This is a genomic window from Arthrobacter sp. zg-Y844 (assembly GCF_024385465.1).
In the GTDB taxonomy this organism is placed as follows: domain Bacteria; phylum Actinomycetota; class Actinomycetes; order Actinomycetales; family Micrococcaceae; genus Arthrobacter_B.
Genome location: NZ_JANFLS010000001.1, coordinates 909,984 through 965,287, shown reverse-complemented (window position 1 = coordinate 965,287; position 55,304 = coordinate 909,984). Strand labels below are relative to the sequence as shown.

At 65.9% G+C, this 55,304-nt stretch carries 58 protein-coding genes and 1 riboswitch (2 of these 59 cut by a window edge); of the genes, 29 read left to right on the top strand and 29 right to left on the bottom strand.

Annotation, left to right across the window (positions count from 1 at the left end):
* The 3 genes from NNX35_RS04585 to NNX35_RS04575 all read left to right on the top strand — a co-directional run.
* Positions 1–25: the final stretch of a VOC family protein gene (locus tag NNX35_RS04585; RefSeq protein ID WP_255867112.1), read on the top strand. 377 nt of this gene lie to the left of the window's left edge; 25 of the gene's 402 nt are visible here — the last part of the coding sequence; the start codon falls outside the window, past its left edge; it ends in the stop codon at positions 23–25.
* Positions 26–221: 196 nt separating this feature from the next.
* Entirely contained in the window at positions 222–626 is a 405-nt protein-coding gene (locus NNX35_RS04580) for a cupin domain-containing protein (protein WP_255765337.1), read from the top strand.
* 28 nt (positions 627–654) lie between these two features.
* Positions 655–1,500: an aldo/keto reductase gene (locus NNX35_RS04575; RefSeq protein ID WP_255765336.1), complete on the top strand. Its 846-nt coding sequence runs from the start codon at positions 655–657 to the stop codon at positions 1,498–1,500.
* A gap of 19 nt (positions 1,501–1,519) precedes the next feature.
* On the opposite strand, the gene NNX35_RS04570 is transcribed toward NNX35_RS04575, so the two are convergent.
* The 6 genes from NNX35_RS04570 to NNX35_RS04545 form a co-directional block, all read right to left on the bottom strand.
* A complete protein-coding gene (locus NNX35_RS04570) occupies positions 1,520–2,059 on the bottom strand; it encodes a hypothetical protein (RefSeq protein ID WP_255862328.1) in 540 nt (179 codons plus the stop codon).
* On the bottom strand, positions 2,056–2,301 hold the full coding sequence (locus NNX35_RS04565; protein WP_255867111.1) for a hypothetical protein: 246 nt from the start codon (positions 2,299–2,301) through the stop codon (positions 2,056–2,058). The genes NNX35_RS04570 and NNX35_RS04565 overlap by 4 nt, the downstream gene beginning before the upstream one ends.
* A gap of 97 nt (positions 2,302–2,398) precedes the next feature.
* Complete coding sequence (locus NNX35_RS04560; protein ID WP_255867110.1) at positions 2,399–2,692, bottom strand: hypothetical protein; 294 nt, start codon at positions 2,690–2,692, stop codon at positions 2,399–2,401.
* Between the two features lie 3 nt (positions 2,693–2,695).
* Positions 2,696–3,811, bottom strand: coding sequence for a DUF4232 domain-containing protein (locus NNX35_RS04555; protein WP_255867109.1), 1,116 nt, complete (start codon positions 3,809–3,811; stop codon positions 2,696–2,698).
* 47 nt (positions 3,812–3,858) lie between these two features.
* Positions 3,859–4,821: an alpha/beta hydrolase gene (locus tag NNX35_RS04550; protein WP_255867108.1), complete on the bottom strand. Its 963-nt coding sequence runs from the start codon at positions 4,819–4,821 to the stop codon at positions 3,859–3,861.
* A gap of 18 nt (positions 4,822–4,839) precedes the next feature.
* A complete protein-coding gene (locus NNX35_RS04545) occupies positions 4,840–5,247 on the bottom strand; it encodes a hypothetical protein (protein WP_255862332.1) in 408 nt (135 codons plus the stop codon).
* Positions 5,248–5,446: 199 nt separating this feature from the next.
* On the opposite strand from NNX35_RS04545, the gene NNX35_RS04540 reads away from it, so the two are divergent.
* The gene (locus NNX35_RS04540; RefSeq protein ID WP_255867107.1) at positions 5,447–7,843 is read left to right on the top strand and encodes an excinuclease ABC subunit UvrA; all 2,397 of its coding nucleotides are present in this window, start codon (positions 5,447–5,449) and stop codon (positions 7,841–7,843) included.
* A 40-nt stretch (positions 7,844–7,883) separates the two neighbouring features.
* Here the strand turns inward: NNX35_RS04540 and NNX35_RS04535 are convergent, their stop codons facing one another.
* From NNX35_RS04535 to NNX35_RS04525, 3 genes are all read right to left on the bottom strand, one after another.
* The gene (locus NNX35_RS04535; protein ID WP_255765328.1) at positions 7,884–9,356 is read right to left on the bottom strand and encodes a DUF2252 domain-containing protein; all 1,473 of its coding nucleotides are present in this window, start codon (positions 9,354–9,356) and stop codon (positions 7,884–7,886) included.
* A gap of 103 nt (positions 9,357–9,459) precedes the next feature.
* Complete coding sequence (locus NNX35_RS04530) at positions 9,460–9,582, bottom strand: hypothetical protein (RefSeq protein ID WP_255867106.1); 123 nt, start codon at positions 9,580–9,582, stop codon at positions 9,460–9,462.
* 73 nt (positions 9,583–9,655) lie between these two features.
* Complete coding sequence (locus tag NNX35_RS04525) at positions 9,656–10,612, bottom strand: D-2-hydroxyacid dehydrogenase family protein (RefSeq protein WP_255867105.1); 957 nt, start codon at positions 10,610–10,612, stop codon at positions 9,656–9,658.
* Between the two features lie 254 nt (positions 10,613–10,866).
* Between NNX35_RS04525 and NNX35_RS04520 the strand changes: the two genes are divergently transcribed.
* A complete protein-coding gene (locus NNX35_RS04520; protein WP_255867313.1) occupies positions 10,867–12,762 on the top strand; it encodes an FAD-binding monooxygenase in 1,896 nt (631 codons plus the stop codon).
* Between the two features lie 109 nt (positions 12,763–12,871).
* On the top strand, positions 12,872–13,573 hold the full coding sequence (locus tag NNX35_RS04515) for a hypothetical protein (protein ID WP_255867104.1): 702 nt from the start codon (positions 12,872–12,874) through the stop codon (positions 13,571–13,573).
* Between the two features lie 78 nt (positions 13,574–13,651).
* Here the strand turns inward: NNX35_RS04515 and NNX35_RS04510 are convergent, their stop codons facing one another.
* The 3 genes from NNX35_RS04510 to NNX35_RS04500 all read right to left on the bottom strand — a co-directional run bounded on the left by NNX35_RS04510 (position 13,652) and on the right by NNX35_RS04500 (position 15,957).
* Positions 13,652–14,461: an SDR family oxidoreductase gene (locus tag NNX35_RS04510; protein WP_255867103.1), complete on the bottom strand. Its 810-nt coding sequence runs from the start codon at positions 14,459–14,461 to the stop codon at positions 13,652–13,654.
* A gap of 9 nt (positions 14,462–14,470) precedes the next feature.
* On the bottom strand, positions 14,471–15,115 hold the full coding sequence (locus NNX35_RS04505) for a hypothetical protein (RefSeq protein ID WP_255867102.1): 645 nt from the start codon (positions 15,113–15,115) through the stop codon (positions 14,471–14,473).
* A gap of 104 nt (positions 15,116–15,219) precedes the next feature.
* Complete coding sequence (locus NNX35_RS04500) at positions 15,220–15,957, bottom strand: SDR family oxidoreductase (protein WP_255867101.1); 738 nt, start codon at positions 15,955–15,957, stop codon at positions 15,220–15,222.
* Between the two features lie 114 nt (positions 15,958–16,071).
* Here NNX35_RS04500 and NNX35_RS04495 point away from each other — a divergent pair, with 114 nt between their 5' ends.
* Positions 16,072–17,004, top strand: a complete 933-nt coding sequence (locus tag NNX35_RS04495; RefSeq protein ID WP_255867100.1) for an AraC family transcriptional regulator — start codon at positions 16,072–16,074, stop codon at positions 17,002–17,004.
* On the opposite strand, the gene NNX35_RS04490 is transcribed toward NNX35_RS04495, so the two are convergent.
* Together NNX35_RS04490 and NNX35_RS04485 are read right to left on the bottom strand one after the other, a co-directional pair.
* Positions 17,001–18,305 (bottom strand): LssY C-terminal domain-containing protein, encoded by a 1,305-nt coding sequence (locus tag NNX35_RS04490; protein WP_255867099.1) that lies wholly within the window; start codon positions 18,303–18,305, stop codon positions 17,001–17,003. The genes NNX35_RS04495 and NNX35_RS04490 overlap by 4 nt on opposite strands.
* A gap of 7 nt (positions 18,306–18,312) precedes the next feature.
* Complete coding sequence (locus NNX35_RS04485; RefSeq protein WP_255765319.1) at positions 18,313–18,552, bottom strand: hypothetical protein; 240 nt, start codon at positions 18,550–18,552, stop codon at positions 18,313–18,315.
* Positions 18,553–18,684: 132 nt separating this feature from the next.
* Positions 18,685–18,751: riboswitch (guanidine-III (ykkC-III) riboswitch) on the top strand.
* Between the two features lie 10 nt (positions 18,752–18,761).
* On the opposite strand from NNX35_RS04485, the gene NNX35_RS04480 reads away from it, so the two are divergent.
* The 4 genes from NNX35_RS04480 (at position 18,762) to NNX35_RS04465 (ending at position 22,002) form a co-directional block, all read left to right on the top strand.
* Entirely contained in the window at positions 18,762–19,076 is a 315-nt protein-coding gene (locus NNX35_RS04480; protein WP_255765318.1) for a multidrug efflux SMR transporter, read from the top strand.
* Positions 19,077–19,107: 31 nt separating this feature from the next.
* Positions 19,108–19,794, top strand: a complete 687-nt coding sequence (locus tag NNX35_RS04475) for an ABC transporter ATP-binding protein (RefSeq protein ID WP_255867098.1) — start codon at positions 19,108–19,110, stop codon at positions 19,792–19,794.
* Between the two features lie 3 nt (positions 19,795–19,797).
* A complete protein-coding gene (locus NNX35_RS04470) occupies positions 19,798–21,342 on the top strand; it encodes a DUF6297 family protein (protein WP_255765316.1) in 1,545 nt (514 codons plus the stop codon).
* A gap of 108 nt (positions 21,343–21,450) precedes the next feature.
* Positions 21,451–22,002 carry a dihydrofolate reductase family protein gene (locus tag NNX35_RS04465; protein ID WP_255862342.1) on the top strand — a complete coding sequence of 184 codons (552 nt, stop codon included), beginning with the start codon at positions 21,451–21,453 and terminating at the stop codon, positions 22,000–22,002.
* Between the two features lie 58 nt (positions 22,003–22,060).
* Here the strand turns inward: NNX35_RS04465 and NNX35_RS04460 are convergent, their stop codons facing one another.
* The 3 genes from NNX35_RS04460 to NNX35_RS04450 all read right to left on the bottom strand — a co-directional run bounded on the left by NNX35_RS04460 (position 22,061) and on the right by NNX35_RS04450 (position 24,762).
* Entirely contained in the window at positions 22,061–22,846 is a 786-nt protein-coding gene (locus tag NNX35_RS04460) for an NADPH-dependent F420 reductase (RefSeq protein ID WP_255862343.1), read from the bottom strand.
* A gap of 75 nt (positions 22,847–22,921) precedes the next feature.
* Positions 22,922–23,962 carry an FAD-dependent monooxygenase gene (locus NNX35_RS04455; RefSeq protein WP_255862344.1) on the bottom strand — a complete coding sequence of 347 codons (1,041 nt, stop codon included), beginning with the start codon at positions 23,960–23,962 and terminating at the stop codon, positions 22,922–22,924.
* An 83-nt stretch (positions 23,963–24,045) separates the two neighbouring features.
* A complete protein-coding gene (locus NNX35_RS04450; RefSeq protein ID WP_255867097.1) occupies positions 24,046–24,762 on the bottom strand; it encodes a DUF4386 domain-containing protein in 717 nt (238 codons plus the stop codon).
* A gap of 57 nt (positions 24,763–24,819) precedes the next feature.
* Between NNX35_RS04450 and NNX35_RS04445 the strand changes: the two genes are divergently transcribed.
* Positions 24,820–25,566, top strand: coding sequence for a TetR/AcrR family transcriptional regulator C-terminal domain-containing protein (locus tag NNX35_RS04445; protein WP_255867096.1), 747 nt, complete (start codon positions 24,820–24,822; stop codon positions 25,564–25,566).
* On the opposite strand, the gene NNX35_RS04440 is transcribed toward NNX35_RS04445, so the two are convergent.
* Positions 25,563–26,090, bottom strand: a complete 528-nt coding sequence (locus NNX35_RS04440; protein ID WP_255867095.1) for a hypothetical protein — start codon at positions 26,088–26,090, stop codon at positions 25,563–25,565. The genes NNX35_RS04445 and NNX35_RS04440 overlap by 4 nt on opposite strands.
* Positions 26,091–26,576: 486 nt before the next feature.
* On the opposite strand from NNX35_RS04440, the gene NNX35_RS04435 reads away from it, so the two are divergent.
* The 3 genes from NNX35_RS04435 (at position 26,577) to NNX35_RS04425 (ending at position 29,343) form a co-directional block, all read left to right on the top strand.
* Complete coding sequence (locus NNX35_RS04435; protein WP_255867094.1) at positions 26,577–27,344, top strand: Ltp family lipoprotein; 768 nt, start codon at positions 26,577–26,579, stop codon at positions 27,342–27,344.
* Between the two features lie 162 nt (positions 27,345–27,506).
* A complete protein-coding gene (locus tag NNX35_RS04430) occupies positions 27,507–28,076 on the top strand; it encodes a sugar O-acetyltransferase (RefSeq protein WP_255867093.1) in 570 nt (189 codons plus the stop codon).
* 118 nt (positions 28,077–28,194) lie between these two features.
* A complete protein-coding gene (locus NNX35_RS04425; RefSeq protein WP_255867092.1) occupies positions 28,195–29,343 on the top strand; it encodes a Vms1/Ankzf1 family peptidyl-tRNA hydrolase in 1,149 nt (382 codons plus the stop codon).
* Positions 29,344–29,356: 13 nt separating this feature from the next.
* Here NNX35_RS04425 and NNX35_RS04420 read toward each other — a convergent pair whose 3' ends face one another.
* Positions 29,357–29,995: a bifunctional 2-polyprenyl-6-hydroxyphenol methylase/3-demethylubiquinol 3-O-methyltransferase UbiG gene (locus NNX35_RS04420; protein WP_255867091.1), complete on the bottom strand. Its 639-nt coding sequence runs from the start codon at positions 29,993–29,995 to the stop codon at positions 29,357–29,359.
* Between the two features lie 627 nt (positions 29,996–30,622).
* Between NNX35_RS04420 and NNX35_RS04415 the strand changes: the two genes are divergently transcribed.
* A complete protein-coding gene (locus tag NNX35_RS04415; RefSeq protein WP_255867090.1) occupies positions 30,623–31,306 on the top strand; it encodes a hypothetical protein in 684 nt (227 codons plus the stop codon).
* A 54-nt stretch (positions 31,307–31,360) separates the two neighbouring features.
* Here the strand turns inward: NNX35_RS04415 and NNX35_RS04410 are convergent, their stop codons facing one another.
* The 6 genes from NNX35_RS04410 to NNX35_RS04385 all read right to left on the bottom strand — a co-directional run bounded on the left by NNX35_RS04410 (position 31,361) and on the right by NNX35_RS04385 (position 37,178).
* Complete coding sequence (locus NNX35_RS04410; protein WP_255867089.1) at positions 31,361–32,122, bottom strand: SDR family NAD(P)-dependent oxidoreductase; 762 nt, start codon at positions 32,120–32,122, stop codon at positions 31,361–31,363.
* A 27-nt stretch (positions 32,123–32,149) separates the two neighbouring features.
* Positions 32,150–33,151 carry an acetamidase/formamidase family protein gene (locus NNX35_RS04405; protein ID WP_255867088.1) on the bottom strand — a complete coding sequence of 334 codons (1,002 nt, stop codon included), beginning with the start codon at positions 33,149–33,151 and terminating at the stop codon, positions 32,150–32,152.
* Between the two features lie 143 nt (positions 33,152–33,294).
* Entirely contained in the window at positions 33,295–34,284 is a 990-nt protein-coding gene (locus tag NNX35_RS04400) for a glycosyltransferase family 2 protein (protein ID WP_255867087.1), read from the bottom strand.
* Positions 34,285–34,411: 127 nt separating this feature from the next.
* Positions 34,412–35,245: a class II fructose-bisphosphate aldolase gene (locus NNX35_RS04395; RefSeq protein WP_255765301.1), complete on the bottom strand. Its 834-nt coding sequence runs from the start codon at positions 35,243–35,245 to the stop codon at positions 34,412–34,414.
* A 48-nt stretch (positions 35,246–35,293) separates the two neighbouring features.
* Entirely contained in the window at positions 35,294–36,211 is a 918-nt protein-coding gene (locus tag NNX35_RS04390; protein ID WP_255867086.1) for a PfkB family carbohydrate kinase, read from the bottom strand.
* 88 nt (positions 36,212–36,299) lie between these two features.
* A complete protein-coding gene (locus NNX35_RS04385; protein ID WP_255765298.1) occupies positions 36,300–37,178 on the bottom strand; it encodes an SIS domain-containing protein in 879 nt (292 codons plus the stop codon).
* A 138-nt stretch (positions 37,179–37,316) separates the two neighbouring features.
* Here NNX35_RS04385 and NNX35_RS04380 point away from each other — a divergent pair, with 138 nt between their 5' ends.
* The 8 genes from NNX35_RS04380 (at position 37,317) to nagA (ending at position 46,819) form a co-directional block, all read left to right on the top strand.
* The gene (locus NNX35_RS04380; RefSeq protein ID WP_255765296.1) at positions 37,317–38,114 is read left to right on the top strand and encodes a DeoR/GlpR family DNA-binding transcription regulator; all 798 of its coding nucleotides are present in this window, start codon (positions 37,317–37,319) and stop codon (positions 38,112–38,114) included.
* A 198-nt stretch (positions 38,115–38,312) separates the two neighbouring features.
* Positions 38,313–39,593: a Gfo/Idh/MocA family protein gene (locus NNX35_RS04375; RefSeq protein ID WP_255867085.1), complete on the top strand. Its 1,281-nt coding sequence runs from the start codon at positions 38,313–38,315 to the stop codon at positions 39,591–39,593.
* Positions 39,593–40,936, top strand: a complete 1,344-nt coding sequence (locus tag NNX35_RS04370) for a sugar ABC transporter substrate-binding protein (RefSeq protein ID WP_255867084.1) — start codon at positions 39,593–39,595, stop codon at positions 40,934–40,936. The genes NNX35_RS04375 and NNX35_RS04370 overlap by 1 nt, the downstream gene beginning before the upstream one ends.
* Positions 40,937–40,940: 4 nt before the next feature.
* Complete coding sequence (locus tag NNX35_RS04365; RefSeq protein ID WP_255867083.1) at positions 40,941–41,921, top strand: carbohydrate ABC transporter permease; 981 nt, start codon at positions 40,941–40,943, stop codon at positions 41,919–41,921.
* A complete protein-coding gene (locus NNX35_RS04360) occupies positions 41,914–42,834 on the top strand; it encodes a carbohydrate ABC transporter permease (protein WP_255867082.1) in 921 nt (306 codons plus the stop codon). Before NNX35_RS04365 ends, NNX35_RS04360 begins: the two co-directional genes overlap by 8 nt.
* A gap of 20 nt (positions 42,835–42,854) precedes the next feature.
* Positions 42,855–44,636 carry a DUF4832 domain-containing protein gene (locus tag NNX35_RS04355; protein WP_255867081.1) on the top strand — a complete coding sequence of 594 codons (1,782 nt, stop codon included), beginning with the start codon at positions 42,855–42,857 and terminating at the stop codon, positions 44,634–44,636.
* 87 nt (positions 44,637–44,723) lie between these two features.
* Complete coding sequence (locus NNX35_RS04350) at positions 44,724–45,701, top strand: ROK family protein (protein ID WP_255867080.1); 978 nt, start codon at positions 44,724–44,726, stop codon at positions 45,699–45,701.
* The gene (gene nagA / locus NNX35_RS04345) at positions 45,698–46,819 is read left to right on the top strand and encodes an N-acetylglucosamine-6-phosphate deacetylase (RefSeq protein ID WP_255867079.1); all 1,122 of its coding nucleotides are present in this window, start codon (positions 45,698–45,700) and stop codon (positions 46,817–46,819) included. Before NNX35_RS04350 ends, nagA begins: the two co-directional genes overlap by 4 nt.
* A gap of 58 nt (positions 46,820–46,877) precedes the next feature.
* Here the strand turns inward: nagA and NNX35_RS04340 are convergent, their stop codons facing one another.
* Complete coding sequence (locus NNX35_RS04340) at positions 46,878–47,441, bottom strand: MOSC domain-containing protein (protein WP_255867078.1); 564 nt, start codon at positions 47,439–47,441, stop codon at positions 46,878–46,880.
* A gap of 194 nt (positions 47,442–47,635) precedes the next feature.
* On the opposite strand from NNX35_RS04340, the gene NNX35_RS04335 reads away from it, so the two are divergent.
* The gene (locus NNX35_RS04335) at positions 47,636–48,682 is read left to right on the top strand and encodes a hypothetical protein (protein WP_255867077.1); all 1,047 of its coding nucleotides are present in this window, start codon (positions 47,636–47,638) and stop codon (positions 48,680–48,682) included.
* A gap of 49 nt (positions 48,683–48,731) precedes the next feature.
* Here NNX35_RS04335 and NNX35_RS04330 read toward each other — a convergent pair whose 3' ends face one another.
* From NNX35_RS04330 to NNX35_RS04320, 3 genes are all read right to left on the bottom strand, one after another.
* Positions 48,732–48,974, bottom strand: a complete 243-nt coding sequence (locus NNX35_RS04330; protein ID WP_255765286.1) for a hypothetical protein — start codon at positions 48,972–48,974, stop codon at positions 48,732–48,734.
* Between the two features lie 188 nt (positions 48,975–49,162).
* Entirely contained in the window at positions 49,163–50,242 is a 1,080-nt protein-coding gene (locus NNX35_RS04325; RefSeq protein ID WP_255867076.1) for an alkene reductase, read from the bottom strand.
* A 367-nt stretch (positions 50,243–50,609) separates the two neighbouring features.
* The gene (locus NNX35_RS04320; protein ID WP_255867075.1) at positions 50,610–51,419 is read right to left on the bottom strand and encodes a hypothetical protein; all 810 of its coding nucleotides are present in this window, start codon (positions 51,417–51,419) and stop codon (positions 50,610–50,612) included.
* Between the two features lie 469 nt (positions 51,420–51,888).
* Here NNX35_RS04320 and NNX35_RS04315 point away from each other — a divergent pair, with 469 nt between their 5' ends.
* The 4 genes from NNX35_RS04315 to NNX35_RS04300 form a co-directional block, all read left to right on the top strand.
* Entirely contained in the window at positions 51,889–52,194 is a 306-nt protein-coding gene (locus NNX35_RS04315) for a hypothetical protein (RefSeq protein ID WP_255867074.1), read from the top strand.
* Positions 52,195–52,671: 477 nt separating this feature from the next.
* Positions 52,672–53,205: a hypothetical protein gene (locus NNX35_RS04310; protein WP_255867073.1), complete on the top strand. Its 534-nt coding sequence runs from the start codon at positions 52,672–52,674 to the stop codon at positions 53,203–53,205.
* A 146-nt stretch (positions 53,206–53,351) separates the two neighbouring features.
* Entirely contained in the window at positions 53,352–53,966 is a 615-nt protein-coding gene (locus NNX35_RS04305) for a hypothetical protein (RefSeq protein WP_255867072.1), read from the top strand.
* Positions 53,967–54,376: 410 nt separating this feature from the next.
* Positions 54,377–55,304 carry the 5' portion of a fumarylacetoacetate hydrolase family protein gene (locus tag NNX35_RS04300; RefSeq protein WP_255867071.1) on the top strand. Its footprint extends 545 nt past the window's final position, so the window shows 928 of its 1,473 coding nt (coding positions 1–928); it begins with the start codon at positions 54,377–54,379; its stop codon lies beyond the right edge, outside the window.

Here is a 55,304-nt window from a genome sequence, read left to right as displayed (position 1 = left end):
CCGGGCGTCGGCGGCAGCAGTCTAAGGCCGCTGATCAGAAGGGCCGGTGCCGGCGCGGAACTGCCGGCACCAAATTTGGCCGTCCGGCGTAGAAACGGTGCGGAGAGCCTCCCGCCTGCCGGTCACAGCTTGTAATCTCGAAAGGCCCATGGCGGCCGAATGACCGCAGCATCCGCGGCCACCCGTACACCCCGCCGAACCCGTTCGCCCAGGGAGCCCCCATGCAACTGGAACCGCGCAGACCCAGCACCAAGGGACCGGCACACATGTTCACCGGCGACGTTTGGTTCGAAGTCATTGCGGCACCGCAGCCGGCACCGTCCCGGATGCGTGTCAACGCCGTGCACTTTGCTCCCGGCGCCCGCACCGCCTGGCACGTCCACGCCGTTGGGCAGACCCTGCACGTCACCGAAGGCTACGGCCTGATTCAGTCCCGGGGCGGGGACATCCTGACGATGCGCCCCGGAGACACCGTCTACACCCCGCCGGGGGAGTGGCACTGGCACGGCGCCGCCCCGGACAACCTCATGACCCACCTGGCCATGTGGGAGGCCCCGCTCGACGACGGCGCGGAGTCCGACTGGGGCGACCTGGTCACCGACGAGGAATACGGTACCCGGCCCTGATTTCGGATGACCAACGAGAGGAATGCCGATGGAAAACGTGACCCTGAACAACGGCGTCGAAATGCCGATCCTAGGCTTCGGCGTGTACCAGGTCCCGCCGGACGAGACCGAAGAGGCCGTGACCAACGCGCTGGCCGCGGGATACCGCTCGCTGGACACCGCCGCGGCCTACCAAAACGAGGCCGCCGTGGGGCGTGCAGTGCAGAAGAGCGGCCTGGCACGCAACGAACTGTTCATCACCACTAAGCTCTGGATCCAGGACAACGGTGAGGCCACCACCACGCGGGCCTTCGAGGCCTCGCTGCAGAACCTGGGTACGGAGTACGTGGACCTGTACCTGATCCACCAGCCCTTCGGAGACGTCTACGGCGAGTGGCGGGTGATGGAACAGCTCTACAGCGACGGCGCGGCGCGGGCCATCGGGGTCTCGAACTTCGCCCCTGACCGGCTGGTGGACCTGGTCATTCACCACGACGTGGTTCCGGCCGTGAACCAGATTGAAACCAACCCGTTCTACCAGCGGGCGGTCGAAAACCAGCTGATGAGCGACCGCGGCATCCGGCACGAGTCCTGGGCACCGTTCGCCGAGGGGAAGAACAACCTCTTCTCCGATCCCACTCTCTCGGCCGTCGGCGAGGCGCATGGGAAGTCCATTCCCCAGGTAGTGCTCCGCTGGCTGATCCAACGCGGGATAGTGGTGATCCCGAAATCGGTCCGGCCGGACCGGATGGCGGAAAACTTCGACGTGTTCGACTTCGAGCTCAGCCCCCAGGAAATGGCCGCGATTGCCGACCTGGACACCGGGAAGTCCATGTTCTTCGACCACCGGGACCCCGAGGCTGTGGCCCGGTTGAGCGGGGTCACTTTGGAGTAGGTTCGGGCGCCCGGGTGTCTTACTTCGTTTCGGGCGCCCGATGCAGGTCCCGCACGAGGTAGAGCCATGGGAAGGACCGGCTCCCCACCTGCCAGCCGTCCGTTTCGTAGTGGGAGGACGGCCGGGTCCAGAGGACGCGGCGGTGTTCCCACTGGGTGTCCGTCTGCAGCATCCGGTGCCGGAGCATGTCGACGCCGATGGTGCGCCAGCCGAGCCGCCCGGCCAGTTCCAGCTCGGGCATTTCATCGAAGGCCGTGACCGGGCCGAGCCAGCGCTCGCGGGAACCGGGGGCCTGTTCCTCCGGGCGGGCACCGAAACGCTGTTGCACCGCCTGCCGGGTCATCCCCAGCTCACGGCCCAATGCGGCCCAGCTGACTCCCGCGCTCCGGGCCGCCGCGACGGCACGGTGCTGCAGCTGCTGGCTGGCCTGCTCGGCGGCTCCCGCCCTAGCCACCAGGGCGAGGTGGTCCTCCTCGGTGAGGGTCCCGGCGTCGTCGTAGTCGCCGAGGATCAGTGCGCCGATCTGTTCCTGCAGATCGGTGACCGGGCCGCGGGTCACGGCTGTTCCCCGGCATCTCGGCTGGGCAGCCAGTATTCGGTGCCGCTGCTGTCCGTGTTTCCCCGCCGGACCTGCGTGACGGCAAGGTACACGCTGAGCACGATCAGGGCGCCGCCGCCGCCCTGGCAGAGTCCCTTTGGGAAGCCGTGCAGGTCCAGCAGCAGCCAGATGGCAAATAGTGCAACACCAACCAGAAACATCAGTGCGGCGTAAACGGCGGTGAAGATGCGGAAAGTTCTCATGGTGTCAATCAAAGCTTGACACCTTCGAAACGTCAAGTGTTTGTTGACACGATCTTTTTACGGCTCCCGGTACTCGCGTATTTTGCGTTCGCTGCGGCTACCGTGCAGGGACCGGTGCGCCACGAACGGCACACCGCCAGGTAAAGGAGTGGAATATGGGACATTCAAGGCTGTCGTTGTGGTCATCCGGGTCGGTGCTGTCCATCGGATCAAAGAACTCGGTGCTGTCGATCGGCAGTGTGGGATCGGCGTGTTCCATCGGTTCGATCGGATCGTTTGGGTCGGTGCTGTCCATCGGGTCCGCACTGTCCGCGGCGGCGGTGATGTCCTGGCTGTCCGTCGGGTCGATAATGTCCGCGCGGTCGAAGGCCGGGGTTATGGCCGCGGGCAAGCCCTAGCCGGCAGGAGCCCAGGCGGTGACCGTCAGGAAGCCGGGTTCCGCCAAGTCGATGTCCGCCTCCAGTTCCTGGCGCTGGGTCCCGGAGTAGGGGGCCACCAGCAAGGTGCCTACCCGAACCACGCCCGCGCCGGCGGTACCGCGCCAGCCGATCGAGGCCGTAGCTTCCTCGCCCGGAGCCAGCGTCACCGGCTCTACCGGAGCGTCCTGGGTCATGTGGGAGCCGCCGTGCACCGCGGTGATGCCCATGACCCAACCGTCGCTGCTTTCAAAGTCGAGGTCAGGGTAGCCCTGCACCGTGCAGGACCGGGTGCCGGTGTTCCGTAGCGTGATCTGCGCTGCCCGATGACCCGTTGCCGCATCCCATCCACCGATCGACGGCTCTACTTCTTCACCGGTGCACCACAGCGGGTCCGGCTCGGAGAGGGCGGCGCCCACCGGGGCGGCACCGTAAACCGTTGGCTCCGGAGCGGGCGTCGCAACAGGCTCCGGGGACGGCTGCGAGGGATCGCCGCGGGCGGTAAGCGGCAACGCCACCAGCACGGCCGCCGAGAACAGGACGAAGGCGCCCAGGGCCCATCCGCGCTGCGGAGCCATTCTGCGCTCCGGCGGTAGGGCGTCGTCGTCGTGAGTGCGGGAGGCCAGTAACGCGGGCAGCCACCCCCAGACGACACCCCAGTACGCCCCGGTAAGCAGCACCGGGGAGATCAGATCGAATACCCATGCCTTGCGTGCCATCGGCCAGTCAGCCAGCACCAATCCAGTGCCCAGCACCGCCGACCCCGCTACGGCCGCTAGAGCGATGGCCATCCAAGCTGCGAGGAAGGTGGTGTGCCGCGGCGTGGCGCCAGTCCTTCCCGGTGCCGGCAGGAGCGCCAGTGCGGCGGCCGCTACGGCCAGCGCGGTAAGCCCGGCCACCAGCACCCGTCCCGAATTGTCCAGCAGCACCTGGGCGCGGATCGGCAGCGTGTCCGGGAATACCAAAGCGGTGAAGGCGGCCGGTAGCCGGCCGTCATTCACCAGCACCGAGTATCCCAGTCCGGACAGCAGCCAGAGCGCGGCGACGACGGCGGGAAGGAGCAGCGGTTTCAATCCTGCGGCAGTGTTCCCCATGCAGCGAGGGTACCCCGTCATCCTCAAGCCAGATCCGGCCGCGGCAGTTATCGCACCGTTGCGGGCGCGAGTTGCCGTCGCAGCTCCGCGCACAGTTCCGCCAGCGCCTGCGGTGCGCTGCGGCACAGCCGCGGGAAGGCCAGATAGCCGTGCGGCATCCCTACATAGGTGGTGACGCGGACGGGAACGCCCGCCTTGCGCAGCACTTCGGCGTAGCGCAGCCCGTCGTCGCGGATGGGATCATGCTCGGCTACCTGGATCAGTGCCGGCGGCAGCCCGGTGTGGTCCAGTGCGAGCAGGGGTGAGGCGTACGGGTTGCTGCGGTCTTTCAGGTCAGGGACATAGAGGCTGCCGTAGCGGAGGATGTCCTTCTTGGTGAGGATGGGTGCGTTGGCGTTTTCCTCGATTGACGGGCTGCCCAAGGTCATATCGGTGGCGGGGTAGATCAGCCCCTGGAACGCGATGGCGGGACCGGACCGGTCCCGGCACATCAGCGTCAGCACCGCCGCCAGGTTGCCTCCGGCACTGTCGCCCACCACGGCGAGGCGGCCGGCGTCGGCCTCCCATTCATCGGCACGGGCGGCCACCTCAAGCAGCGCCGCATAGCAGTCCTCGGCGGCGGCGGGCCAGGGATGCGTCGGCGCCAGCCGGTACTCGAGGGAAACGACGACGGCGCGTGCGTCCCGGGCGATGGTGCTGGCCAGCGAGTCATAAATATCCAGGTTGCCGACGGTCCAGCCGCCGCCGTGGATCAGGACCACCAGGGGCAACGTTCCGTCGGCGTCCTTCGGCCGGTACACCCGGACGGGGATCCGGCCCTCCGCACCCGCGGCGGTGTCGTCCTTCAGCTTTACGCCGGATGCGACGCCGCCCAGCACCCAGTCCAGAACCGGGTTGTGCTTGATGGTGCGCTGCTGGTCAGCGAGGATCTGTTCCTCGCTCTTGTGCGCCACCGACACCCTGCCCAGCACCTTGCCCACCAGCAGCACCCGGAGATCAAGCTTTGCCATCGTGAACCTTCCTTCTGCTTACCGGCACAGCCAGGGAACTTCCTCCGCTGCTCCCGACGGGCTATACCCCCGGCCGCCCGGGGCACCCTCGCACCACTCGCTCACCAACGCCCCGCCGAGGCTCAGCGTAACGGGAAGCGCACCCACAAGGAGCAGCATCCCGGTGAGTGTTGAACATAGCCAGGCCTGGCCCGCAGAGGTGGCACGCCGCAACACGATATAGGCAGCTACCGCCCCGAAAAACGTGAGAAGAAAGGGCAGGAAGCGCAGAGCCTGGTCCCAGGTGGAGCCCGTCCCGGCGAGGGCGGACTGGAGGGAAGCTGCAGCCAGGACCGCCCCGATTAGGGCCGGTACCCCGCAGATGGCCCACACGATCATGGCCAAGGTCAGCGGCGCCTGAGGAGGGGGTGCAGCGTATGCGGGCATGCGCCCGAGTGTAGCTCAGGCGCCGATATGCAGGATCGGCCAGGCCTTCCGCGCGTGCGGAAAGGCCGCGCCTGCCGGGACCCGCCGTCGTCGTTCCCGTCAGCCGTTGCCGCGCCGGAAGCGACCGGGCAGAATCGGACCGTCGGTGAAGGCACGGGACAATGAGGCCCGGGTACCGGCTTGGGCGGATGGAGCGGCAATGAGCACGGACACGACGACGAGCACGGGCACCGGGGCGGCGGCGCACGCCGCGGACAGCCATGACGTGATCCGGGTGCAGGGTGCACGGGTGAACAACCTGCGCGACATCAGCATCGAGATTCCCAAGCGGCGGCTGACCGTGTTTACCGGAGTGTCCGGTTCCGGCAAGAGCTCGCTGGTATTCGGGACCGTGGCTGCCGAATCCCAGCGGCTGATCAACGAGACCTACAGTGCCTTTGTGCAGGGGTTTATGCCCTCCCTGGCCCGGCCGGAGGTGGACCTGCTTGAGGGGCTGACCACCGCGATCATTGTTGACCAGGAACGGATGGGATCGAACCCGCGCTCCACCGTGGGTACCGCCACCGACGCCAACGCGATGCTGCGCATCCTGTTCAGCCGGCTGGGGCAGCCGAACATCGGCCCGCCCAACGCGTATTCCTTCAATGTCCCGTCCGTGAAGGCATCCGGCGCCATCACGGTGGAGCGGGGCGACGGTAAGACCCGGGCGGAAAAGGCGGTGTTCAACCGGCTCGGCGGCATGTGCCCGCGCTGCGAGGGGACGGGAGCGGTCACCGACTTCGACCTCACGGCACTGTTCGACGGCGCGAAATCACTGTCCGAAGGCGCCATCACGGTGCCGGGCTACAGCATGGAGGGCTGGTTCGGGCGGATCTACGCCGGCTCCGGGTTCTTCAACATGGACAAGCCGATTGCAAAGTTCAACAAGCGCGAGCTGCATGACCTGCTGTACAAGGAGCCCACCAAGATCAAGGTGGAGGGCATCAACCTCACCTATGAAGGGCTGATCCCCAAGATCTCCAAGTCCATGCTGTCCAAGGATCCCGAAGCGATGCAGCCGCACATCCGCGCCTTCGTGGAACGGGCCATCACCTTCAGCACCTGTCCCGAATGCGACGGCACCCGGATCAGCCCGGAGGCACGGTCCTCGAAGATCGGCGGCCTCAACATCGCCGATGTCTGCGCCATGCAGATCAGCGACCTCGCCGGGTGGGTGCGCGGCCTGAAGGAACCCTCGGTGGCGCCGCTGCTGGCCGGGCTGCAGCACCTGCTGGACGCCTTCGCCGAAATCGGGCTGGGCTACCTCTCCCTGGACCGCCCCTCGGGTACCCTCTCCGGCGGGGAGTCGCAGCGGACCAAGATGATCCGTCACCTGGGCTCCTCGCTGACCGACGTCACCTATGTCTTCGACGAACCGACCATCGGCCTGCACCCGCACGACATTGCCCGGATGAACCAGCTGTTGCTGCAGCTGCGGGACAAGGGCAACACGGTGCTGGTGGTGGAACACAAACCGGAAACCATCGCGATTGCGGACCACGTGGTGGACCTGGGGCCGGGCGCCGGCACCGAAGGCGGCACGGTGACCTTCGAGGGACCGCTGGAGGGACTGCGGCAGAGCGGCACCCTGACCGGCCGCCACCTCGGGGACCGGGCGCGGCTCAAGGACTCGGTGCGGCCGGCGGCGTCGTCCCTGGAAGTGCGCGGTGCCGCCACCAACAACCTGCGCGACGTCGACGTCGACATTCCGCTGGGCGTGCTGGTGGTCCTCACCGGGGTGGCCGGCTCCGGCAAGAGCTCGCTGATCACCGGGTCGGTGTCCGGGCGGGACGGCGTGGTGACGGTGGACCAGGGTGCCATCCGCGGCTCCCGGCGCAGCAACCCGGCCACGTACACCGGTCTGCTGGAACCGATCCGCAAGGCGTTCGCGAAGGTCAACGGGGTGAAGCCTGCCCTGTTTTCCTCCAATTCCGAAGGGGCGTGCCCGTCCTGCAACGGCGCCGGCGTGATCTACACCGAGCTGGGCGTGATGGCCACGGTGGAATCGGTGTGCGAGGACTGCGAAGGCCGCCGCTTCCAGGCGTCGGTGCTGGAATACACGCTGGGCGGGAAGGATATTGCCGAGGTGCTGGCCCTGTCAGTGGCCGAGGCGCAGGAGTTCTTCGGCGACGGCGAAGCCCGCACCCCGGCCGCACATAAGATCCTGAGCCAGCTGGCCGACGTCGGGCTCGGGTACCTGCGGCTGGGGCAGCCGCTGACCACGCTTTCCGGCGGCGAGCGGCAGCGGCTGAAGCTGGCCACGCATATGGGCGGCAAGGAAGGCGTCTTTGTACTGGACGAGCCGACCACCGGGCTGCATCTGGCCGACGTCGAGCAACTGCTGGCCCTGCTGGACCGGCTGGTGGATGCCGGGAAGTCCGTGATCGTGATCGAGCACCACCAGGCGGTGATGGCGCATGCGGACTGGATTATCGACCTGGGCCCCGGGGCCGGGCGCGACGGCGGGAGCATCGTGTTCGAGGGGACCCCGGCGGATCTGGTGGCGGACGCGTCTACGCTGACCGGCCAGCATCTGGCGGCGTACGTGGCGGGGTAGGTTTGCTGCCGGCAGGGTTTTTCCCCAGCGGCAGCCGCTCCTAGACCCCTTCGACCGCGGGCAGGCGCCCGGAACGTACCGCGTCCGCGAAGGTCTGGTAGTCCTGCTCGTTTTGATCTGCGTACCGCTCGCAGAAGTCGGTGATCGACTTATCGAACTTCTCGCTCTTGCCAAGATAGGCCGCGATCGCGACCGGGTCTCCCGATCTGGCGTGGGCCCGGGCCAGTGTCCAGCCGCAGGTGCGGGCGTAAAACTCCATCCCGCGGGGTTTCATCGTTTCCACGACCACTGAGCCCTTCATATCCCGCAGCTGGCGCCAGTACAGGTACCGGTTTTCCTGCACGCCCTTGGTCCAGCCCAGGAAAATGTCGCTGGCGGCCTGCATCCTTCGCTGGCCCTGCACTACGCGCTGTCCCGGCTGGCGGTATCTGCTTTTGGGCAGGTGGTCCTCAAGGACTGACCGTGTTGCTTCCTTGACCTGCAGGAACAGCGGGTCGTCTGAATCGCGGCCCTGAAGCAACGCGATAAAGCCCCGGGTGCCGACGCTGCCCACACCCACCACTTTGCGGGCGATGTCGACGATTTCGAATCGCTCGAGGAGGTGGCGCCTGTCGTCCTGCAGAGTGGCCCGGTAGGACCGGAGCTGCTCGCGGGATTCCTCCCACATTTGGTCCGCGGATAAACCGTATGAATCACCGAACTCCCTGAGGGGGATGACGATCGGCGGCTGGCTGACGATTCGGTACTTCCCGTCCACGAGCTCAGCCAGCTTCGCGAGCGCCTGCAGGCTGTCCCGGGAGCGTGCCTTCCGGGCGGTTTTCTCCGCCGTCTTTCCGATCTGCTTCGCCGCCTTTTTCGCCGCCTTGCCCTTGCCGGTGTCCGCCCCCAGCTGGATCGTCGACAAAATATCCTGCTCCGTCAGACGCGCGTACCAGATGTCCATGGTTCCCATTTGTGCGAACTCACGCATCGCTTCGCGGTAAGCCCGAACCGCGGCGAGGGTTGCCGAGCGCGCGTCTTCGTTGGAGAAGGAGTTGTTCCTGGCCGCAATGGTGAAACTCGCGGTCATCCGCAGCACGTCGTACTCGAATGGTCCCGGAAGCGTTTCGTCGAAGTCATTCAGGTCGAACATCAGGATCCGCTCGGGGGAGGCGAATACCCCGAAATTCGACAAATGGGCGTCGCCGCACAACTGGGCGGTCAGGCCGGATCGAGGCGTGTCCTTAAGGTCGGCAGCCATGATCTTGGCCGCACCGCGGTAGAAGGTCAACGGCGAGTCAAGCATCCGGCCGTGGCGCACCGGCACGAGGTCCGGATCGCGGGTGAGGTTCTGCTCTTCGATGAGCGCGACGGGGTCCGGGCGGTCGGGCGCGGGAACCCAGCCCTGATGGACGGAGACGGGTATTGTCTCCCGGCGGTCCTTGCCTGCTGCCACGCGTTCCGTAACGCTCGGGTGCTGAACCTCGATACTGGCCATGATCGGCGACCTCTCTGCAACGGCTTGTTGCGCCATCCGGCAGGTCCTGCGGGGGCCGGGCTCTGAGCGCCGACGTCCAAAGAATAGCGGATTGGCCTCTCCGAGGGGATGGGTCCGGCGTCCGGAATGCGGCGAAAGCTCACCCTTCGGGCCCGGCCGCCTGCGCACCCCGCACCCGGTGCCGGACCTCGCGGTACAGCAACTCGAAGGTGGTGACCCGGTGCGTTTCATCCGAAATGTGGGCATGCGGCAGATGCGGCATGGCACAAAGAATAGAAGTCCGCGGCCCCGGCCAGAAGACGATGCGGGCGGAAAACCGTAAGACCGGCCGGCGCCTAGAGTTCCCGGATCGGGGTGCCGGCCAGGAACGCCGAGATGTCCTCCACCACCTGCCTAAAGAACGTGCGGTAGTTCCGCTCGGTGACGTACCCGAGGTGCGGCGTCGCCAGGACGTTGGGCAGCTCCCGGAACGGGGAATCTGCGGACAGGGGTTCTTCGGCAAACACGTCCAGCCCGGCGCCGGCAATCGCCTGCCGGCGAAGGGCATCGAGCAGGGCCGCCTGGTCCACGATCCCGGCCCGGGAGGTATTGATCAGGAAGGCGTTCGGTCTCATCAGCGCCAGCTCCCCGGCCCCAATCAGCCCGCGTGTCCGGTCGCTCAGCACCAGATGGATGGACACGACGTCGGACGCCGCCAGCAGCGCCTCCTTGGAGGGAGCGAGTCGGGCTCCGGCGGCTTCGGCCCGCTCGGTGGTGAGGTGCTGGCTCCAGGCGAGGACCTCCATCCCGAACGCAGCGCCTACCCGTGCCACCTGCACCCCGATCTTCCCCAACCCCAGCAGGCCGAGCGTGGCACCATGCAGATCGGTGCCGATGGTCTGCTGCCAGGGTCCGCGGTCGCGGAGCGCAGTTGCCTCCGGGACCAGGTGCCGGGACAGCCCCAGGATCAACGCCCAGGTCAGCTCCGCGGGCGGCGTCGAACTGCTCGCCGTGCCGCAGACAGTCACACCCCGCTCCCGGGCCGCGGCCAGATCGATCGAGGCGTTGCGCGCCCCGGTGGTCACCAGCAGTTTCAGGCGGGGCAACCGGGCGAGCAGGCTCGCGGGAAAAGGGGTGCGCTCGCGCATGATGACGACGACGTCGAACCCGGCCAGGCGCGCGGCTACGTCGTCCTCGTCGGCCAGGTGGTCCGAGAAGACAGTGAGCTCAACCTGATCGTGCAGCGAATCCCAATCGCCGAACCGGGTGGCGGCGTGCTGATAGTCGTCGAGCACTGCGCATGTAACGGTCATGAACTCTTCCCTGCTGCGATAGACGGACGGGGGACGGCTGGGAACAAAGTACCGCGCCCGGCGGCAAATACGGCTCCCGGCTCCGGCAGGCCGACCGAAAACGAGGCCGGAAGTCACGCCGAACCGTTCCGCTTGTGACCCACGTCATGTCTCCGGTACGGTGACTACACCGCCGGCGGTTCGACTATCGAACGTTCTGTTCAAATAACGAACACGATCGGCGGCACCAACGGCACAACGAAGTGAGGACCCCCGTGCAGTTCCACCACCACGGCTACGTATCCGGTGACCCCCGCATCCAGCCCGTCGCCGGCACCGGCGTCGACCGCCCCGCAGACCTGCCCGACAAAGTGGACGTGCTGATCGTCGGCTCCGGTCCCGCCGGGATGCTCACCGCCGCACAGCTCTCGCAGTTCTCCGGCGTAACCACCCGAATCGTGGAGCGCCGGGACAGCCGCCTCGCCATCGGCCAGGCGGACGGCATCCAGGCCCGCAGCGTGGAAACCTTCCAGGCCTTCGGCTTCGCCGAGGAAATTACCGCCGAGGCCTACCGCATCACGGAGATGTGCTTCTGGCGCCCGGACCCGGAAAACCCGGAAAACATCGTCCGCTCCGGCCGCGCCTTGGACGACCCCGCCGGAATCAGCGAATTCCCGCACCTGATCGTCAACCAGGCCCGCGTGCTGGACTACTTCGCCCGGTTCATGGCCAACTCACCCACCCGCATGCGGCCCGACTACGGGTTCGAGTTCCGCAGCCTGACGGTCGACGACGACGCCGAGTACCCGGTCACCGTCACCCTCCTGTCCACGGCCGGCCCGGACGAAGGCACCGAACGCACGGTTAAAGCCAAGTACGTGGTGGGCTCCGACGGCGCCCGCAGCAAGGTCCGCGACGCCATCGGCTGCACCATGGCCGGAGACAAGGCGAACCACGCCTGGGGCGTGATGGACGTGCTGGCCAACACCGACTTCCCCGATATCCGCACCAAGTGCGCCATCCAGTCCTCCAACGGCGGCAGCATCCTGCTCATCCCGCGCGAGGGCGGCCACCTGTTCCGCATGTACGTGGACCTCGGCGTTGTGCCCGAAGGAGACAACGGCGCCGTCCGGAAGACCTCCGTTGACCAGATCATCGCCAAGGCCAACGGCATCATGGCCCCCTACACGCTCGACGTCCGCAACGTCGCCTGGCACAGCGTGTACGAAGTGGGCCACCGGCTCACCGACCGGTTCGACGACGTCCGGCCCGAGGACCTCGGCACCCGCACCCCGCGCGTCTTCATCACCGGCGACGCCTGCCACACGCACAGCGCCAAGGCCGGCCAGGGCATGAACGTCTCCATGCAGGACGGCTTCAACCTGGGCTGGAAACTCGGCCACGTGCTGGAAGGCCGCAGCCCCGAAACCCTGCTCTCCACCTACTCGGCCGAACGCCAGGTGGTGGCGAAGAACCTCATCGACTTCGACAAAGAGTGGTCCACGCTCATGGCGAAGAAACCTGAAGAGTTCGAGAACCCCTCGGATCTGGAGGACTTCTACGTCCGCACCGCCGAGTTCCCGGCCGGATTCATGACCGAATACACCCCCTCCATGCTCATTGCGGAGCCGAAGCACCAGGACCTGGCCGCCGGCTTCCCCCTCGGCAAGCGCTTCAAGTCCGCACCCGTGCTGCGGGTCTGCGACACCAACCCGGTGCAGCTGGGCCACCAGGCGCGGGCGGACGGCAAGTGGCGGATCTACGTCTTCGCCGACGCCGCGGCCGCCGGCTCCCCGTCGCCGGTCACCGAGCTGGCCGAATGGCTGGGCACCGCGCCGGACTCCCCGCTGGCGGCCACGCCGGAAGGGGCGGACCGGGATGCCTGGTTCGACGTCAAGGTGATTTACCAGCAGGACCACGCGGGCATCGATCTCGGCGCCGTGCCGGCGGTGTTCAAGCCGCAGGTCGGACCGTTCCAGCTCGACGACCTGGCGAAGGTCTACGGCACGGACCCGACAGCCGACATCTTCGAGGCGCGCGGCATTTCCCGCAACGGCGCCGTGGTGGTGGTCCGCCCGGACCAGTACGTGGCCAACGTGCTGCCGCTGACGGCCACGGCCGAGCTCGCCGGGTTCTTCGCGCCCCTGCTGCCGGCCCGCCAGCAGGCGTAACCGGTTCCCAACGTACGACGACGGCGGCGCCTTAGGTGCCGCCGTCGTCCCGCGTTAACGGCAGTGCGGCTGGCAGACTGCCCCGTATGGACCCATCCGAAAGGCACCAATGAGCTATACGCAGTACCCCATGCCCAGTCCGCCCAAGAAGGCGTCACTCGGACCGGTTGGAAAGACCGCCATTGCAGTGACCGCTTTCCTGCTGGTTATGGCCGTAGTGGCGGTAGGAGTCTTCATCGCGAGGGGTGGAGACGGGTATCAGGACCGTGATTGGGCAGACAAGGTGGACACCATGGTCGACTCGCTGCTCCCGATGGTGTCCGGCGAGGTGGACGACCCCCACGGCGACGAGTTCGATGAGTTCTGGAAAGACCCGGCGATGAATACCCCGGAGGCCACCGCCCTCACGGCCGCGGTGACAGCTCAGTGGGAGTCCCACTTCCGCACCAACCAGCTTCAGGCGCAGGGATACCTGTCCAGGATCGAGGATGCGGACGCCACAGCGAGGGCCCAAGAGAAGATGGACCAGCTTGACCGTGCGTTTGCCGACGACCGACCGGCGCGTGGAAAGGTGGTTATCTTCGAGGACCTGTCCCCGTTCCTCTCTGCGGGTTGCGACCCGGACGACAGCGACAAAGACCTGATCAAGTTCGACTCTTCCGGGAACCCCAAGCCACAGTTCACCAATCGCAACACGCGGGCCGGTACTTGGCCTTCGGACCCCGATTTTGAAGCGCGGGTTAAGCCCCTGATCGCGAAGGCGTACCCGGAGATGTATGACGCTTGGCTCTCCGAGCGTTGTAGCAAGTAACCCTGGGCGGGACCTTTGCCGACGCGGATGAGGCTTTCGCCTACGACGAGGGTGAAGATGACCGGAGCCCTAAACGGTTCAGCCCCGCCGGAAACCGCCCTCGGTGCTGATCGTCTGGCCGACCACCCAGCGGCCCTCGTCGGACACCAGCCAGGCGATCAGCCGGGCCGGATCATCGGGGGCGCCGATGCGGCCGCCCGGGAAAGCGGACCCCACGTCGTCGAGGACTTCCAGCGGACGGTCCGCCGTCGCCGGATCCAGGTAACCGGTGTTGACCGGCCCCGGATTGACGGTGTTAAGCAGGATCCCGCGGTCGGCGAGGTCAGCCGAGACTGATGGAGTGATGCCGGCGAGGGCGGCCTTCGAGGTGCAATAGGCAATTTCATCTGGCATCGGCCCCAGCAGCTGTCCACTGGTGAACCAGATGACCCGCCCGCCCGTACGCCCGTCGTGCTGGTCGGCGAAGCGGGCGGTGGCGAGCAGCACGGAGCGGGCATTGACGGCCCAGTGCGTGTCCAGCATGGCGGCGTCCAGTGCCTGCAACCGACCGTCGCCCCCGCTGCGGGCATGGTTGCAGATCAGGATGTCCAGGTGTCCCAGGGCTGCCGCGGCGTCGCGGATCAGGGAATCGGGCGCCTCGGGTGTGGCGAAATCGTGTTCACCGTGGGCAAGCCGGGCGCCGGGCTGCAGCCGTGCCCGCAGCAGGTCCATCACTTCGTCGATGTCCTCGGCACCCCACGGCTGTTCGTGGTCGTGCGGCGCGAAGTGCTGCAGGTACAGGCTGGCACCCATATCGGCCAGGCGGGCGGCAACGGCGAAGCCAATGCCCCGGCGGCGGCTCACGCCGGTGACGACGGCGGTGCGGCCGGTCAGGGGAGGGGTAGTCATCGGGCCATGCTAGCGGGAGGACTCCGCGGACCTGCGGAAGGACGAGCAGCCGCCCTTGAAATACTCCCGCAGCTGAGCGGGATCTCCGGCCTGTGCAGGGGCAATCACGGAGGCATCAAAGACTTCGGGGTTGACCATGAACTCCTGCGTTGAGGGCAGGGAGGTGTACTTGGCCAGGTACTCCATGCTGTGGTCCTGGCCCGCCGCGTCTCCGCTGTCGAGGGCCTGGAGGTAGGAATCCATCCACGCGCAGAGCCAGTAGCCGGCGACCGTGGTGTCCTGGACTCCGTCCTGGATGCTGATCCCTCCCTGCTGGGTTCCGGACGAGGGGTCGCTGAAATTGCTGAGTTCGATCCGCCATTCCATCCCGGCCGGCAGCGGCTCCGGGAACTCGGCGATGGCTTCCGCCACCGCCTGGTCGAAGCAATCGGGTGCGATGCTCACGTAGCCCCCGGCCGGGTCGATCCGCAGACTTTCGCCGCCCGGGCAGGGCCGCAGGGTCATTGTGGGTTCCGGGGTGGGACGGGCGCTGGCCTCGGCGCGGGCCGCTTCCTCGTTTCGTTCCGCTTCGGTGGTTCCGCAGCCCGCAAGCATGCCGGTGAATAGGACGCCGGCTGCGGCAACGCCCATCGCTGCGGTAAATCGAGTTTTCATGTGTCCCCCCGGTCTACGCAGACAATAGCCGAGCAGGGACCGGGGAGATAGCCGCATTTTTTGGCGAGCAGGCCGGGGCTAAGCCGTCCGGACGCGGGTTCGTCCTACCAAGGCAGGGGCCCGTCCTCATCGCTGAAGGTGCCGCTGGGTCCGTTGGCCGGGATGGTGGCCATCCGGACGGCGGCCCTGGCACCCTGCTCCGGGGTGCGTGTTCCCCGGAAACCGTTCAGATCCGTGGCAACAAAGCCCGGGCAAACGGCATTGACCAGGATGCCCTCCGGCGCCAGCCCTTTCGCATACTGCAGCGTCAGGGAGGTCAGGGCCGTTTTGGACGGGGCGTACCCGGCGGCGATCGGGTCGGCATTGGCCCGATCGGATACTGCGGCGAGGGATCCGGCCACGCTGGAGACGTTGACGATCCGAGGGGCCTCGGAGAGGCGCAGCAGCGGCAGGAAGGCGGCGGTCACGGAGATGACCCCGAAGAAGTTGGTCTCGAAGACGGAGCGGATTTCATTCACGTCCGCCGAGCCCGGCTGCTGGGCAGCAAAGCTGACTCCCGGCGTCGCCACAATCCCGGCGTTGTTGATCAGGGCATCCAGCCGCCCGAAGCGGCGTTTGACCTCGTCCGCAGCGGCCGCCACCGAGGCCGGATCGGTCACATCGAGGACGACGGCGACGGCGTCTCCACCCTCCGCGCGCACGGCCGCGGCAGCCCGCTCACCGGCGTCGGCGTTCCGTGCGGCTACCACCACGGTGTGGCCGAGCGCCGCCAGCTGGCCGGCAATCTGCCGCCCAATACCTTTGTTGGCTCCCGTGACGAGGGAAATCATGCTGTCATTCATGGCACTCCTTGAAAAGCGGTTTCTTCCGGGTTGTGGAAGATACCTCCACTCTGTCTCCTCTATTCGGGACTGGGAATAAGGAAAAGTCCGCATTTCTTGCTCTAGAGTACAAACATGGTTTCCGACCGTTTATCCGAAGTCCTTGATTTCATCCAAGTCCGGGGCGTCATTTCCGGCAGCATTGCCGTGCACGGCCGCTGGGAAACGGAGGCAAGGATAGACGACGACATGAAGTTCTTTGCCGTGGTGCAGGGCAGCATGAAACTGGCGACCGACGGCCTTGAAGAACCACTGCTTTTGGAGGCGGGCGACGTCGTCGTACTTAACGGCCGCACCTGGCTGCGGCTCCACGGCGGCAGCGGAGACGCAGTGCCCGCCCGCGTCGATCCGCCCGCCAGCGGCACCTTTGTCCGGGCGGGGGAGGGCGAGCCCGGAACCGAGGACATCATCATTGGCGGCCGGGTGGCGGTAAATACCGTGGGCAGGGACCTGCTGCTGCAGGCGCTTCCGCCCTTGGCCCACGTCCGGTCCGGCACGGAAGCCGCACCGCACCTGCCCATGCTGATTCGGCGTCTTTTCGACGAAGTTTCCCGGCAGCAGATCGGCTCCGGGTTTGCGGTCCGCCAATATGCGCAGCTCCTGCTGCTGGACGTACTCCGGTCCTTCATCACCGATGCCGAACTCCCGCAGGGATGGCTGAAGCTGATAGCCGATGAACGGCTCCGCCCGGCCCTGGCCCTGATCCATGCCCCGGGGGCTCCGCCGCCGAGCCTGGCGGAACTCGCGAACGCAGCCGCCATGTCCCGCACCGCCTTCGCGGAGCGGTTTCGGGACGTTGCCGGCACTCCGCCCCGCGCGTACCTGAACAACTGGCGCATGCTCGTGGCGCAGCGGGAACTGAGGTCCGGGGATACCCGGATCCGTTCATTGGCGTTGGACCTGGGTTTCTCGTCCGAGAGCGCCTTCAGTACAGCGTTCAAGCGCAGCGTGGGCGAATCGCCGTTGCATTACCGGTCCCGGGTGCGGGCCCTGGAGCCGGTGGATTAGCTCGCGCTGGCCGGACGACGACGGCGGGTGTGGGCGTAGATTCGAGCCTGATCGCCGGACAGGGCGAGGATCAGCAGGACGTCAAAGGCGTAGCCGAACAAGTTGGTCCGCAGCGCGGCCTCGGGTCCGGCGGACACGGCGGCCACCTGCACGGCAATGGCGACCGAGCTCAGGGACATCGCGGTGATCCGGGCCCGGTTACTGCCGCGCAGAATGAGTACTGCCAGCACAACCTCCACCCCGGCGAAAACGGTGAGCGAGACGCTGGTGGGAGCATAGGCACGGCCCAGTTCGGCAACGCCGCGGCTCTGGGTGCCCAGCAGGTTGATCACCGGGGAGACATCGGCCAAGTGGACCAGGAAGGGCGCCGCCACCGCCAGGGAGGCGAATCCGCGCAGGAACACCAGAACGGCACCGAAAATAACCGCAGCCGGCGGCCGGTCCGGGGCGGCAGCTGTGTCGACGGGCACGGCCGGGCCGGTCTCCGGGAGCCTGCTCAGGTCCGCCACCGGCAGGTCCCCGTCGGTGACAATTGAGTCCCCGCCGCCGTTGCGGGAGTGGTATCCGGTGGAGAAGTTCTTGATGACCTCCACGGACACCGCGGGGGAGGCTTCCCGGAGGGAGTTGATCAGGTAGTCCCGTTCGGCGTCGATGTTCTCGCCGACCCGGTGCGTGACCTGCAGGGTAAACAGGGATAGACCAACGGCACGGTCAAAGGACGCGGCACCCAGCCAGTCCGCGGCAATGCCGCCGGGGAGCATCCAGCCCTCGGGGCAGCGCCAGAAACGGACATGGTGGCGCTGCCGCGGGTTGCCGTGCATTTCCTGCTCGTAGGCAAAATCCTGCTGCCGGTCGAACAGGAGCAGGGGGCTCACCGGGGCGTGGATGTAGCTGCGGTGCAGCAGGGTGGAGGAGACAATGCGCCAGCTGCTGGCCAGGGTCACCGGGTCCGCAAGGTGCCAGCCGGCCTTTTCCAAGGCGCCCCGCAGCTGCGCCTCGCTGCCAAGGAAGGCCAGGTTGACGGCGTCGCCGAACAGGCCGGCATTGGTGCGGGTGCGGCCCATGAAGTAGTTGGGAATGAAAATCTGCGTCAGGACGCGGTCCAGGCGCGGCAGCACCAAGTACGCCAGCGCGGCCCAGAACACCACCAGGAACCAGATATGCCGCTGCTGCAGGCTTTCCTCCAGCAGCAGCACGGCGAACCAGGCTGCACCGATGCCGCTGAACGTGAAGAAAGCCCAATCGACGGCGGTTGCGCCGGGTCCGCCGTCGGACTCCGCTGCGGTGCCCGGCCGGATCATCCGGAAGTCATAGCCCCGGCACTTCGCCGTTTGCCCGGGCCTCAATCCAGTCCACGGCGGCATCCGGCAGGTAATAGGCCCCGCTGCCGTCGGAAGCCATGCCGCGGCTGCGGGAGATCTCCTCCACCACCCACGGCTCTACGGCGTCACCGTTATTGGCGGTCAGCCACTCGCGGGACTCGGAGGTGAGCATCGGCCACCAGAGGGCAATGTCCAGGTCATCGCGCTCAAACTGTTCATCAGTCATGGCTAAAACTCTGGCACTAACGGACCGGTTGGTCGACGGTCTGCGCTTCCCGGTTACCAACCGGCCGGAAATTCCCGGGTTCACCCGCCGCGAAGCCAGGTTGCCCCGGAAAACCGGACGTGCGACCGTGGAAGGGAGGCCGCGACACGGTCTCCCGGACGAGGGGTGCCGTACCCGGTGTGCGACAAGACGGCCCAAGGGAGACTCTCATGTCATGGATTGTTCTGGTGCTGTCCGGCGTCCTGGAAGCGGTGTGGGCCACCGCCCTGGACAAATCGCAGGGGTTCAGCCGGTTCTGGCCATCGGCCATTTTCGTTACGGCGCTGCTGGCCAGCATGGCCGGGCTCGCTTACGCCATGCGGGAACTGCCGCTGGGCACCTCGTATGCCGTCTGGGTGGGCATCGGCGCCACGCTGACCGTCATCTACGCCATGGCCACCGGCGCGGAATCCGTGTCCCTGCTGAAGATCGTGTTCCTGGCGATGATTGTGGGCGGCGTGATCGGCCTGAAGTCGCTCCACTAGACGGCGCCCCGGGCCCGCTAGATTAGACGGCATGACTGCTGCGGGGGCCGTGCTCGAGATTTCCAACCTACTGGTGGGCTACGCCGGTGCACCCGTCTGCGGCGCCATCACCGCGCACGCGGACGCGGGGGAGATCCTCGGCGTCGTGGGCTTCAACGGTGCCGGCAAATCCACCGCCGCCCGCACCATCGCCGGGAAACAGCTGATGCTCGACGGCGAGGTGCGCGTACACGGGCTGCCCGCCAACGAGGACGCCATCCCGTTCCGCCGGCAGGTGGCCGCACTCTTCGACGAGGACGCCTTCTTCCCCTCCCTGTCGCTGCGGGAACATCTGCAGCTGGTCGCCCGCGGGCACGGGGTCGCGGACCCGGACGCCGCCGTCGACGCGGAACTGGACTTCTTCGGCCTGCAGGAACGCGCAGACGCCGTCCCGGAGTCCGTCTCGTCCGGCCAGCGACGGCGGCTGCTGCTTGCCTCGGCCCTGATCCGCCCGTCCTCGCTGCTGATCCTCGACGAACCGGAACAGCGCCTGGACCCGGTGATGCGTGAACGGGTGGGGAAGCGGATCCGCCAATACGCCGACGACGGCGGCACGGTTCTGCTTGTGACCCACGATCCGGCGTTGCTCCTGGCGACCGCGGAACGCTGCCTGCTGATCGATGACCAGGTGCAGGAGATCGAACCGGCCCGGGCCGCGGCCGAGATCGCGGGCCGGTAACCCGTGACCCGCATCGAAGCCGCCCCGAGGGCGACGGAGTTCAACCCGGCCCGCTACACTCGTGCAGCCTCGCGGGAACACCGCCGGGGCAGTGTCCGCGTCCGGGATGTGCTGCTGGACGCCTATGCCACCTTGCTGGGAGTCGGAACCATTGGCGCTCTGGCCGGGGGACTGGTGCTGGCGATGCGGAACGAGGTCGCGAAGGCCCTGGGTTCCGGAACCGGCAGCCGCCGCACCGTTATCACCGCGGACTGGACCGCCCTGCACGACGGCGCCGCGGCGACCGTCCTGCTGTTCGCGGCCCTGGCTGCGGTGTTGGCCGGTGCCCGGAAGCTCGGGCCGGTGGCCGTGGCCTCGGCCGAGGGGTACTGGTGGCTGAGCCTGCCCGTGGACCGTCGCCCCTTCCTGGCCGGACCGCTGCTCCGCCGAGCAGGCCTGGTCTGGGCCGGAGGTGCGGTGCTATATCTGCCGGTCGGCTTCATCAGCGACCTGCAGGCACCATTGCAAGGCCAGTTCCTCGGTGCCGCCGTCTTCGGGCTGGCGGCGGTCTGTGCACTGTTGCTGGCGGCCCTGCGGCAGTCGGCGGGGACCGGTTTCCCGGGCGGAACAGCGGGTACGGCCGGCGGGCTGGTGCTGCTGGTCCTGCTGAGTTTCGTTCCCCGGCTGGCCGCCGCCGGGGAGCTGTGGCCGGCCGCCGCAGCGTTGGCCGCCGTCGTTGGACTGTGGGCGCTGGTGTTCGCACGGATAGGTGCGATCCCGGGCCGTGAGCTGATCCGGGGCGGCGGGGTGTCCGGGCACGCCGGTGCTGCGCTGTATCTGATGGACACCAACGAGCTTGGCCGGGCGTTCGCCGGCACGCCGAAGGTCCGGACGACCTCCCGCGCGCGGCGCTGGTACGCCAGGGGAGCGCGCACCCCGTTCGGCGCACTGCTGCGGGCGGATGCCACCGCATTCCTGCGCACCCCCGGGACCTGGGGCCGTCCCGTACTGCTGCTCCTGCTCTGCATCACGGTTCTGCTGTCCGCCGGACAGCAGCCCGCGCCGCTGCAGCTGGTCATCATCCTGCTCACCATCTGCGCGGTGGTTCCGGCGCTGGGCACCCTGGCCCGGCAAACCGCGATCACACCGGGGCTGGACGCCCTGCTGCCGCTGTCCCCGGCACTGGTGCGGCTGAGCCGGACGGCCCTGCCCGCGGCCGCACTGATGATGTGGTCCGCAGGGTTCTGCGCCGTCCTGGTGCTGCTGGGTGCGGGCAGCCCGGCGCTGATCGGGCTTGGCGCGCTCGCCGGGGTCGGGTTCGGTGCTGCGGCGGTCCGGGGTGCGTACCGGCCGCTGCCGGACTGGACCGCTCCGCCGACCGAAACCGTGTTCGGTCCGGTGCCCACAGCGCAGACCGGATCCCTGGCCCAGGGGCTGGATGCGATCCTGCTGGCCGCGGTGCCGTTGCTGCTGGGCCTGTTCCTCGGCTACGTTCCCGTAGTGCTGCTGCTGGCCCAGGCGGTCTTTTCCGCGGTCTGCGTCCTGCTGGTGATGTATTCGCGGAAATAGGACGGGCGGCAGACTCGATGGCGCACTGGGCCTTACGTGAGCAGTGCTTCGCGGTGCATGCGCGCCAGCGCCCTTGTGCAGGGAAAGACCCGGGGGTTGAGTTGCGGGATGGGATCCCTTACATACTCCATGAACTGCTCACTGGACGGGTACGGCGCCGACGCTGACGGCAACTTCGCCTGGTTGGAGCCGACCGAAGATTTTCTTGCCTCACACTCCGAGGACCTGGAAGACGCGACCGCCGTGCTCTACGGGCGGCGCATGTACGAAACCATGGCCGTGTGGGAAACCGATCCAACCTTGGCCGCGGGGCCGCCGGGGGCAGCCCGGTTCGCGGCGGCCTGGACGGCGGTGCCCAAGGTCGTGTTTTCCTCCACACTGCAGGATGTTTTCACCGGCCGGACGACTTTGGAACGCACCCTGACTCCGGAAGCCGTGGAACGGGCCAAAGCCGCGGGAAACGTTATGATCGGCGGCCCGGAACTGGCCAAGAGCGCTATGCGAATGGGGCTGGTGGACATTGTGTCGCTGGTGATCTGTCCGGTAATTGCCGGCGGCGGTGCGCGGGCCCTGCCCGACGGGTTGCCGCTGGACCTTCGCCTGCTGCGGGAACAACGCCTCGACAACGGGGGAGTCCGGGTGACCTACGCCGTGGGCTGAGGCGTGCTTTCTGCGCGGCGGCCGGATCGGAACCAACCGCCGCGCACCCTGCTCCCGCCTAGAAGAGGCGTTCGGCCACGTTCACCCGGGTGGCCGACGCCAGCGCGGACTCGACCTTCGCCTTGGGTGTTGTGCCCGGAACCGAACTCATCAGCTGGTCATCGGGTGTGCCGGCATCCGCGAGGTAAAGACGGGTGTAGCCCGCGGAGTCCGGCTCAAACCTCCAGCTCTCGGCGACTGTGCCGGCGTCGACGACGTCGAAGCCCAGTCCGTCGATGAGTGCGGCCGCCTCGGCCTTGGCTGAGTCGTCGTCGGAGGCGATGGGCAGCGCGGAGCGGTCAGCGGACCCGGCGGGGCGGGCCAGAAGCGGAATGTGATGGGCCAGGATGTTATTGAAGGCCTTGACGTACTGCGCCCCGGGAAGCCGGCTCTGCACCAGTTCACTGGTGGTCACCGTGCTGTCATCAAGCTCGGCGATCCGTCCGTCCCGGGACGGGTAGTAATTGCTGGTGTCCAGGACGATTTTGCCGGCCAGCAATCCATCCGGAAGAGCGGAAACCGCATTCAACGGAATGGAAAGCACGACGGCGTCGCCGAGTTTTGCGGCGTCTTCCACCGTTCCGGCCTGGGCCAGCGGCCCGAGGTCGGCCACCAGTTCCGTGAGCGTTTCAGGTCCCCTCGAGTTGGCAATCACGACGTTCATGCCCGCCGCAACCGCGAGACGCGCGACTGCCGATCCGATGTTTCCGCTTCCAATGATGCCCAATGTCGGCATGGCGTATCCCTTCGATGATGTTTCGTTGGACTGGCGCGGGTGTACTCCGGCAGTCCCTAAAGGAGGCAACTGCCCGTGCTGCGGAGGAATTCCTTCGGGGCGTCGACGGCGGCGCCCCCGACGGCGGCTTTCGGGCGGAAAGTGCTAGGCGAACCGTGCCCCGGCGGACATCGCGAGGTTCCGGGCTCCGGTGAAGTGCTCGGCCGTGGCGACACGGTTCAGCAGCCGTGCCGCCCGGACCATGAGGTTTCCCCGCCGACGCCGGCCGGCGTCGTAGCGCTGCAGGCCGGCGGTGACGTCGGGAGCCGCACTGAGTGCGTCGATCAGGGCCACCGCGTCCAGAAGAGCGTCACAGGCACCGCGGCCAAGGTTCGGCGCCATGCCGTGCGCAGCGTCGCCCAGCAGTGCCAAGTTGCCGGAAACGTAGGACGGGAGCGGCGGAACGTCGAACAGTTCCCGGTAATCCATCGGGCTTCCGTCCAGTTTCCCCAGGACCCGGGCGACGTCCGGATGCCACCCGCGGTAGAGGCTGCGCAGCAGTTCTACCCCCTGGGCGCCGATAGCCTCCGGGGAACCCAGCGGAGGAAGGTCTGTGGAACGGAGGCAGGCAAACCAGTTGGTGCTACCGGCATCCAGCGGGGTAATGCCGAACAGGCGGCCGCGCCCCCACGTCTCGCTGACCCCGCCGGCCGGGCCGGGTACAACGCCGCGAAAGGCCACTGTTCCCAGCGCCCGGGGCGGTATTCCGTTGCAGGCGGTGCGCAGGCGGCTGAAGATTCCGTCGGCGGCCACAACAACATCCGCAGAGGGCAGGGTTGAGGGCCCTGCAGCCGGTGAATTCCATTGGATAAGCCCGGCAGGCAAGTCCCCGGCCAACGCCTCCAGCAGGACGGTGCGCGGCACCAGGCGGGCGGTCCGGCTGCGGCCCATGGCGGCGATCTGGCTGCCGTCCGGTTTCAGGATCCGTGCGCCCTGCTCTACCACCGAGCCGGCGCGGACTGCGTCACCGGCGCCCAATGCGTCGAGGGCCCGCATCGCCTCGGGCCACATGGCCAGCGCCGTTCCGCTGCCGGGAAGGTTTGCGCCGCGTTCGAGCACCTGGACCGACCATCCTGCGCGGAGCAGCCCCCGCGCAACGGCGGTTCCTGCGATACCCGCTCCGACGATCAGTGCTGAACCGCGCATGCGTGTCTCCTCATCATCAATGGTCCGGTTCCGTCGGGCTCGGGGCGGCCCCCGTCTGAGGGTGATTCCGTTCCTGCGGGAATCTACGCCGCCTGCTGCCTGCTGTCGACGTCGGCCGCCAGGTCCGCGGCGGTCTCCCGAGGCCGTCGGAAACCGACGACCGTCAGGTAGATCCCCAGCGACGCCTCCCAGATGATCTCCGGGAGCGTGGCCAGCGCGGAGGGAACCGAAGACTGTTCGTAGGCGCCGAAAAGCACGGCAATACCGGACAGCGACATCAGCGGACCGCCGACCAGGCCGAACAGTGCCATCGGCCGCGGCACCAGATGCGATCGGTACATCAGGAACCCGAGCAGCAGGCCGTTGCCGATACCCACCACGAACCCCGGGCCGAGCAGGAACGTCCAGTCATGCACCGTTACCAGTGCCCGCGCCACGGGCAGGTATTGCCCGGCGTCGGCACCCCCAGTCTGCCGCAGCGTCACCACGGTGAGCACGCTGAGAATCCCGAAGGCAATAAGCGCGCACTCCATGATCCGGGCCGCAACATAGCCGACAGCGGCAGTCTCGCTGTAGCGCCGCAGCACGGGAAACAGCACGACGGCGGTCCCGATGTTGGTCACGATCAGCGCCAGTTCGCAGACAGCGCCGAGCAGGATCCGGGTGTCGGCGCCGGGTCCGGCGAGGTAGTTGGGGTCGGTGAGCAGCGGTGCGTACAGTGCGGCCCCGGCGATGGCGGAGGCGAAGGTGAGGAGGAAGAGGATCCCGGCGGTCCGGGCCGTGCGGTTAGAGGTCTGCATGACGCTCCTGTAGGCCAAAGGTGTACGACGTACACCGGATGCGATGAACTTAGGTGTATGTCGTACACTCTGTCAAGCATCGATTTCCGGGAAGGCGGCCCTGTGGGACAGGTATCCAAGGCACGGCAGCAGGAACCGTCCGCGCGGCGTCCGCGCCTGAACCGGGACGCCGTGCTGCGCGCCGGCGTCGAACTGGCTGACCAGGTGGGCACCGACGGCTTCACCATGCGCACGCTGGCAGACGAACTCGGCGTGGTTCCCATGGCGCTGTACAAGCACGTGGCCAACAAACAGGAACTGCTTGAGGGCATGGTGGACCTGGTCTGGGCCGAGGTCACGGAACCGGATAGTGCGCGCGGCTGGAAACAGGCCGTGCGTGATCGCGCCGCCTCCCTCTGGGCCGCATTGGTCACGCACCGCTGGGCGGTGGGGCGGATGGAAGCGGCCGGCCGGCCGGGGCCGGAGAGCCTGCGCCAGCACAACGCGATGCTGGGCTGCCTGCGGCAGAGCGGATTCACGTTCCGCGCCGCAGTCCACGTCATGAGCCTGCTGGATGCCTACGTGTACGGCTTCGCCCTGCAGCAGAAGACGCTGTCCTTCGAAACCCCGGAGGAGTCGGCCGAGGCCGCCGCCGACACCCTCAACGGGGAATCGGCGGAGGTTGCGGCCCGGTATCCGTACCTGCTCGAAGTGGTGGGCGAGCTGGCGAAGCAAGGCTACGACTACGACGACGAGTTCAACGTCGGGCTCGACGTGCTGTTGGACGGCATCGAAACCCTGCGGGGCTCCTGGCGCGACGGCTAGGTTCGTCGGAGCGAGATCATCATTTCTTTGACGGCTTGATACTCAGCAGTGCGCTGATACGCCTCGAAAAAGCTGCTGTTCCCGGTAGCTTTGAGGCTCGGATCGATATCAGGAAGGTCCTCTGAAGGGCTAATCCACCGAGAGAAGGATGCGCCGGTTGTTGAGTCGATATTGAAGCCGGGCAGGGAGGACGAGATCGGAAAGTCTGACTTGAAAGTATTGATGCTCATTTCAGCACCCACTTCGCCACGGACCGGGTTGAACCTTGTTTCATAGTGATAAGCGATTGCCGTCCCTTCATGGGTTGGGGCAATCTGCTCACCCGGGATTTTCTGATATTCGAGCGGAACAGGTGCGACAGGCCCGGCGACCACCGAGTCATTGACTGCTGGAAAACCTGCGACAAAAGCAGCCATCTGCCTTCCTTGCGCATCCTGCACGATGAGGGACGTGGACACTTCGTTCGGGCCCGAGGCGGGATTGGAGACCACTGACCATTCGGAGGGGTAATCGAACTCGAACATGCCGTCGGGGGTAACGTACGTCGAAACCCGGGGTGTGGAGACCGCCGGTTGGGGTAGGTCCTGTTCCTTCGAGGGGGACTCAGCCGGAGCGGTTTGTGTTTCGGTCGGCCCCGGTCCCGCAGTCTCGGCATCCGGGACTGACGGAGCGCAAGCCCCCAGAAACAGTACGGCCAGCACAGCGATTGCCGGTTGAAGAATACGGTGGCTTTGAGGCATGGATTTCAATATCCCCTGATTTTATCGCTGATCGCAACATGAAACTCCGACAATCAGTAATTTGTAGGAGATCCCGCGCTTTCGACGTGAGAGCAGGCGTGCTCCGTCGGATAATATGTCCGGGTCGACCTAATTGTTCCGGTATTTGCCAGGTGTGCGGCAACTTCGGAATCGACCGTAGTTGCAATCTCCGCTGCGGCGAAGACATGACGCTTTGACATCGTCGACTACTGAAGCACAACCCTGATAACAGAAAAGGCATACACCTTAATGAGCACTACCGAAACAAGCTATAAACCCGTTATCGGCACCGGGAAGTCCTTTGTCGTGACATGGCTGCTCGCGCTCTTCCTAGGCGGGCTGGGTATCGACCGGTTCTACCTGGGCAAGATCGGGACCGGTGTCCTGAAGCTCCTGACGGGCGGCGGTTTCGGCATCTGGACGCTGGTTGACCTGATCATCACCCTGACCGGGAACCAGAAGGACAAGCAGGGCCGCCCGCTGGACGGATATCAACAGAGCAAGAAGACGGCGTGGATCGTCACCATCATCGTGTGGGTCCTGAACGTCATTGTTTCGGTGATCATGATTGTCACCATGACGGCGACAATTAGCGCGGCTGTTCAGGAAAGCCAGAAGGCATCGGAGACGAACAGCACTACGCTGTCCAGCCCGGCCCCGGTCTCCTCCGCACCGACCGAGGAGGCACCAGCTGCTCCTGCCGTTCCAAAGAACAATGACAATATGCAGGCGCTGAACAGTGCCACGTTCTACAGCGACTCCCTGCACATGAGCAAGGCCGCCATCCAGGACCAGCTGGGCGGGGAATACGGCCAGTACACCCCGGAGGCCGCGCAGTACGCCGTCGATAACCTCAAGGCCGATTACAAGACCAACGCGCTGGAAGCCGCGAAGTCTTTGCAGAAGGAAAACCCGATGCCCCTGGATGAGCTGCGGGATTACCTCGCCAGCACCGATATGTACGGCGCAATGTTCACCCCTGAGGAAGCCGACTACGCCATTCAGAACCTGAAGTAGTCCCCTTCCGCAAAACTCCGATGCCGGCCGGCGGACTGACGACCCGAGGACGACGACGGCGGGGCGAATGCCGCGGCATTCGCCCCGCCGATCCGGGAGCTGTTGCCACCCCGCTGCACCGGTGCAACGGTAGGACGGGTAGGCCAACCGACAAGGGGCACCATGGACCTCGAGGAACTGCTCGCGGCGCTCAACGCAGGCGAAACCGTTACCGCCGGATCACCGCTGCATGAAGCCATGCACCACGCCAGCCAGGCCGCCCTGCAGGTTACCGGCGAGCTCAACGGCGGCTACCATGAACCGGCCCGGGTGCGGGAGCTGCTCTCCCGGCTGACCGGGAAACCGGTGGACGACACCGTTGCCCTGTTCCCGCCGTTCTCCTCCGACTTCGGGAAGAACATCAGCCTGGGGAAACGGGTGTTCATCAACGCCGGCTGCCGGTTCCAGGACCAGGGCGGGATCCGCATCGGCGATGACTGCCTGATCGGCCACAACGTTGTCCTGGCCACCCTCAACCATGATCTGGCACCGAAACGCCGGGCGGACATGCATCCGGCGCCGGTCACGCTCGGCCGGAACGTCTGGCTCGGCTCCAACGTCACGGTCCTGCCGGGGGTGACGATCGGCGACGATTCCGTGGTGGCCGCCGGCGCCGTCGTCACCAAGGACGTTCCGGCGCGGGCCCTGGCCGTCGGGTCACCGGCACGGGTTCTCCGGCACCTCGCGGATTAGACCGGCGGGCGGCAGGCGTGTGGCGGGCGCAGCCCTTTAGTTGCCGTGAACGCCGGTGTTAGCTTGAGGCACGGATTGAATCGATGTGCGGGAACACCCGTACGGGATGGAGATCGCCATGACTGAACACCTCCACAAATACGCCGACCTGTACCGGAAACAAGGACCCTGGTGCGCGGCCTATGTCGATGCCGGGGCCGGAACGGTGGAAGGCCGGGAAGCGGCCGAAGTCCGCCCGGGCGCTGTCCGGAGGGCGCTGGCGGAAAAGGGGGCTCCGCCGGCGGACCTTGAGGCCATGGAAGCCGCGGTGGCTCCTGCCTACGGCGTGCCCGCCCCGGTGTCGCGCTTCGTCCTAGTCCGGCAGGGGACGGAGGAACTGAACGAACTCCTGCCCGGCCCGCTTGTCGGCCCGAAGCACGTTTCCGTGGGGCCCGTTCCGGACCTGCTGCCGCTGCTCAAGCACCGTCCGGAAGAATTCCCGTACATCGTTGCGGAAGTGTCGCGGGAAGGCGCCGAGATCCGGCTGGCACACGTGGGCCGCCCCGGTCCCGCCAGCATCCAGGATGTCGCAGGCTCCACCGAGGACATCCGCAAACTCTCCGCCGGCGACGGCTGGGCGCAGGACAAGCAGCAGCGCAGGACCGAAGGCATCTGGCGCCGGAACGCGGACGAGGTCGCCGGCCAGATCGACAGCATCGTGGACAGCAGCGGTGCCCGGCTGATCGTGCTCGCCGGTGATGTCCGTGCCCGCGGACTGGTGCAGGACCAGCTCGCCGAAGCGCACCGGAACCTGGTCCGCATGCTCGATTCGCATACCCGTACCGGCGGTGCCCATCATGAGGGTTTCGAGGACCGCGTCCAGGAACTGATTGCCCTGCAGTGGGCGGACGAGCAGGAACAGATCATGGACCGCCTCGCCCTGCAGCAAGGGCAGGCCAACCCCGAGTCGACCACCGGCATCGGTGCTGTTGTCCAGGCCCTTCAACAGGCGCAGGTGGACATGCTGATCCTGAATGACACTGCGCTCGCCGACCACCGGTTGTTGGCCCTCGCCGTCGAGCCGTGGGTGGCCACTGCGGAGGAGCAGGCGCTGGGCTCAGACGTGCTGGGCAAGGTTTCCGCTCCAGTGGCCCTGCTGCGCGCGGCGGCCCTGACCGATGCTCGCCTCCTTCTGGTGCCCGACGGCGTCCTGCCCGCCGGAGCCGGCGTCGCCGCGCTGCTGCGCTGGCCCACCGGCCCCGAAGCTCCCGGCAGGAACGCGACCTAGGGGCAGCCGCGGATTAGCGCTCGCGGACGGCCTGGACGACGACGTCGCGCAAGGTGACCTGGCTGCCGTCCGGCGCGGTCATGGAGCGCGGATGTTCCTCGGCGACGGTGATGCTCCATGTCGCCGGATCCAGCAGCGCCCGGATGGCTTCGGCAGTCACGACCGTGTCGGCCGGCGGGTGGTGCCCGTGCGCTGTGGTGGCCTCGTCGTCATGCGCGTGCCCGACAATCAGGAGGGTGCCGCCCGGTGCCACCCACTCCGCGACCCGGGTATAGAACTCGAGCTGCGGCATCGCCGGGTGGGCGTAGTTGGTGGTGACCAGGTCAAAGCGGCGTCCCGGTTCCCAGGAGACCAGGTCCGCCTCGATCCAGTCCACGCTGCCGGACAGGGTCTGCGCTTCGGCACGCCGGGACGCTGCGGCGAGGGCAGATGCCGATACGTCCGCACCCACTACCGTCCAGCCGTGGACGGCCAGTTCCAGGGCTTCCGCGCCCGTTCCGCAGCCGGCGTCCAGCGCCGTGCCTGCCGGGAGCTCCGCCGCGAGGCGCGCCACGTAGGGGTTCGCGGGCGGCTGGTGGCCGGCGGCCGGGGCGGTGTCCGGGGCCTCGTGCCAGTGCTGCTCCCAGTAGTCCTTGTCGAAGCTGTGTGTCATTGTTCCAGCGTAGTCCGGGCCGCGCCGGAGCTAGCTCGAGGTGTCCTCCTGAAGCAAGGCGGTGGCATCGCTGCGCGTGGTGACGACGCCGAAGCCGGTGTGGTGCAGTGGGCGTCGCTGGTTCGCAAAACCCATAGTCGCTCAGCATGCGAAGGAAAAGCCCCCCTGACACAAATATGAAATTTCCTAGAGGCCGTATGGACATTCATATTTTGGCAACACAGTGTTGGCGACACCCTGTTGGGAATGCAGTGTTGGGAACCCACCTACAGAAGCCAAGACGATCATTTTGGGGATGATATGAGCCACATAGTGCAATCAAACACTGTTCATCGAGAGGCAACTACCCGTCCGGTGCAGCACCACGCCAGCACAACCACCCTGTGGTCCGTCCTGAGCATAGAGCCCGAGCGGAGGGATGCGGGTGATGAGATAGTCCGCCGTATTGTGGGCCCGCTGTCTTCCCAACTGCGGGTCGGGGAGGGGAGCCGGTTCCGGTTTTCACGCAACCTGGAATCCGCCCATCCGGCCGTACTCCTGCATTTGCTTGCCACCGATGACGTCGCTAAGCGCCTATGGAAGTTTGCGCACGCGCTGGCGGAGGAAAGCGCTGCCACACTGGGCCCCGTGAAGATCTCACAGGCGCCGGACATCATTTATCCACCACGGCCGGGCGAACCGGTACCTGAGGTGGTGGAAGCGGGGCTTGCCCGGTTCGGTGGACCAAAGGGCTTGGAACTGGCTTCCGGGATTTCCGAGGTGTCTTCGGACCTGGCTTTGTGGGCAGTCAACCGCTTTCCCCGCCTCAACATGCGCTCGATGCTGGCTGCCCTGCTTCTCTTCGACACCGGCCACGCCATGATGCGCGGCCCCCGGTCAGCTGTTTGGCCCGATCGCAGAACCACTAGCTGGGACTTTTACTGGAACGCTCATCTGCACGCCTGCACAGGATCTTTTGGCTCGCAGTCGGAGTATGCGCGCAGGGCAGCGATGGCGCAGATGGCACCGCGGGTTATGCCCGCGCACAGGGTGATGGCCGCCCTTGCCGCGGAGTCGGCAGTGGATGTCTGGCGGAAGCGCTGGGCAAGGACCGTCGATGAATATTTGTACCGGGCAGACAAGCAACGCATCAGTCGCAGTGCGCAGCAGCTGGCTACCGGGGCCAGCCAGCTGGCACTGAAACAGCTGGGCTTCCCGCTCCGGGAACAGGGGGCACTCGGGATCTACGCGCGTGCTTGGAGTAAGGATATTGAAGCGAAGTATTCCGGTGAGGAGAGCTCGTCGCAGCCGTCGAAGCCGGGTAGGAAATGACGGTGTAGGCGGCACACGCCAGGGGCCACCGCTTATGCTCGGGACCACAATTTCCTAGAACTGGATCCCCCGGGAGAGGGCGCCGTCCGTCAGGACGTTCGCTCCGGTCATCCGGGAGGCGCGCGGGCTGGAGACGAACACAACGACGTCGGCCACCTCCTGCGCGCTGCCCATCCGCCCGGTGGGATTCAGCGCCATGGACGAGGCGAACATCTCCGGACTGTTCCGTTCCATGCTCTGCCAGACGCCGCCGTCGTGATAGGTGTTGCCCGGCGACACCGTGTTCGCGCGGATCCCGGTCCCGGCCAACTGGAAGGCCAGCCCTGCCATATAGGCGATCAGCGCGGACTTGACCGTTCCGTACGGGCCGGACGCGAAATCCACCTCCCGGCCGGAGACGCTGGAAATGGCCACCAGCGACGGCGACTCGCTGCGCCCAACATGCGGGACCGCCGCCTGCATCAGGCGTACGGTGCCCATCAGGTCTACCCGCAGGCACGCTTCCCACGATTCGGCGCTGTCGTCGATGGCCAGGGCGCTGACGTTGCTGACCACCGCGTCCAAACCGCCGAAGCGTCCGGCGACGGCATCCACCCAGGCGGCCACGGCATCGCCGTCGCCCACGTCCAGGACGGCGCCTTCCACCTTCACCCCGCTGCCGGCCAACGCCGTTTCGGTGGCGGTGATTTCCGCCGCGTCCCGGGCGCAGAAGGCCACGTTGGCCCCTTCCGCGGCGAACGCTTCCACGATGGCCCGCCCGATTCCGCGGGTTCCACCGGTGACCAGTGCCGTCTTGCCGTTCAACTGCAGATCCATGGTTCCTCCGGAGCGGGTTGTCGGGTCTTAGAGAAGTTCTTCGCTGCGCCGGCGCAGGTCGGCGTGCAGCCCGTCGTAGGCTGCGGCGGACGGGAACAGGGCCTTGCGTGCCTTGACCACCACGGAGTAATTGGCGTCCACGGCGTTGGCGATCGGGGCCTGCGCTGTCTGGGTGAGCAGCTGGTAGGCGTCCATCTGGTGCAGGCCGAAGAGCTCACCGAACCAGCGCACCATCTCCACCTGGCCGATGCGCCAGGAATCCTCCATGGGCCGGGACGAACCGACGGCCATCCACTCGGCATCGGTCTCCAGCCTCGGCCAGGCCGGGGCGCCGCCCTTGATCAGTTCCACCAGGATCGTGGAATGCATGGACCCTTCCACGGCGGTGCCGCAGGCTTCACCTTCGCCCTGGCGGTAGTGCCCGTCGCCGATGGAGAACAGTGCGCCCGGCTGGTTCACCCCGAGGTACACGGTGGTTCCAGCCTTCACCTCCGGGGCGTCCATGTTTCCGCCGAAGCGTTCCGGGACCAGGGAGGAGCGGACCTCCCCGCCGGGAGGAGCCACCCCCACCGTTCCCAGCATGGGTTCCAGCGGCAGGGCGACCTCAAAGTTCCCGAACCGGGCGGAGAAACCGACGGTGGACCGGGCCGAGTCCACGTGGTAGATCCAGGTGGTGTCCGGCAACGGATCCTGCAGGAAAGCGGTCCGGTCGGTGCTGGTGAGCCCGCCGAAGAACGGGATGGTGGCGGAAGCGCCGTAGCTTCGCGCCGGGGTCAGCTCCACGATGTGCAGGGCGAGCGTATCGCCGGGTTCGGCACCCTCGACGTAGAACGGCCCGGTCTGCGGGTTGACGAAGTTGAGGTCGACCTTCTCACTGGACAGGTCCTCGACCGTGGTCAGCGCGTTGTTGAACGCGTCCTCGGACCAGAGCTTCAACGCGGTTCCCGGCCGGACCGTCATCACGGGCTCAGCCCCGCCGAAGGTGTACACCAGCTGGTCCGGACGCGGGCGGTACTCAAGGATTTCCATGGGGCCGGATGCTATCGAAGGATTCCGGTTCTGGATACACGCGGCGTCGGGGTTGCTCCAGGCGGCGGCGCCGGCCCGGTTTTCATCGAAACCGGGCCGGTAGCCGGAGCGCCGGGCGTCTTGCTCTCCGAGGACGTCGTCTCTTACGCCCTTGAGGGCAAACGATCCTTGAGACGGCGGTACCGGCGGCGGATGAGGCTAACGAGGCTTGCGTCGCTGACTGCGGCTTCCAGAAGTCGCGCCCGTTCCTCTGCCCTCTCTGCTTGGGCCTTCAGCTCGTGCAGAAGGCTCTCGGAATAGTTGAGCCGCTGGTGCAGGTGGTGGAAGTGTTCCTCGATCGATCCCTCCAGATGCAGCAACGGGGCGATGCCCTGGCTGCCCGCATATTCCCGGAGGTAACGGTCGCGGACCACCCGGTCGTAGAGCCTATGCGCTTCGTTGCCCGCGAGGACACTGTTCGCGGTCTCGTCTGTGGCCTCCAAACGTTGCCGCCAGAAGGCGAGCGGCTCGCCGTCGATGAACCCGACGGGGTGCACCTGCATGACCCGAAGCAGGAATTCCCAATCCCCGACGGCGGTCAGGTTCTCATCGAAGCCGCCAACCTCCTCGTGGAGTGAGCGCCGGTACAGCAGGGAAATGGGAACGCAGCGGTTGTAGCGCAGGATTTCGCCCAGCAAAAGCGCCGGCACTGCGGGGCCGAACGGTGCACGTCCGGTTTCCGTGATGGTTTCCCCGTCCAGGCGCTCGTAGACGATTTCAGTCCGCACCCCCACCGCGGCGTCGGTGCTGCTGTCCAGGTATTCGACGGTCCGGGCGAGGAAATCCGCGTGCCAGGTGTCATCGTCGTCGTGGATTACCAGATACTGCGACGACGACGCCGCGATCCCGGCGTTCGAAGCGGCTTCCATTCCACGGCTGGTGGCGTGGTGGATGACGGTCACCCGGTCCTCGAGTTTGTCCTTGAAGCCATTCACGAGTTCATCGACCACGGCCGCCCGGCCGCCGTCATTGACGATGACGAGATGCCAATTCTGGAATTTCTGGTCGAGCACATCTCCGATTGCACGCTTCAGCAGAACCGGGCGGTTCTTTGTGCGCATGATGATTGCGACGTCGGCGGTACGCATCTGCATGGTTGCCTCTTTCTTGGAAACAGTTGGCGGGGAGCGGCTATCCTTCTCGCCATTCTTACCCATTTCCGGCGGAGGGCCGAACGCAGCAAACTGCCGTGGTGCCCCTTGCACCGGCCCGGCGGAACGGTCAGGGAGCGAGCAACCGCAGCAGGCGGGCGACTTCGCCGGCCACCGCGTTCCGGGCAGGAGTGATGTACTTGCGGGGATCAACGAGTGCAGCATCGGCATTGAGCGCCTGCCTGGCCGCGGCGGTGAAGAGCCCGTTGAGATGGGTGGAGATGTTGATCTTGGTCATCCCGGCACCGACGGCGCCGATTAACTCCTCATCGCTCAATCCGGAGGAGCCGTGCAGAACAAGGGGGACACCGGCACAGGCAGCCAGTTCTCCTATGAGCTCCCGGTCAACGGTCGCAACCCGGGCGGTCATGGCGTGTGAGGTTCCCACGGCGACGGCGAGGGCATCCACCCCGGTGGCGGCCACAAAGGCGGCCACCTCGTCCGGACGGCTTCGGGCGCCGGGGGCGTGCACGCCGTCCTTTCCGCCGACCTCGCCCAGCTCGGCTTCCACGAAGACCCCATGATCGTGGCAGAACTCAACGACTTTGCGGGTAGTTGCCACGTTCTCCTCATAATCGAGGGTGGAACCGTCAAACATCACGCTCTGCACCCCGAATTCGACGGCGGTGTACACAAGCTGAAGGTCTTCGGCATGGTCGAGGTGCACGATTGCCGGCACGCTTGCCGTGCGCGCAATGGCCAGGCTTGCCGCCATGATGGGTTCAAAGGACCCGTGGTAACTGACCGTGTTTTGGCTGATCTGAAGAATCACCGGCCGGCCCGCCCGCTCAGCTCCGGCCACGATGGCCTCCGCATGCTCAAGCAGCACCACGTTGAAGGCGCCGATTCCCTGGCGGGCCGCGCTGGCGTTGGCCACGAGGTCGAGTTCAGTGGACGAGTTCATGAATACCCCAGGGGTCGATAGTGGGCGGGAGGGTGAATGGCATGGCGCCTAGCGGTGCGCCTCAAGGCGTTCGCTGAGCAGGGTGAGGTGGGCGGGATCAATCGCTCCCGCTGTCGGAGCGAGCACCGCGGCGGCGCCGACGACGGCGGCCCGCCGAAGCGCCTCCGGCAGGGTCGCGCCGCCCACAAGTGCCGCCACGAGGCCGGCGGTCGTTGCGTCTCCGGCCCCGGTCGGATTGCCCGAAACGCCAGGCACGCCCGGCTGGGATTCACGGGTTCCGTCGCTGGAGGCGAGGACGAGGCCTGCCGCGCCCCTCGAGGCGATAACGCTCCCGGCGCCCTGCTCCAGCAACCGGGCAATGCCCGACTCGAGGTCTGCGGATCCCGTGGCCTCGAGCAGCTCTGCCTCGTTGGGCTTCACCAGATGGGCCCCGGCGCCGGCCGCGGCAACCAAAGCCGGTCCCCGGGCATCGACAATGACGAATGCTCCCGCGGTCCGGCCCGCTGCCACCAGCGAGGCGACCTGGCGGGGGGTGGTGCCGGGCGGGAAGGATCCGGCGATGACGAGGAAGCCGCCGGGTTCGCAGTTCTCCGCGGCCGCAGCCAGAAGAAGGTCCCAGCCCTGTGGGCCGAGGGAGCCGCCGGGTTCGGCATAGAGCGTCGGATGCGCCAGGTCGTCTACAACTGCAACCGTCGTGCGGGTCTCATGGGCGGCATCAATGTTCACGGCCGCTACTCCGTCATCGGCGAGCTGCCTGCGGATCGACTCCCCGGCGGCGCCGCCGAGCGGCTGCACGGCCAAGGCATCCACCCCCAACTGCCGGAGCACCTGCACCACGTTGATGCCCTTGCCGCCGGCACGACGCCGAACGCGCAGGACACGCACGGTCTCGCCGAGCACCTGCCGTGCCACGTTGTAGGTGACGTCCACCGCCGGGTGCGGCGTGATCACGACTACGCGCGCCACGGCCCGGCCCCCAGCGCGGACACGACCCCGGACTCCCGCGCCCCGAAGCCGCCGGCCGCCCCGCCGCGCAGGCTGCTTCCCGCCGCGGTCATGTCAGGACAACGGAGCGGGTCAGCGAGCGGGGATGGTCGGGGTCAAGGCCGCGGGACTTCGCCAGGCCCACGGCGAAGCGTTGCGCCACCACCAGCCCGGCCTGCGGGTCCAGATCGTGGTGCAGGAATCTGGCACCCGTCGCGGCAACCTCTTCGGCCAGCCCGGCCGGGGGTTCGCCCAGGCTCCAGACCAGCCGGCCGGGCTCGGCAATCGAGATCGGCCCGTGCCGGTAATCCATGGCCGGATAAGACTCCGCCCAGAACTGCGCGGACTCGCGGGTTTTCAGGGCAGCCTCATACGTGAGGCCGACCGCGAAGCCGCGGCCGACGAACGTGCATTGGCCCGCGGTGAGCAGTTCATCAACCGGAATGCTCAGCGCTGCCTGCACGTCGGTGAGCAGGGGCTCGATGTCTTCGCCGAGATGGACGCGCAGCAGAGTCAGCACCGAGGTGGCGAACCGGGTCTGCACCACGGACTGCTCGTCGGCGAACGGCAGGGCGATAACGGAATCCGCCGCGGCCCCGGCGGGGGAATCGGCCACGGCCGTGATCAGCGTGGTGGGGGTCGACCCCAGTGATTTCAGCAGATCCACGATCTCCGTGGTGGTGCCTGAGCGGGAGATGGCGATTACCCGGTCGTAGTCCCGGCCGGCGGGGTATTCACTTCCGGCATAGGCGTCGGTCACGCCGTGTCCTGCCTTCTCACGCAGCACGGCGTAGGACATGGCCATGAACCAGCTGGTCCCGCATCCGATGACGGCAACCCGCTCGCCGCTGCGGGGAAGCCTCTCGGCGATCTCGGGCACCAACTGGGCAGCGAGCCTCCAGGTGTCGGGTTGGGAGGCAATCTCTGCTTCTACGAAGGTGGCAGGCATGGGCTTCTTTCGGTCACAGGGGGCGCTGAACAAACTAAGATTGGTTTTGATCGATATACCGTTAGTTGAGCAGAATCAATCAGGGTTAGCAAGGTTTTGTGTGAGAAAATGACCAGATAACGAAAGGTTGGCCGTCAGATGACCCAGCAACAGCGCCTGAATGTCGTACTTGATCTCGTGAGCGAACGGGGAAGCGTCTCGATCGCTGAGGTGAGCGAGGCGCTCGGAGTCTCCACTGCCACCGTGCGGCGCGACCTCAATACGCTCGCCGACCAACGCCTGGTGACGCGTACCCACGGCGGTGCGGCAGCACTTGGGTCCGGCTACGAACTGCCCCTGCAGTACAAGATTGCCCGCCAGGCGGACGCCAAGGGCGCGATCGCCAAGGCCGTTGCCGACCTCATCCACCCCGGCGAATCGGTGGGCCTCAACGGCGGCACAACGACCAGTGAGGTGGCCCGGATGCTCGGGCGCAGTGCGCAGCTGCATCCGGTCGGAGATGCTCCGGGCGTCACTATTGTGACCAACGCGCTCAACATCGCCTACGAGATGTCGGTGCGCGAGCACATCAAGATTGTCGTCACGGGCGGGGTGCCGCGGCGCCAGTCCTATGAACTCATCGGGCCCCTCGTGGCCGCGTCATTGCGGGACTTCAGTATCGATACGGCGGTTCTCGGCGTCGACGGGCTCAGTGCCGCCTTCGGGGCGACAACCCTGCATGAGGGCGAGGCGGAGGCAAGCCGGGAAATTGCTGCGGTCTCGCGGAGGGTCGTCATCGCCGCTGACTCGACCAAGCTGGGGCGCAGCACCTTTGCCCGCATCTGCCCGCTCGCGAACATCGACGTCCTGGTCACCGACCAGCCCGTCGCCCCGGACCTTGCTGCGGAGTTTGCGGCGGCCGGGGTGGACGTCATCGTGGCGGCAGCAGTCCGGTAGCGCCGGTACCCTCCCGGGCTCCCGCGGACTCTCCACTCCGGCACGCGGCGGGCGGACAGCGCCAAGAGGCCGGTCGGCGTACCTGGAGGTTGTAGCCTCGGGCGTGGAACGGAGCAGCTGCGCCACTGCGTTTTGTCACAAGATGATCACTTTGGATTAGTTAGTGACAAATTCGTGCACGTGCTGCAAGATGGCGTCATGCACAATGATCCGGAATCCCAGAGCGCCGCCGCCCCAGCCGCAGACGCGGCTCCGCTTCGGGTGGCCGTGATCGGTTTCGGTGCCCGCGCTGCCATTGCCGGGAACGTGTCCCTGGCCCGCCCGGGCGCCCGTGTCGTCGCCGTCGTTGAACCCCATGAAGCCGGCCGTGACCGCGCCAGGCGGACCTACCCCGATGCCGTGCTCCACGCCGAGCTTGACGCCCTGATTCGGGAAGGCGGCATCGACGCCGCGATCGTGACCTCCCCGGACCACACCCACGAAGCCATAGCGGTGAAACTGCTCAAGGCGGGCATCGCTTCCTATCTCGAGAAACCCCTGGCGATCACGCTCGAGGGGGCGGACAGGGTCCTCACCGCAGCAGCCGAATCCGGCACGCTGCTCTACGTGGGCCACAACTTCCGCCATTCCGGTGTGGTCCGGGCGATGCGGGAAATCATCGAGCGGGGTGAAATCGGCGAGGTCAAGGCCGTCTGGGTGCGGCACTTTGTGGGCAACGGCGGCGACTACTACTACAAGGACTGGCACGCTGACCGCTCAAAGACCGGCAGCCTGCTGCTGCAGAAGGCCAGCCACGACATCGATGCGGTGCACTACCTCGCCTCGGGATACACCCGCCGGGTGGTCGCCATGGGGGAGCTGATGGTTTACGGCGGCGTCACCGACCGGCGCACCCGGCACGGCGAAACCATGCCCGACTGGTTCTCCTACGACAACTGGCCGCCCGGCCGGCAGACCGGGCTCAACCCGGTGGTGGACGTGGAGGACCTGTCCATGATGCTGATGACGCTCGATAACGGCGTGATGGCCAGCTACCAGCAGTGCCATTTCACGCCCGACTACTGGCGCAACTACACGGTGATCGGCACGGAAGGCCGGCTCGAGAACGTCGGCGACACCGCCGGCGGCAGTATCAAGATCTGGAACCGGCGCCGTGAATGGCAGGTCGCGGGTGACCTCGAATATCCCATTGACGGCGCAGCCAGCGGCCATGAAGACGCAGACCTGCTCACGATGACTGAATTCTTCGACGCCCTGGTCGACGGCGCCCCCACAGTTGTCAGCCCGCGGGCGGCCCGGGAAGCGGTCGCGGCGGCTTACCTCGCCGCCGAGTCCCTTCGCAACGGGTCGCGGCCCATCGACGTGCCCGCCCTCCCGGCGCATGTCGCCCGGCACTTCCCGCAAACGCCGGCCCCGGTGACCACACCGGCCACAGACTCCATTCACACCGCGCAATCAACCCTTGGAAGGACCTCCTGATGAAAAACCTGTTCCCTTCTGCCGCTTGGCGCTCCGCCCGGCGCACTCCCGTACGCCCGCCCACCCGGCGGGTCGCCGCCGGGGTCGCGCTCGGCGTCGGGCTGGCCATGGTGGCCAGCGGATGCGGTTCGAATGCGGAGTCCGCCGAGCCGGGCGAGTATTCGGCTGCCGACAAAGACCTGACCGCAGAGATCACCTACGGGGTGTGGGACAAGAACCAGGTGGCGGCGATCGAAGAGAACATCACCGCGTTCAACGAGGAGTACCCGAACATTGACGTCTCGGTCAATGTCACGCCCTATGCCGAATACTGGACCAAGCTGCAAACGCAGGCCTCCAGCGATACCCTTCCTGATCTCTTCTGGATCAACGGCCCGAACATCGGTCTTTACGCCTCGAACGACAAGCTTGAGCCGATTACCGGCGCCGTTGACGCGGGCGATATCGATCCGGCCAACTATCCGGAAGCACTTGTTGACCTCTACACCATCGACGACGTCCGGTACGGAGTGCCCAAGGACTTCGACACCATCGGCATCTGGGCCAACAAAGCCCTCTTCGAGAAGGCCGGCGTGCCGCTGCCCACCGGGGACTGGACCTGGGAAGAGTTCCAGAAGACGGCTGCCGACATCTCCGCGGCGCTGGCAGCCGACGGCTCATACGGCGGCGCCGGCGGAATGGACGGCCAGACCACGTACTACAACACCATCTTCCAGGCCGGCGGCACCGTGATCGAAGACGGCACATCGGGCTACTCCTCACCGGAGACGCAGGCGGGGATCCAGTTCTGGACGGACCTGATCGCCAACAACGGTTCGCCGTCCATCCAGCAGCTCACGGACACGACGGCGGACCAGTGGTTCACCTCGGGCAAGCTCGCCATGTACTGGGGCGGCAGCTGGTTCCGCTCGGCGCTGACCGATACGGAACTTGAAAGCGACGTCGTGGTGCTGCCGCTGCCGCAGGGCGAGGAACAAGCCACCGTGATCCACGGCGTGGCGAACGTTGTCTCGGCAACCTCGAAGGAGAAGCAGGCGGCGCAGGCCCTGCAGGCCTTCCTGGCCAGCAAGGAGGCGCAGCAGCAACAGGGCGACGCCGGAGCGGTCATCCCCGCCTTCGAAGGAACCCAGAGCGCATTCACCGGTTCCATGCCCGAGGCCAATCTCCAGGTATTCCTTGACGCACTCGACTACGCCCAGCCCCTGCCGGTAAGCAAAAACTCCGCCGTGTGGAACGCCTTTGAGACCGACTTGCTGCCGCAGGGGTTCTCCGGGGAGAAGCCGGTGAAGGACACAGCGGATGAGCTGGCAAGCAAGATGAACGCTGCGCTCGCCGAAGAATGATGCCATGACGACAACTGACCGCCGTGCAGGCCGCCCCGCGCCGTCCCAGGAGGACGGCGCGGGGCCGGCCCGCCCGGCCCCGCTGCCCGGACCGGCAGGGAAGCGCAGGCGCCCCGGCAGGGACGGACTGTGGCCGTGGTTCTTTATTGCGCCGCTGGTGCTCGGCATCGCCGTGTTCTACCTGTGGCCGATTGTCCAGACCGTCGCCATGTCCTTCACGGAGACAGGGCCGTTCGGCGGGTCGACCTTTGCGGGCCTGCAGAATTACACCGAGCTGCTGGCCGACCCGCAGCTGTACCGGTCGCTGGGCAACACGCTGCTGTACACCGGCATTGTGATGCTGGGGATACCCATCGCGGTCTACCTGGCGAGCCTGCTGAACCTTCCGGGCCTGCGCTTCGCCTCGGTCTACCGGGTACTTTTCTTCCTCCCGTACGTCGCCATGCCGACGGCGGTCGCCATGGTCTGGCGGCTCATTTTCAACGGCGATTTCGGGCTGGTGAACTACGGCCTGGGGTTCCTGGGCATTGACGGGCCCTACTGGATCAGCACGCCGGTGTTCGCAATGGTGGCGGTGGCGATTGTGGGCCTGTGGTCCTCGCTCGGATTCAGCCTGATTGTGCTGGCTGCAGGGCTCAAGAACATTCCGCCGGAGCTCTATGAAGCCGCCGAGCTCGACGGTGCAACCCGCTGGGGACAGTTCAAGTCCATCACCGTTCCGCTGCTTTCACCCAGCGTCTTCTTCGTCACGATCGTTACGGTCATCTCCAGCTTCCAGCTCTTCGACCTGCTCTACGCGATCCTGGGCAGCAGCAACCCCGTTCTGCCCAAGAGCATGTCCCTCGTCTACTTCTTCTACCGAGAAGGATTCGTCAACAACGACAAGGGGTTCGCGGCCGCGATCGCCATGGTGATCCTCCTGATCATCGGCTTCGTCACCCTGCTGCAGTTCCGGTTCCAGAAGAAGTGGGTGCAGAGTGACTGACAGGTTAATGCCCGTGCGGATGCCCGATGCGGTGCCGGAGACGGCGTCGAAATCGCTGCAGCGGAAGTCCCGCGCCCGGGCGAGGGCACGGGCCCGACGGCGGGGCGGCTCCCACGCCGTGGCGCACATTGTGCTGGGACTGGGCGCACTGGTCATGGCCTTCCCCTTCATGTGGCAGATCATCATGTCGCTGTCCACCAACGCCGAGGTACAAAGCGTTACGCCGGTGTTCTGGCCGGCGGAGCTGCAGTGGTCGAACTATGCGGAGGTCTTCGAGCGGCTGCCCTTCCTGGGCCAGCTGCAGAACTCCGTGGTGATTACGGTGATCCGCACCCTGGCACAGATCCTCTTCTGCACGCTGGCCGGCTATGCCTTTGCCCGGATGCGTTTCCGCGGCCGGTCTGTCCTGCTCGCCCTGGTGCTGTCGATCCTGATGGTCCCGTCGCAGGTTTACCTCCTGTCCCAGTACCAGATTGTGCAGGGCCTCGGGCTGCTGGACAGTGTGGGCGGCCTTGTCCTGCCCGGCCTTTTCAGCGCTTTCGGGACCTACCTGATGCGCACGGCCTTCCTGAGCATGCCCGCGGAGTTGGAGGAAGCCGCGCGGCTGGACGGCGCGAATCCGTTCCAGATTTTCTGGCGGGTCATGTTGCCGCTGGCGCGGCCCACCATGAGCGTCTTGGCCATCACCACAGTGCTGTGGTCATGGAACGAGTTGCTCTGGCCGCTGGTGGTCACCACCTTCAGCGACCGGATGCCGTTGTCTGCCGGGCTGGCAACCCTGATTGGCGACCGTACTACGGACTACCCCGTGGTGATGGCCGCGAGCCTGCTGGCCATGGCGCCGGTGCTTCTCTTGTTCATCTTGTTGCAGCGCCGGGTTATTGACGGCCTCGCCTCAAGCGGCCTGAAGTAATCCTCGACATCTGGAGAATCATGAAAAAACCTACGCTGGCGGTTCTTCTGGCTGCCGCTGTCGCCCTTGCCGGGCCGGCGGCAGCAGCCGTCGCCCTTGACCCCGCACCCGCCGCCCCCTCCGTCTACGTGCCGGGCGATACAGCCGCCACGGTGGCCTACGAACCCAGCAACGAGGTGATCGCCAACCCCCAGCGAGGGTTCTACCACCACACCGAGACCCACTACCGCGCGGACGGTTCGGGCTACGTCCCGCTCGATGCAGCGGCCCTGGCGGCACTCCGGCCGCAGGGCATAACGCAGATCCTGCGGGTCTTTTACCTGGAGAAGTTCGCAGCGGACCCGGTCCTCGATGAGGAGTTCCTGGCGCTGGTCCAGGCCGACTACGACACGGCACGTGAAGCCGGAGTGTCGGTGATTACGCGGTTCGCCTATGTCCAGGGCGGTGCCTGGCCCTACGTGCCGCCTTACGGAGACGCACCCCTGGACGTGGTGCTTGCGCATATCAACCAGCTTGGACCGGTGCTGCGCGCGAACTCCGACGTGATTCCAGTAGTGCAGAACGGGCTGATCGGGTTGTGGGGCGAGGGCTACTACACGGATCACTTCGTGGCAGACCCGGCGAATCCCGGCGTCGTGACCCTGGAGGACTGGGCCAAGCGCTCGGCCGTCACCCAGGCCCTGCTCGATGAGCTGCCCGCAGACCGCGGTGTTCAGGTGCGCACGATGGCCTCGAAGCAGCAGATGCTCGGCGTGCCGGCCGCGGCGTCGAGTGCAGTCACGGCCGCGGAGGCGTACACGGATACCGTCATAGCGCGCACCGGACACCACAACGACTGCCTGCTCGCCGCCCCGGACGACTGGGGCACCTTCCTTTCGGACCCGATCACCCTGGACCAGGAGTACCTGGCCGCTGACAGCCTCTACGTTCCGGTGGGCGGCGAAACCTGCAACGTGAACCCGCCCCGGTCGGAATGGGAAAGCGCCTCGGCCGAACTGGCCCGCTATCACTACAGCTATCTCAACACCGACTACAACCGGGACGTGCTGAATTCCTGGGGCGAGGCAGGGCTTGCCGAGACGGCGAAGAGGCTGGGCTACCGGTTTGTTATGGAGTCCTCCTCCGTTGCACCGGCGGATGACTCCGCTGTGTCCACTGCAGCGGCGGATGACTCCGCTGTGTCCACTGCAGCGGCGGATGAGTCCGTGGTGGTTTCCGTTGACGTACGCAATGACGGGTGGGCGGCTCCCTATACGCCGCGCACGGCCCTGCTGGTGCTGACCGGCAGCGATGGTTCCACAGCTTCGGTGCCGTTCACGTCCAACGCCGATCTCCGCCGCTGGCTCCCGGGAACAACCAACACGTTGGCCACCACGCTGAGCCTGTCCGATCCGGCGCTCTCTTCCCTGGCCGAAGGCAGCTATCAGCTCGCGGTTGCCTTCCCGTCATCCGATCCGGGTACCGCAGCCGATGCCCGGTTCGCCGTGCAGGCCGCCAATATCGGCACCTGGAATGCGTCCGAGGGCACGAACCTGTTGGGACAGACCGTAATGATCGGCTCCCGGGCCGCGGTGCCCGGGCCGGTGACTCCTGAGCCGTCGACGGCGCCGGTTGTGCCGCCGGTTGCGCCGCCGGTAGCGACTACGCCAGCCCCGCCCGCCCCGCAGGTGGATGTCCTTGCCAACACCGGCGGCGGACTGGGGCCTGTCTCCGCTCTCGCGCTGGGCGGTTCAGCCCTGCTGGCCATCCTCGTCGGCGGTGCCTTCCTGGTCTATCGGCGGCAGCTGGAGCGGCGCACCTGACGCCCGGGAATACCCGGATCCCTGCAGCTGCCGGGGGATCATTGGCCCGTTGGGTCATCACAACGCCGCTACGACGAGGAAACCAGCATGTCCCTACCAGCCATATCGCTCGGTGCCGGATCTTCAACGGTCCTGGCCTTCGACGTCGGCGGAACCTACATCAAGGCAGGAGTGGTCGGACCCTCGGGCCGGCTGCAGGCGTTCTGCCGTGTTCCGACTCCCCTCGACAAGGCCAGGCCCGCAGAGGCAGTGCTGGACCGGATCGCGGCGCTTGCCCGCGACTTTAGGAGCGAGCTGCCCGAAAGCCGGATCGAGGCCGCGGGAGTGATCGTGCCCGGGATTGTTGACCCGGGCACGGGAACCGCTGTCTATTCCGCCAACCTCGGCTGGCGGAACTATCCCTTTGCGGAGGAAGCGGAACGAAGGCTGGGAATCCCCGTGGCGTTTGGACACGACGTCGCTGCCGCCGGAGACGCGGAAGTGCGGTTGGGCGGGGCGAAGGACTTCCGGGATGTCCTGGTCATCGTCATCGGAACCGGGATCGCCGCCGCCGTTTTCTGCGAGGGCAAACGGGTCACGGCCGGGGGGTATGCCGGCGAAATCGGGCAGGCCCTTGTCCCGGCCGGTTCGCTGACCGGTACTGCCACGCTGGAATCCGTGGCGTCCGCCGCGGCCATCGCCCGGAGGTATGCGGCACAGGCGGGGCACCAGATGGACGGCGCCCGGGAGGTGGCAGACCGCGCTCTTCAGGGGGATGCGGTGGCGCGGCGGGTCTGGGGCGACGCCGTGGACGCCCTCGCCTTCAGCATCGCCCAGTGCGCCAACATTCTTGGGACGGAAGCCTTCATCATCGGCGGCGGGTTGTCCCAGGCCGGTGATGCCCTCCTGGTTCCCCTGCGCGAGCGCCTGGACCGGCTGCTGGGATCTGCCCGGCGTCCGCACCTCCTGTGCGCCCGGCTGGGCCAGGACGCCGGCTTCATCGGAGCCGCCCTGAACGCGCGGGAGCTGCTGCTGAACCGGCCTGCCCGTCTGGCACCGGAATCCGCACCGTCAGGAACCGCATGATCGTCGAAGCCGCAGCAGTGCTCACCCCCGAGGGCATGCAGGAGCCGGGCTGGGTCGAAGTGGACGGCGAGGACATTACCAGCGCCGGCCCCGGCAGCCCTCTCCGCCGGGCTGACTACAGTCTTGACGCCACGGTGGTTCCCGGATTCATCGATGCGCACGTCCATGGCGGCGGCGGGTACTCCTTCAGCGACCCGGAGGCCAACGCTGCCGATCGTATTGCCGCCGTCCATCTGGCACACGGCACCACCACCATGATGGCCAGCCTCGTGACCCGCCCCCATAACGAACTCGTGGCCAGTGTTCGCGGCCTTGCAGGAAAGGTGCGGGACGGCGTCGTCGTTGGTATTCATCTGGAAGGCCCTTGGCTGAGTCCTGACCACCGGGGTGCGCACGCGCCCGAATTCCTGCAGGAACTGCGGATGCCGGAGTTGCTGGAACTCCTCGAGGCCGGGGCGGGGACCATCCGGATGGTCACCCTGGCGCCGGAGTTGGACGGCAGCCGCGAAGCCATTGCGGCAATCACCGCGCGTGGAGCAAAAGCGGCCGTCGGCCATACCGGTGCCACGTATGCCCAAACCCTGGCGGCCATCGAGGCCGGTGCCCGCATTGGCACGCACTTGTTCAACGGCATGCGTCCGGTGCATCACCGCGAACCTGGACCTGCTATTGCGCTATTGGAAAACAGTGCGGTCTTCGCCGAAGTCATAGCTGACGGCGTGCACCTGCACCCGGCGGCTGTCCGTACGGTGTTCAACAGCCCGTGCCGCACGGTCCTGGTCACCGATGCCATGGCCGCCGCCTGCGCCCCGGACGGCCGCTATGCCCTGGGCGGTGTCGCGGTGGATGTGCGTCAAGGGCAGGCGCGGGCCGTTGAGGGCGGAAGCATTGCCGGCAGCACACTGACTCTCGACGCCGCCCTGCGGTACACCGTGAAGACGGTGGGCATACCGCTGCCCATGGCCGTCGAAGCACTCACCGGGAGCCCGGCCGCGATGCTTGGCCTCAGCAACGTCGGCCGAATCGAAGCGGGCCGGCGCGCTGATCTGGTTGCCCTGGACGGCGACCTGGCGGTGAAGGCCGTTATGCGCGCGGGCCAGTGGGTTAGCGGCCCTTGAATGGATGGGCCCGGACGCTGCCTTGGCGGCCGCCGTGCCCACCTTCAACGCAGGAGTTTCAGACGCACTTGAGCCGGCGATGCGGCCCGGCCGGAACCTTCACGCGGATTTCGTCGTGGACGCTCACCAGCCCGCCTGCCAGCACGATGCCCATGATTCCCGTCTTCCGCACGACTTTCCCCGCGCTGTCGCGGGGCAGCACTGCTTTGAGCAGTCCGGTTTGGAAGCGGTCAATCTGCCGGCAGGGATTCCGCAGGCCGGTTACCTGAACGACGGCGGCGGGTCCTATGCGTAGGAGGGTTCCCTCGGGCAGGTGCAGGAGGTCGATGCCGCGGGTGGTGATGTTTTCCCCGAGGTCGCCGGGACGTACCTCGAAGCCGTCCTGCGCCAGTTCGTCGAACAGCTCCGCATGGATCAGATGCACCTGCCGGAGGTTGGGCTGTGTCGGATTGGACCGCATTTTGTACAGATGCTGCACGGTGGTGCCGGAATGCGCATCTCCGTCAACGCCCAGCCCTTCCACCAGCAGAACCGAGTCCACCTGGTCCTTGCTGAAGTTGTGCCTGCTGCTTTGACTGACCGAGACCACTGTCGATCCTTGGGGATTCCATCTGACAGTCATTGACGGATCATTTCATATCCCGCCACGGCCCACGGGAAGGGTCCCGGGGCACGCCAACCGTGACGGGAAGTCGGTTTTCCCAACTCGAGCTAGACCGTGTACCTCCCGGAATTGGGTGCGCACCGGCCCAAGAGGACACGAACAGGTAATGATTTGGGGGGCCGGTATGGACTTACACGTTTTGGGAACACAGGATGAAGACAGTACAAACACCCACGTCAGAAATCATTCTTGGGGATGAAATGAGCCGCGTAATGCAGTCGAATACTGTTCAGCGAGGTGCTGCTACCCGCCCTGTGAAGCAGCACCCCAGCACAACCCTGTGGTCCATCCTGACTATTGAGCCTGAGCGTAAGAATGTCGGCGACGACATTATCCGCCATGTTGTTGCCCCTTTGCCTTCCCAACTGCGGGCCGGGGAGGGGAGCCGGTTTCGGTTGTCACGCAGCCCGGAATCCGACCGTCACGCCGTGCTCCTGCATTTGCTTGCCACCGACGACGTCGCTAAGCGCCTATGGAAGTTTACGCACGCGCTGGCGGACGAAAACGCTGCCACACTGGGCCCCGTGAGGATCTCCCACTCGCCGGGGCTCGTTTATCCGCCGCTGCCGGGCGAACCGGTACCTGAGGTGGTGGAAGCGGCATTTGCACGGTTCGGGGGGCCAAAGGGCTTGGACCTGGCAACTGAGATTGGCGAGGTCTCCCTGGATCTGACTTTGTGGGCGGTCAACCGCTTTCCCAGCCTCAACACGCGCTCGATGCTGGCTGCCCTGCTTCTCTTCGACGCCGGCCACGCCATGATGCGGGGCCCCCGGTCCGCTGTTTGGCCCGACCGCAGAACCACTAGCTGGGACTTCTACTGGAACGCTCATCTGCACGCCTGTACAGGTTCTTTTGGCCCGCACGCTGCGCAAGCGCGCAGGGCAATGAGGACCCGGATTGCACCCCGGGTTATGCCCGCGCATCGGGTGATGGCAGCTCTTGCCTCAGAGCCGGCAGTGGATATCTGGCGGAAGCGGTGGGCAAGGGCCATGGATGAGTATTTGTACCGGGCAGACAAACAACGCGTCAGCCGCAGTGCCCAGCAACTGGCAACGGGGGCTAGCCAGCACGCACTCAACGGGCTGGGCTTCCCGCTCAGGGAGCAGGCGGCCCTTGGCCTATACGCGCGTGCGTGGAGTAAGGAAATTGAAGCGCAGTATTCCGGTGAGGAGCGCGCGTCGCAGCCGTCAAAACGGTAAGAAACAACTGCGCAGGCGGTACCGGTCAATGGCCACGGAACACTTCGTTCTACATCGGTTCTCCCAAGGATCTGGGGTGCGGGTCCGGGTTTTTCCACCCGCCCCGGTGCGTCATGGACGGTTCGACTGGTTCCGGTGCCCGCCGCACGACAATAAGGATCGTGGCAATGGGCCCTAACAGGAGCGATAACAGGAACCAGATCCAGCGGGAGCGATTCTTCTGCTCGGCAAGGCCGGCATTTATCAGCGCCACCATGAACCAAAATGTGCCGGTAGTTACGTAATCGTCCATTGACCCACCTAACCACAAGCCGCAATACACCGAAGCGCGGACAGGCCGTTGGCAGCCGTGCATGAACGAGCACCCTGTCCCATGGGCGCCGCCCATGACCGACGCGAAACTGGATCCCGATCATCGGCTGACAATGCGACGGCAGGCCTCCCGCATCTCTTGCGTAAGGCCTGCCGTCGTCGTTCAGGTTAGGAAACCGGAGCCAGCTCCGGGTAGTCCGTGTAGCCGGCGGCACCGTCGGTGTAGACGGTGGCCTGATCGATCTCGTTCAGCGGGTGGTCTTCCTGCCAGCGGCGGGCCAGGTCCGGGTTGGCGATCACGGGACGGCCGACGACGGCGGCGTCGGCCAGGTTCTCCTCGAGCAGCATGATGGCGTCCTCGCGGCTGGTGACCGTGCCGAAGCCGGTGTTCATCAGCACCGGGCCGCCGAAGCGGTGGCGCAGGCCCTGGACCATGCTGTCCGCCGGATCCGCGTGCAGGATGCTCAGGTAGGCCGGCTTCAGATCGGCGATGCCGTCCACTAGGGCGGTGTAGGTGGCGGTGACATCGGCACGGTCGGTTTCCAGCACGCCCTGGATGTTGTGCTCCGGGGAGATGCGGATGCCGGTGTACTCGGCGCCGACGGCCTCGGCCACGGCACGGAAGGCCTCGATGACCAGACGGGCCCGGTTCTCCGGCGATCCGCCGTAGGAATCGGTGCGGGTGTTGGAGACGGGGGAGAGGAATTCCTGCAGTAGGTACCCGTTGGCACCGTGCAGCTCGACGCCGTCGAACCCTGCCTTCATTGCGTTCTGCGCGGCGGAGACGAAGTCCTGCACGATGCCGGGAAGTTCGGCTTCGGTGAGGGCGTGCGGCACCGGGAAGGGCTGCTTGCCGTCGTAGGTGTGCGCCATGCCTTCAACCGCGATGGCACTGGGGGCGACGACGGGGCGGCCGCCGTTGATGTTCTCGTGCGCGACGCGTCCGGAGTGCATCAGCTGGGCGACGATCCGGCCGCCGGCCTCGTGCACGGCGTCGGTGACGCGCTTCCAGCCGGCGACGTGCTCCTCGGTGACCAGGCCGGGCATCAGGGCGTTGCCCTGGCCGGTGAAGGAGGGGTAGATGCCGTCAGTGATGATCAGGCCCATGGAGGCGCGCTGGCGGTAGTGCTCGACCATGATGTCGGTGGGGACGCCGTTGCGGTCGGCGCGCACGCGGGACATCGGTGCCATGACGAGGCGGTTGGGCAGTTCCATCATGCCGACAGTGAGGGGGGTAAAGAGTTTCAAGTGGGGGTTCCTTTTGTTGCTTGGCTGAGGGCGGAGGTGTCCTGGGCGGAAGTATGTCTACTGAGCGACAACTGAACGATAGGCTTCCAATATTCCGCAGGCGGACCAAGTCACACCGGGACCGTGCAGTGGAGCCGTCCGCAACGAGGCTCAACTCGATAAAGTGTTCTGTCCTTCACCAAGGAATACGGGGCTATCCGGTCCGCCACCGCCCACCTCACGAAGACGGCACCTTTGCACGCGCTCTACGGCGACCGACGGACCCTCGCTGTGGAGTACAGGATGCTAACAAGGCACCTTGGTCCATCCACGCGAAGGACCCTTACCTCCTTGTAAAGTTTGGCTCTGACGGACCCATCTTGCAGCGCTAGGCCGGCAGGCTCCTGTGGGAGTCCCACATCCGCAGCGCCTCACTTGTCATCAGTGTGGCGGCGCTGACCGATGTGACAAATTCAGGAAGGCTGGCGCTCATGCGCCGGACCTCTCCTCCCCCTGGAAGCGGTTCGCGATCCGTAGAGCGGACGTGCATAGGCCACGCCCTGGCATGAGCAGCCGCACTTGCCAGTCTCCACTCGTGGGTGAAGCCTAAGCGCAGCCAATGGTCCATCTCGATCTCACCGGCTAGGTGCTCGGCGGCCTCTTTCATCATGGTTGTTGCCTGTAACGTGCCGGCATAGGGGTTGCCGCGGCGGATTTCGGAGAGCGAGTCCAGTGCCGTCGTTAGTCTCTCAGCCAGTTCTTTGAGCTGCGGCACCATGTGTGGAGCGCTGGTTTCGATGAAGGCATCGTTTGCGTAGTCGTTGATGTAGGACCGATGGTTCTTGTGTTCATCCGCTGCCACGCTAAGGGCGCGAAAGCGTCGTTCGTTCTGGGTCCCGCTGAGGACCCACACGGTCTGCGATGCAGCCAGCAGAGCTGCCCGTGTCACGGTGAACAGTGAGGACGGGCGCAAGGTGAGATCGCGGGAAAGATCGGCAATGAGGGCCAAATGGTCTATGGAAGCAACCAGTCCGTAAGATGCGGCTGAACGGACAGGAGTGCCGGGCAGGCCATCATCATCCTGATGGAGAAGACTTCCGTCTTCCACCTCATCTATGCCCGGCGTAAGTGTCTCCCAACGGCGGGCTGCCTCAACGCATTTCTCGAGACGCTGGATCCAGATTCCCTCTTCAGTCATCCCATAACCCTATGGGCTTGTCCTTGCCGTACTGACTCGCACGAGAACCCGTCCCAGACGCCCAAGGCGCCGACTCGATCGAAGGCATTAGGACGTATGAAGGGCGGCGAGACGCTGGAAAGTCCTCAACATCCCCTACATTCCGCGCACATTGAGCCGTAATTGCTCACAAAAAAACACCACCGCGCAGTAATGATTCGCGGTGGTGTATAATAGGACATGCGGCATTTTTTGTCTCTGGGTTGCCCCCCGGAGTAGTCGCATATCCATATAACAACTACAACGTCGACACCCTGATAGGAGGACCCGACGCGCAGATGGAAACTGTAACAAGTTCTAACACTACACGCCGCCGAGGTTTTTGGCCACTATTTTGTGACCCATCTCATGGTCCTAGGTGCCGGTTCGTCACTTCGACGCATCAGCCCGCTCGCCTGTCCTGTTGTCATCCAGGCGAGATAGGACCGAAATGGCCGAAGAAATCACGATCTCAGGTGGCTTCCACCTAGGCATAGGCATCAAGAAGAAAAACCTTAAACGCAAGCCCAAGAAGCGTCCCAGCTCCAGAAGGGGCTGGCGAAGGGCAGGGCGGCGCTTTAAGGAGGCCTTCATGCATGAAGTCAACACGATCGCCCCGAAGGCTGGAACGATGCTCTGCCGATATCTTTATAGGCAACTTTCCAGAGCCTTCAAATGGATCCTTAAAGCCACACTTTGCTGGCTTGTCTGGTGGGTGATACTGGCACTCGGTTTACCCGAAGGGTTCCAGCCATAAGGACTACTGATGCAGGCTGTGCTGTTCCCCGCGCTTCGAGGGAACAGCACAGCCTAGGGGTTTGGCGGCATTCTTGCTTCAGGCGTAGTTCAGCGTTCCCTGGCCGCGAAGTACGCGTGCGGGATTTATCTGCGGCGGCAATGCAGACGTCGGTAAACGACCCATTGCGACACCACTCCCCGAAGCGAAGCGGGGACGTACGGCACACTGGTCGCGAAGCAGGTTCTAAACCTTATGACACCAGCTGCTCGCGCAGAACGGTTATGACCCTATCTGGGACTCCTGACGAGGCACGCTTCAACGAGATCGCAGGCTCGTCCTCTGCGAACTACCCGCAGTGGTGCCAGGTGGTGCGGCCGTTCGTCGTTTGCGCTGCTATCGGCGCATCTAGTCAGTGCAGGAGAGCGGCCCCGGCTGGGCGCGATCTGCCCCCGGCCAACATTCTGTCTGTGCTGTTTCGGGCATTACAGTCACTTCATGAGTGAACTCGATATATGGGGAGCCGTTGTTCCGGCTTGGCTCGGGGGTATAGGCGGTATCGCTGCGGCGGTGGTCAGCACCATAGCCCTCATCAAGTCCCTAAAGACGCAGGGTGGTGTAGAGACTCTGAAAGGTGCGGCTAACGGGGTGGCTGAAGGATCCATGATGCAGTCTGTCGCAGTCTCGTCCAATGTGTCGAACGCAGGGGTCTTACCGGATGTGCCGCTAGCCGCGCCGCCCGGACAAAGCCCTGTGAGTTGGACGAGTTGGCACGAGGCAAAAAACAGATACCGCCTCCGGAACGACTCGACGCAAAATGGCGCCGCCGCAACGTTGACTGGCTTCCAGGATGTGACGCCCGGTGGTGACGGCGCAGCGACGTACAGTGGTCCCCTGCCCGTGGAACTCGCGGCAGGAGAATCAGTTCCTTTCACCATAGACAAGTCTTTGGTTAGTCCGAGTGTCACCGCGATTGCTCTGACCTGGACGGACTGCGATGATGCCGAGCACCACCGGACCCTCTACATATAAAGACCAGGACGGTGTCGTCTTAATCGCTTCCGACCTGCGGCCATAAGCCTTGTCCGGCAGTCTCCACTGGATGAAGCGAGCTCAAATAGATCCCCTGCGGCGTCGGCGCAGGGTGTAGGCTCGTGCGCGAGCTTATTGGAGGGGCAATGAATAGCGACAAGTCGGAGTTCCAGGAAGTGCTGGTCGACGTTCCGAAGTACGACAAGAACAGAAAGCCCATCCGACCTGAGTCGTTTAGCTCGGGGGGCGCCAGGAATGCTGACGGCACGCTCATCGCTCAATACAGCAATCCGAGGGTTCCGAAGCTGGCCAACGAGCCTGCATCCGACGAGCGGACGAGCTGCGAGGACGACGTGCGGCGCAGGCGCGCAGAAGTGGCCGAAGAGCGTCGCCGCGAGGAGGACTTCGAACACTTCCTAGTTCTCATGGACAAGTACCTGATTCCGTTCACGAAAAATTATCTCCTTCCGGCGGCGGCGAAGTTGTGGGAGACCAAGGGCAGGCCTTTGTGGGACACCAAGGTACTGCCAGGAGGTAAACGGCTCGCGCAGCAATTGTTCCGCCCAAATTTGAGCGAGCCAGAGGGCACAACCGCGAACGTAGGTACTCCTGGGTCGGCGGCCGAGACCACCAAGCCGCTCGCGGCCCAGCACAGTACGGACGACGCAGTTGAAACATCCCGGGTCCAAGAGGCAGTTGAAGACACCGCCGTCGCTGACGTGATCCAGATAGACAAATATCAGGACCGTCGAAGCGCCTAAGGAATCAGCGGTGTCTGACGTTTTGAGGATTTGGGCAGACGTGCACCCTCCGACCGGTCAGGAACACCCCACAGCGCTATTCAATGAAGGTGACTCTGACTGGCCCGGCTCGCGGACTTAGTCTCTCGTATCCCCTGGGTTGTGAAGACGCAGCGAACGAGACAACTGCAATGACGCAGCCTTTCAGGCACTGAGCGTCCTGCAATTATGTATCGGAAATTCTCATCGAGCCTTTGACGCCATTCTTGGATGCGATACACCTTTGGGTCATCCCGGTGACAGGCGTTGGATTGTGTCTAGCCGCTCCTTGAGATGAGCCAGTTGGCCGAGCAGTAAATTCGCCCCTTGACGTGACCCCCACCACATGTAACTCTGATCATATACGATTTCGTACTTGATCCAGGAGAGACATGGGCAACGGCGCCACCACGGACACGCTCAAGCAGGCCGGCAAGGTCATCGCCGTCCACATCAACTACCCCTCGCGGGCAGCGGAACGCGGACGCACCCCGGAACAGCCCTCCTACTTCCTCAAGCCCAGCTCCTCCCTGGCCCTGACCGGCGGCAGCGTGGAACGCCCGGCCGGCTGCGAGCTGCTCGGCTTCGAAGGCGAAATCGCCCTCATCATCGGTAAAACCGCCCGCCGCGTGAGCATCGAGGACGCCTGGAGCTACGTCGGGGGAGTGACCGCCAGCAATGACCTGGGCGTGTACGACCTGCGCTGGGCAGACAAAGGTTCCAACCTCCGCTCCAAGGGCGGCGACGGCTTCACCCCCGTCGGCCCCGCCATTCTTAACGCGGCCGACGTCGACCCCGCAGCCCTGCGCGTCCGCACCTGGGTCAACGGCGAACTCGCACAGGATGACACCACCGCAGACCTGCTCTTCCCCTTCGGCCAGCTGGTCGCCGACCTTTCCCAGCTGCTCACCCTGGAACCGGGCGATCTGATCCTCACCGGCACCCCCGCCGGCGCCTCCGTGGCCGTCCCCGGAGACCGCCTGGAAGTCGAAGTGGACGTCCCCGGCACCGATCAGACCACCGGCCGGCTGGCCACCACCGTCACCGACGGCATCACGCCGCTGGCAGCCTTCGGCGCGCAGCCCAAGATCGACGACAAGCAGCGCGAAGAAGCCTGGGGTTCCGCCGAAAAGGCCGGCCTCGCCCCGCAGCCGGAAAAGGCTAAAACCCTTCCCCCGGAACTCAAGGCCAAGCTCGAATCCGTCGCCACCGCCACCCTGTCCTCCCAGATGCGCGCCCGCGGCCTGAACAATGTCTCCATCGACGGCCTCACCGGCACCAAAACCGGCCGCAAGGTGGTCGGCACCGCCCGCACCCTGC

Coding starts and splice junctions, on each gene's coding strand:
- NNX35_RS04310 (WP_255867073.1), top strand. CDS start 52,672: ATGAGTGAACTCGATATATGGGGAGCCGTTGTTCCGGCTTGGCTCGGG.
- NNX35_RS04530 (WP_255867106.1), bottom strand. CDS start 9,582: ATGCCGCATCTGCCGCATGCCCACATTTCGGATGAAACGCACCGGGTC.
- NNX35_RS04540 (WP_255867107.1), top strand. CDS start 5,447: ATGAGCACGGACACGACGACGAGCACGGGCACCGGGGCGGCGGCGCAC.
- NNX35_RS04435 (WP_255867094.1), top strand. CDS start 26,577: ATGAGCACTACCGAAACAAGCTATAAACCCGTTATCGGCACCGGGAAG.
- NNX35_RS04500 (WP_255867101.1), bottom strand. CDS start 15,957: ATGAATGACAGCATGATTTCCCTCGTCACGGGAGCCAACAAAGGTATT.
- NNX35_RS04515 (WP_255867104.1), top strand. CDS start 12,872: ATGAGCTATACGCAGTACCCCATGCCCAGTCCGCCCAAGAAGGCGTCA.
- NNX35_RS04380 (WP_255765296.1), top strand. CDS start 37,317: ATGACCCAGCAACAGCGCCTGAATGTCGTACTTGATCTCGTGAGCGAA.
- NNX35_RS04340 (WP_255867078.1), bottom strand. CDS start 47,441: ATGACTGTCAGATGGAATCCCCAAGGATCGACAGTGGTCTCGGTCAGT.
- NNX35_RS04315 (WP_255867074.1), top strand. CDS start 51,889: ATGGCCGAAGAAATCACGATCTCAGGTGGCTTCCACCTAGGCATAGGC.
- NNX35_RS04510 (WP_255867103.1), bottom strand. CDS start 14,461: ATGACTACCCCTCCCCTGACCGGCCGCACCGCCGTCGTCACCGGCGTG.
- NNX35_RS04495 (WP_255867100.1), top strand. CDS start 16,072: ATGGTTTCCGACCGTTTATCCGAAGTCCTTGATTTCATCCAAGTCCGG.
- NNX35_RS04580 (WP_255765337.1), top strand. CDS start 222: ATGCAACTGGAACCGCGCAGACCCAGCACCAAGGGACCGGCACACATG.
- NNX35_RS04480 (WP_255765318.1), top strand. CDS start 18,762: ATGTCATGGATTGTTCTGGTGCTGTCCGGCGTCCTGGAAGCGGTGTGG.
- NNX35_RS04535 (WP_255765328.1), bottom strand. CDS start 9,356: ATGGCGCAACAAGCCGTTGCAGAGAGGTCGCCGATCATGGCCAGTATC.
- NNX35_RS04455 (WP_255862344.1), bottom strand. CDS start 23,962: ATGCGCGGTTCAGCACTGATCGTCGGAGCGGGTATCGCAGGAACCGCC.
- NNX35_RS04505 (WP_255867102.1), bottom strand. CDS start 15,115: ATGAAAACTCGATTTACCGCAGCGATGGGCGTTGCCGCAGCCGGCGTC.
- NNX35_RS04545 (WP_255862332.1), bottom strand. CDS start 5,247: ATGCCCGCATACGCTGCACCCCCTCCTCAGGCGCCGCTGACCTTGGCC.
- NNX35_RS04440 (WP_255867095.1), bottom strand. CDS start 26,090: ATGTTCGAGTTCGATTACCCCTCCGAATGGTCAGTGGTCTCCAATCCC.
- nagA (WP_255867079.1), top strand. CDS start 45,698: ATGATCGTCGAAGCCGCAGCAGTGCTCACCCCCGAGGGCATGCAGGAG.
- NNX35_RS04525 (WP_255867105.1), bottom strand. CDS start 10,612: ATGACCGTTACATGCGCAGTGCTCGACGACTATCAGCACGCCGCCACC.
- NNX35_RS04330 (WP_255765286.1), bottom strand. CDS start 48,974: ATGGACGATTACGTAACTACCGGCACATTTTGGTTCATGGTGGCGCTG.
- NNX35_RS04420 (WP_255867091.1), bottom strand. CDS start 29,995: ATGACACACAGCTTCGACAAGGACTACTGGGAGCAGCACTGGCACGAG.
- NNX35_RS04400 (WP_255867087.1), bottom strand. CDS start 34,284: ATGCAGATGCGTACCGCCGACGTCGCAATCATCATGCGCACAAAGAAC.
- NNX35_RS04305 (WP_255867072.1), top strand. CDS start 53,352: ATGAATAGCGACAAGTCGGAGTTCCAGGAAGTGCTGGTCGACGTTCCG.
- NNX35_RS04575 (WP_255765336.1), top strand. CDS start 655: ATGGAAAACGTGACCCTGAACAACGGCGTCGAAATGCCGATCCTAGGC.
- NNX35_RS04365 (WP_255867083.1), top strand. CDS start 40,941: ATGACGACAACTGACCGCCGTGCAGGCCGCCCCGCGCCGTCCCAGGAG.
- NNX35_RS04485 (WP_255765319.1), bottom strand. CDS start 18,552: ATGACTGATGAACAGTTTGAGCGCGATGACCTGGACATTGCCCTCTGG.
- NNX35_RS04350 (WP_255867080.1), top strand. CDS start 44,724: ATGTCCCTACCAGCCATATCGCTCGGTGCCGGATCTTCAACGGTCCTG.
- NNX35_RS04375 (WP_255867085.1), top strand. CDS start 38,313: ATGCACAATGATCCGGAATCCCAGAGCGCCGCCGCCCCAGCCGCAGAC.
- NNX35_RS04335 (WP_255867077.1), top strand. CDS start 47,636: ATGAAGACAGTACAAACACCCACGTCAGAAATCATTCTTGGGGATGAA.
- NNX35_RS04490 (WP_255867099.1), bottom strand. CDS start 18,305: ATGATCCGGCCGGGCACCGCAGCGGAGTCCGACGGCGGACCCGGCGCA.
- NNX35_RS04370 (WP_255867084.1), top strand. CDS start 39,593: ATGAAAAACCTGTTCCCTTCTGCCGCTTGGCGCTCCGCCCGGCGCACT.
- NNX35_RS04320 (WP_255867075.1), bottom strand. CDS start 51,419: ATGACTGAAGAGGGAATCTGGATCCAGCGTCTCGAGAAATGCGTTGAG.
- NNX35_RS04565 (WP_255867111.1), bottom strand. CDS start 2,301: ATGAGAACTTTCCGCATCTTCACCGCCGTTTACGCCGCACTGATGTTT.
- NNX35_RS04355 (WP_255867081.1), top strand. CDS start 42,855: ATGAAAAAACCTACGCTGGCGGTTCTTCTGGCTGCCGCTGTCGCCCTT.
- NNX35_RS04410 (WP_255867089.1), bottom strand. CDS start 32,122: ATGGATCTGCAGTTGAACGGCAAGACGGCACTGGTCACCGGTGGAACC.
- NNX35_RS04445 (WP_255867096.1), top strand. CDS start 24,820: ATGTCGTACACTCTGTCAAGCATCGATTTCCGGGAAGGCGGCCCTGTG.
- NNX35_RS04475 (WP_255867098.1), top strand. CDS start 19,108: ATGACTGCTGCGGGGGCCGTGCTCGAGATTTCCAACCTACTGGTGGGC.
- NNX35_RS04450 (WP_255867097.1), bottom strand. CDS start 24,762: ATGCAGACCTCTAACCGCACGGCCCGGACCGCCGGGATCCTCTTCCTC.
- NNX35_RS04465 (WP_255862342.1), top strand. CDS start 21,451: ATGGGATCCCTTACATACTCCATGAACTGCTCACTGGACGGGTACGGC.
- NNX35_RS04555 (WP_255867109.1), bottom strand. CDS start 3,811: ATGGGGAACACTGCCGCAGGATTGAAACCGCTGCTCCTTCCCGCCGTC.
- NNX35_RS04550 (WP_255867108.1), bottom strand. CDS start 4,821: ATGGCAAAGCTTGATCTCCGGGTGCTGCTGGTGGGCAAGGTGCTGGGC.
- NNX35_RS04395 (WP_255765301.1), bottom strand. CDS start 35,245: ATGAACTCGTCCACTGAACTCGACCTCGTGGCCAACGCCAGCGCGGCC.
- NNX35_RS04385 (WP_255765298.1), bottom strand. CDS start 37,178: ATGCCTGCCACCTTCGTAGAAGCAGAGATTGCCTCCCAACCCGACACC.
- NNX35_RS04430 (WP_255867093.1), top strand. CDS start 27,507: ATGGACCTCGAGGAACTGCTCGCGGCGCTCAACGCAGGCGAAACCGTT.
- NNX35_RS04425 (WP_255867092.1), top strand. CDS start 28,195: ATGACTGAACACCTCCACAAATACGCCGACCTGTACCGGAAACAAGGA.
- NNX35_RS04405 (WP_255867088.1), bottom strand. CDS start 33,151: ATGGAAATCCTTGAGTACCGCCCGCGTCCGGACCAGCTGGTGTACACC.